58 protein-coding genes (1 of these 58 running past the window's edge) are annotated in these 57,671 nt (G+C 66.3%); 19 read left to right on the plus strand and 39 right to left on the minus strand.

The features are described from left to right. On the minus strand, positions 1 to 1,447 hold a 1,447-nt coding region (gene dnaG, locus ABZW74_RS10815), incomplete at its 3' end, for a DNA primase (RefSeq protein WP_355276146.1). A 66-nt stretch (positions 1,448 to 1,513) separates the two neighbouring features. Here dnaG and ABZW74_RS10820 point away from each other — a divergent pair. Beyond that, positions 1,514 to 1,957 (plus strand): VOC family protein, encoded by a 444-nt coding sequence (locus ABZW74_RS10820; protein ID WP_355276148.1) that lies wholly within the window; start codon positions 1,514 to 1,516, stop codon positions 1,955 to 1,957. 18 nt (positions 1,958 to 1,975) lie between these two features. Here the strand turns inward: ABZW74_RS10820 and ABZW74_RS10825 are convergent, their stop codons facing one another. The 3 genes from ABZW74_RS10825 to ABZW74_RS10835 form a co-directional block, all read right to left on the minus strand. Then, on the minus strand, positions 1,976 to 3,241 hold the full coding sequence (locus ABZW74_RS10825; protein WP_240862648.1) for a deoxyguanosinetriphosphate triphosphohydrolase: 1,266 nt from the start codon (positions 3,239 to 3,241) through the stop codon (positions 1,976 to 1,978). A 34-nt stretch (positions 3,242 to 3,275) separates the two neighbouring features. After that, on the minus strand, positions 3,276 to 3,767 hold the full coding sequence (locus tag ABZW74_RS10830; RefSeq protein ID WP_240862646.1) for a cold shock domain-containing protein: 492 nt from the start codon (positions 3,765 to 3,767) through the stop codon (positions 3,276 to 3,278). Positions 3,768 to 3,935: 168 nt separating this feature from the next. Beyond that, positions 3,936 to 5,327, minus strand: a complete 1,392-nt coding sequence (locus tag ABZW74_RS10835) for a glycine--tRNA ligase (RefSeq protein WP_355276209.1) — start codon at positions 5,325 to 5,327, stop codon at positions 3,936 to 3,938. Between the two features lie 250 nt (positions 5,328 to 5,577). Here ABZW74_RS10835 and ABZW74_RS10840 point away from each other — a divergent pair, with 250 nt between their 5' ends. Then, positions 5,578 to 7,089: a M28 family metallopeptidase gene (locus ABZW74_RS10840; RefSeq protein ID WP_355276150.1), complete on the plus strand. Its 1,512-nt coding sequence runs from the start codon at positions 5,578 to 5,580 to the stop codon at positions 7,087 to 7,089. Between the two features lie 10 nt (positions 7,090 to 7,099). Here the strand turns inward: ABZW74_RS10840 and ABZW74_RS10845 are convergent, their stop codons facing one another. Continuing rightward, a complete protein-coding gene (locus ABZW74_RS10845) occupies positions 7,100 to 7,681 on the minus strand; it encodes a hypothetical protein (protein ID WP_240862611.1) in 582 nt (193 codons plus the stop codon). A gap of 111 nt (positions 7,682 to 7,792) precedes the next feature. Between ABZW74_RS10845 and ABZW74_RS10850 the strand changes: the two genes are divergently transcribed. Together ABZW74_RS10850 and ABZW74_RS10855 are read left to right on the plus strand one after the other, a co-directional pair. Continuing rightward, a complete protein-coding gene (locus ABZW74_RS10850; protein WP_240862609.1) occupies positions 7,793 to 8,149 on the plus strand; it encodes a metalloregulator ArsR/SmtB family transcription factor in 357 nt (118 codons plus the stop codon). Then, the gene (locus ABZW74_RS10855) at positions 8,146 to 8,559 is read left to right on the plus strand and encodes a Fur family transcriptional regulator (RefSeq protein ID WP_240862607.1); all 414 of its coding nucleotides are present in this window, start codon (positions 8,146 to 8,148) and stop codon (positions 8,557 to 8,559) included. Before ABZW74_RS10850 ends, ABZW74_RS10855 begins: the two co-directional genes overlap by 4 nt. Positions 8,560 to 8,785: 226 nt before the next feature. Here the strand turns inward: ABZW74_RS10855 and ABZW74_RS10860 are convergent, their stop codons facing one another. From ABZW74_RS10860 to hrcA, 13 genes are all read right to left on the minus strand, one after another. Beyond that, the gene (locus ABZW74_RS10860) at positions 8,786 to 9,181 is read right to left on the minus strand and encodes a hypothetical protein (protein WP_355276153.1); all 396 of its coding nucleotides are present in this window, start codon (positions 9,179 to 9,181) and stop codon (positions 8,786 to 8,788) included. After that, a complete protein-coding gene (locus tag ABZW74_RS10865) occupies positions 9,178 to 10,011 on the minus strand; it encodes an isoprenyl transferase (protein ID WP_355276155.1) in 834 nt (277 codons plus the stop codon). Before ABZW74_RS10865 ends, ABZW74_RS10860 begins: the two co-directional genes overlap by 4 nt. Positions 10,012 to 10,024: 13 nt before the next feature. After that, a complete protein-coding gene (gene recO, locus ABZW74_RS10870) occupies positions 10,025 to 10,783 on the minus strand; it encodes a DNA repair protein RecO (protein ID WP_240857603.1) in 759 nt (252 codons plus the stop codon). A 57-nt stretch (positions 10,784 to 10,840) separates the two neighbouring features. Further along, a complete protein-coding gene (locus ABZW74_RS10875; protein WP_355276157.1) occupies positions 10,841 to 12,256 on the minus strand; it encodes a DUF3533 domain-containing protein in 1,416 nt (471 codons plus the stop codon). A 130-nt stretch (positions 12,257 to 12,386) separates the two neighbouring features. Beyond that, on the minus strand, positions 12,387 to 13,295 hold the full coding sequence (gene era / locus ABZW74_RS10880; protein WP_355276159.1) for a GTPase Era: 909 nt from the start codon (positions 13,293 to 13,295) through the stop codon (positions 12,387 to 12,389). After that, positions 13,295 to 13,633, minus strand: a complete 339-nt coding sequence (locus ABZW74_RS10885; RefSeq protein WP_355276161.1) for a cytidine deaminase — start codon at positions 13,631 to 13,633, stop codon at positions 13,295 to 13,297. The genes era and ABZW74_RS10885 overlap by 1 nt, the downstream gene beginning before the upstream one ends. Further along, positions 13,630 to 15,108, minus strand: coding sequence for a hemolysin family protein (locus ABZW74_RS10890; RefSeq protein ID WP_355276163.1), 1,479 nt, complete (start codon positions 15,106 to 15,108; stop codon positions 13,630 to 13,632). Before ABZW74_RS10890 ends, ABZW74_RS10885 begins: the two co-directional genes overlap by 4 nt. A gap of 2 nt (positions 15,109 to 15,110) precedes the next feature. Then, on the minus strand, positions 15,111 to 15,689 hold the full coding sequence (ybeY, locus tag ABZW74_RS10895; protein ID WP_355276165.1) for an rRNA maturation RNase YbeY: 579 nt from the start codon (positions 15,687 to 15,689) through the stop codon (positions 15,111 to 15,113). Further along, on the minus strand, positions 15,686 to 16,777 hold the full coding sequence (locus tag ABZW74_RS10900; RefSeq protein WP_240857597.1) for a PhoH family protein: 1,092 nt from the start codon (positions 16,775 to 16,777) through the stop codon (positions 15,686 to 15,688). The genes ybeY and ABZW74_RS10900 overlap by 4 nt, the downstream gene beginning before the upstream one ends. A gap of 138 nt (positions 16,778 to 16,915) precedes the next feature. Beyond that, positions 16,916 to 17,686: an alpha/beta fold hydrolase gene (locus ABZW74_RS10905; RefSeq protein ID WP_355276211.1), complete on the minus strand. Its 771-nt coding sequence runs from the start codon at positions 17,684 to 17,686 to the stop codon at positions 16,916 to 16,918. A gap of 36 nt (positions 17,687 to 17,722) precedes the next feature. Then, positions 17,723 to 18,472, minus strand: a complete 750-nt coding sequence (locus tag ABZW74_RS10910; protein WP_240857595.1) for a 16S rRNA (uracil(1498)-N(3))-methyltransferase — start codon at positions 18,470 to 18,472, stop codon at positions 17,723 to 17,725. Positions 18,473 to 18,486: 14 nt separating this feature from the next. Next, a complete protein-coding gene (gene dnaJ / locus ABZW74_RS10915) occupies positions 18,487 to 19,644 on the minus strand; it encodes a molecular chaperone DnaJ (protein WP_240857594.1) in 1,158 nt (385 codons plus the stop codon). A gap of 44 nt (positions 19,645 to 19,688) precedes the next feature. Further along, entirely contained in the window at positions 19,689 to 20,723 is a 1,035-nt protein-coding gene (hrcA, locus tag ABZW74_RS10920; RefSeq protein ID WP_240857593.1) for a heat-inducible transcriptional repressor HrcA, read from the minus strand. A gap of 86 nt (positions 20,724 to 20,809) precedes the next feature. Between hrcA and ABZW74_RS10925 the strand changes: the two genes are divergently transcribed. The 6 genes from ABZW74_RS10925 to ABZW74_RS10950 all read left to right on the plus strand — a co-directional run bounded on the left by ABZW74_RS10925 (position 20,810) and on the right by ABZW74_RS10950 (position 24,767). Then, complete coding sequence (locus tag ABZW74_RS10925; protein ID WP_240857592.1) at positions 20,810 to 21,286, plus strand: type II toxin-antitoxin system VapB family antitoxin; 477 nt, start codon at positions 20,810 to 20,812, stop codon at positions 21,284 to 21,286. Positions 21,287 to 21,468: 182 nt separating this feature from the next. Then, the gene (locus ABZW74_RS10930; protein ID WP_240857591.1) at positions 21,469 to 21,954 is read left to right on the plus strand and encodes a hypothetical protein; all 486 of its coding nucleotides are present in this window, start codon (positions 21,469 to 21,471) and stop codon (positions 21,952 to 21,954) included. 32 nt (positions 21,955 to 21,986) lie between these two features. Beyond that, complete coding sequence (locus ABZW74_RS10935; RefSeq protein ID WP_240857590.1) at positions 21,987 to 22,469, plus strand: hypothetical protein; 483 nt, start codon at positions 21,987 to 21,989, stop codon at positions 22,467 to 22,469. A gap of 103 nt (positions 22,470 to 22,572) precedes the next feature. Beyond that, positions 22,573 to 23,310 (plus strand): ATP-binding cassette domain-containing protein, encoded by a 738-nt coding sequence (locus ABZW74_RS10940; protein ID WP_240857589.1) that lies wholly within the window; start codon positions 22,573 to 22,575, stop codon positions 23,308 to 23,310. Then, positions 23,307 to 24,263, plus strand: coding sequence for an ABC transporter permease (locus ABZW74_RS10945; protein WP_355276170.1), 957 nt, complete (start codon positions 23,307 to 23,309; stop codon positions 24,261 to 24,263). Before ABZW74_RS10940 ends, ABZW74_RS10945 begins: the two co-directional genes overlap by 4 nt. 15 nt (positions 24,264 to 24,278) lie before the next feature. Further along, on the plus strand, positions 24,279 to 24,767 hold the full coding sequence (locus ABZW74_RS10950) for a hypothetical protein (protein ID WP_355276172.1): 489 nt from the start codon (positions 24,279 to 24,281) through the stop codon (positions 24,765 to 24,767). A 481-nt stretch (positions 24,768 to 25,248) separates the two neighbouring features. Here ABZW74_RS10950 and hemW read toward each other — a convergent pair whose 3' ends face one another. Continuing rightward, the gene (gene hemW, locus ABZW74_RS10955) at positions 25,249 to 26,424 is read right to left on the minus strand and encodes a radical SAM family heme chaperone HemW (RefSeq protein WP_240857613.1); all 1,176 of its coding nucleotides are present in this window, start codon (positions 26,422 to 26,424) and stop codon (positions 25,249 to 25,251) included. A gap of 407 nt (positions 26,425 to 26,831) precedes the next feature. Here hemW and ABZW74_RS10960 point away from each other — a divergent pair, with 407 nt between their 5' ends. Genes ABZW74_RS10960 through ABZW74_RS10980 form a run of 5 tightly spaced genes read left to right on the plus strand, consistent with a single transcriptional unit; the run spans position 26,832 to position 32,322 of the window. Next, positions 26,832 to 28,628, plus strand: a complete 1,797-nt coding sequence (locus ABZW74_RS10960; RefSeq protein ID WP_240857586.1) for a nitrite/sulfite reductase — start codon at positions 26,832 to 26,834, stop codon at positions 28,626 to 28,628. Beyond that, entirely contained in the window at positions 28,625 to 29,380 is a 756-nt protein-coding gene (locus ABZW74_RS10965) for a phosphoadenylyl-sulfate reductase (protein ID WP_240857585.1), read from the plus strand. The genes ABZW74_RS10960 and ABZW74_RS10965 overlap by 4 nt, the downstream gene beginning before the upstream one ends. Beyond that, positions 29,377 to 30,309, plus strand: coding sequence for a sulfate adenylyltransferase subunit CysD (gene cysD, locus ABZW74_RS10970; RefSeq protein WP_355276175.1), 933 nt, complete (start codon positions 29,377 to 29,379; stop codon positions 30,307 to 30,309). Before ABZW74_RS10965 ends, cysD begins: the two co-directional genes overlap by 4 nt. A gap of 1 nt (position 30,310) precedes the next feature. Continuing rightward, positions 30,311 to 31,606: a GTP-binding protein gene (locus ABZW74_RS10975; RefSeq protein WP_355276177.1), complete on the plus strand. Its 1,296-nt coding sequence runs from the start codon at positions 30,311 to 30,313 to the stop codon at positions 31,604 to 31,606. Further along, complete coding sequence (locus ABZW74_RS10980) at positions 31,603 to 32,322, plus strand: sirohydrochlorin chelatase (RefSeq protein WP_240857582.1); 720 nt, start codon at positions 31,603 to 31,605, stop codon at positions 32,320 to 32,322. Before ABZW74_RS10975 ends, ABZW74_RS10980 begins: the two co-directional genes overlap by 4 nt. 145 nt (positions 32,323 to 32,467) lie before the next feature. On the opposite strand, the gene ABZW74_RS10985 is transcribed toward ABZW74_RS10980, so the two are convergent. From ABZW74_RS10985 to ABZW74_RS11005, 5 genes are all read right to left on the minus strand, one after another. Beyond that, positions 32,468 to 33,469, minus strand: coding sequence for a TOBE-like domain-containing protein (locus ABZW74_RS10985; RefSeq protein WP_240857581.1), 1,002 nt, complete (start codon positions 33,467 to 33,469; stop codon positions 32,468 to 32,470). A 1-nt stretch (position 33,470) separates the two neighbouring features. Next, the gene (gene cysW, locus ABZW74_RS10990) at positions 33,471 to 34,421 is read right to left on the minus strand and encodes a sulfate ABC transporter permease subunit CysW (protein WP_355276180.1); all 951 of its coding nucleotides are present in this window, start codon (positions 34,419 to 34,421) and stop codon (positions 33,471 to 33,473) included. Beyond that, entirely contained in the window at positions 34,418 to 35,299 is an 882-nt protein-coding gene (cysT, locus tag ABZW74_RS10995; RefSeq protein WP_240857579.1) for a sulfate ABC transporter permease subunit CysT, read from the minus strand. The genes cysW and cysT overlap by 4 nt, the downstream gene beginning before the upstream one ends. Then, positions 35,296 to 36,429 (minus strand): sulfate ABC transporter substrate-binding protein, encoded by a 1,134-nt coding sequence (locus ABZW74_RS11000; protein WP_355276182.1) that lies wholly within the window; start codon positions 36,427 to 36,429, stop codon positions 35,296 to 35,298. The genes cysT and ABZW74_RS11000 overlap by 4 nt, the downstream gene beginning before the upstream one ends. A 204-nt stretch (positions 36,430 to 36,633) precedes the next feature. Then, the gene (locus ABZW74_RS11005) at positions 36,634 to 36,834 is read right to left on the minus strand and encodes a hypothetical protein (RefSeq protein ID WP_240857577.1); all 201 of its coding nucleotides are present in this window, start codon (positions 36,832 to 36,834) and stop codon (positions 36,634 to 36,636) included. A gap of 118 nt (positions 36,835 to 36,952) precedes the next feature. On the opposite strand from ABZW74_RS11005, the gene ABZW74_RS11010 reads away from it, so the two are divergent. Beyond that, positions 36,953 to 38,968, plus strand: a complete 2,016-nt coding sequence (locus tag ABZW74_RS11010; protein WP_240857576.1) for a glycoside hydrolase family 15 protein — start codon at positions 36,953 to 36,955, stop codon at positions 38,966 to 38,968. Positions 38,969 to 39,016: 48 nt separating this feature from the next. On the opposite strand, the gene ABZW74_RS11015 is transcribed toward ABZW74_RS11010, so the two are convergent. Next, positions 39,017 to 41,062, minus strand: a complete 2,046-nt coding sequence (locus tag ABZW74_RS11015; RefSeq protein ID WP_355276185.1) for a M3 family metallopeptidase — start codon at positions 41,060 to 41,062, stop codon at positions 39,017 to 39,019. After that, positions 41,062 to 42,909, minus strand: a complete 1,848-nt coding sequence (lepA, locus tag ABZW74_RS11020; RefSeq protein WP_240857574.1) for a translation elongation factor 4 — start codon at positions 42,907 to 42,909, stop codon at positions 41,062 to 41,064. The genes ABZW74_RS11015 and lepA overlap by 1 nt, the downstream gene beginning before the upstream one ends. Before the next feature lie 121 nt (positions 42,910 to 43,030). On the opposite strand from lepA, the gene ABZW74_RS11025 reads away from it, so the two are divergent. Then, on the plus strand, positions 43,031 to 43,705 hold the full coding sequence (locus ABZW74_RS11025; protein ID WP_355276187.1) for an alpha/beta fold hydrolase: 675 nt from the start codon (positions 43,031 to 43,033) through the stop codon (positions 43,703 to 43,705). Further along, on the plus strand, positions 43,702 to 44,124 hold the full coding sequence (locus ABZW74_RS11030; protein WP_240857572.1) for a type II toxin-antitoxin system PemK/MazF family toxin: 423 nt from the start codon (positions 43,702 to 43,704) through the stop codon (positions 44,122 to 44,124). The genes ABZW74_RS11025 and ABZW74_RS11030 overlap by 4 nt, the downstream gene beginning before the upstream one ends. Positions 44,125 to 44,134: 10 nt before the next feature. Here the strand turns inward: ABZW74_RS11030 and ABZW74_RS11035 are convergent, their stop codons facing one another. From ABZW74_RS11035 to ABZW74_RS11050, 4 genes are all read right to left on the minus strand, one after another. Beyond that, positions 44,135 to 44,983 (minus strand): transglutaminase family protein, encoded by an 849-nt coding sequence (locus ABZW74_RS11035; protein ID WP_240857571.1) that lies wholly within the window; start codon positions 44,981 to 44,983, stop codon positions 44,135 to 44,137. After that, positions 44,980 to 45,957, minus strand: coding sequence for an alpha-E domain-containing protein (locus tag ABZW74_RS11040; RefSeq protein WP_240857570.1), 978 nt, complete (start codon positions 45,955 to 45,957; stop codon positions 44,980 to 44,982). Before ABZW74_RS11040 ends, ABZW74_RS11035 begins: the two co-directional genes overlap by 4 nt. After that, positions 45,954 to 47,759 (minus strand): circularly permuted type 2 ATP-grasp protein, encoded by a 1,806-nt coding sequence (locus ABZW74_RS11045; RefSeq protein WP_240857569.1) that lies wholly within the window; start codon positions 47,757 to 47,759, stop codon positions 45,954 to 45,956. The genes ABZW74_RS11040 and ABZW74_RS11045 overlap by 4 nt, the downstream gene beginning before the upstream one ends. Positions 47,760 to 47,844: 85 nt before the next feature. Continuing rightward, positions 47,845 to 49,005 (minus strand): sulfotransferase family protein, encoded by a 1,161-nt coding sequence (locus ABZW74_RS11050; RefSeq protein WP_240857568.1) that lies wholly within the window; start codon positions 49,003 to 49,005, stop codon positions 47,845 to 47,847. 238 nt (positions 49,006 to 49,243) lie between these two features. Here ABZW74_RS11050 and rpsT point away from each other — a divergent pair, with 238 nt between their 5' ends. Beyond that, entirely contained in the window at positions 49,244 to 49,504 is a 261-nt protein-coding gene (rpsT, locus tag ABZW74_RS11055) for a 30S ribosomal protein S20 (protein WP_355276191.1), read from the plus strand. A 446-nt stretch (positions 49,505 to 49,950) separates the two neighbouring features. On the opposite strand, the gene holA is transcribed toward rpsT, so the two are convergent. The 9 genes from holA to ABZW74_RS11100 form a co-directional block, all read right to left on the minus strand. Continuing rightward, the gene (gene holA / locus ABZW74_RS11060; protein WP_355276193.1) at positions 49,951 to 50,916 is read right to left on the minus strand and encodes a DNA polymerase III subunit delta; all 966 of its coding nucleotides are present in this window, start codon (positions 50,914 to 50,916) and stop codon (positions 49,951 to 49,953) included. Between the two features lie 53 nt (positions 50,917 to 50,969). Next, positions 50,970 to 52,463, minus strand: coding sequence for a ComEC/Rec2 family competence protein (locus ABZW74_RS11065; protein WP_355276195.1), 1,494 nt, complete (start codon positions 52,461 to 52,463; stop codon positions 50,970 to 50,972). Positions 52,464 to 52,479: 16 nt separating this feature from the next. Further along, positions 52,480 to 53,463, minus strand: coding sequence for a helix-hairpin-helix domain-containing protein (locus tag ABZW74_RS11070; RefSeq protein WP_355276197.1), 984 nt, complete (start codon positions 53,461 to 53,463; stop codon positions 52,480 to 52,482). Positions 53,464 to 53,564: 101 nt separating this feature from the next. Continuing rightward, positions 53,565 to 54,425, minus strand: a complete 861-nt coding sequence (locus ABZW74_RS11075; RefSeq protein WP_355276199.1) for a DegV family protein — start codon at positions 54,423 to 54,425, stop codon at positions 53,565 to 53,567. Between the two features lie 18 nt (positions 54,426 to 54,443). Further along, positions 54,444 to 55,178, minus strand: a complete 735-nt coding sequence (octT, locus tag ABZW74_RS11080; protein WP_355276201.1) for a diglucosylglycerate octanoyltransferase — start codon at positions 55,176 to 55,178, stop codon at positions 54,444 to 54,446. After that, positions 55,175 to 55,888, minus strand: coding sequence for a histidine phosphatase family protein (locus ABZW74_RS11085; protein WP_355276203.1), 714 nt, complete (start codon positions 55,886 to 55,888; stop codon positions 55,175 to 55,177). Before ABZW74_RS11085 ends, octT begins: the two co-directional genes overlap by 4 nt. After that, positions 55,885 to 56,247 (minus strand): ribosome silencing factor, encoded by a 363-nt coding sequence (gene rsfS, locus ABZW74_RS11090; protein ID WP_240857560.1) that lies wholly within the window; start codon positions 56,245 to 56,247, stop codon positions 55,885 to 55,887. The genes ABZW74_RS11085 and rsfS overlap by 4 nt, the downstream gene beginning before the upstream one ends. Beyond that, the gene (gene nadD / locus ABZW74_RS11095; protein ID WP_240857559.1) at positions 56,244 to 56,960 is read right to left on the minus strand and encodes a nicotinate-nucleotide adenylyltransferase; all 717 of its coding nucleotides are present in this window, start codon (positions 56,958 to 56,960) and stop codon (positions 56,244 to 56,246) included. The genes rsfS and nadD overlap by 4 nt, the downstream gene beginning before the upstream one ends. Positions 56,961 to 57,021: 61 nt before the next feature. Then, the coding region annotated (locus ABZW74_RS11100) for a VWA domain-containing protein (protein WP_355276206.1) crosses the window boundary (this coding region is incomplete at its 5' end): on the minus strand, positions 57,022 to 57,671 show 650 of its 821 nt. 171 nt of the annotated region lie beyond the right edge of the window.

A 57,671-nucleotide genomic window follows, 5' to 3' on the forward strand; every position in this document is an offset into this window, starting at 1 on the left:
GGGATAGGCAACCACGAATCCCCGACGCTGCGCCTGTGAGTCCCACCCATAGGCCCGCTGCGCCTGGCCGACCTGATCCGGTTGTTCCGCTGTCCCGGGAGGTGTTCGCGCGCATGACCTTTGCGCCCTCTTCACGGACCCGACCGAGCACCTGTCCGACGTCCTCCCAGCCGACCCAGCCGGCGAGCTGACGCGCGTACTCGTCCCGCAGGGCGATGTCTTTGATCCGCGCCACCACGGGCACGGTCTCGCGCAACGCATGCACCCGGCCTTCAGCGGTGTCGAGATCATGGCCACCGAGAAGCGTGCGGATCGCGAATTCGAACATCGGGACCCGACGCGCGATGAGATCGCGGACCGCGGCGTCGCCCTTGTCCTGGCGCAGCTCACACGGGTCCATGCCGTCGGGCGCGATCGCCACGAACGTCTGCCCGGAGATACTCTGCTCACCTTCGAAAGCCTTGAGCGCCGCCGCTTTTCCGGCGCCGTCACCGTCGAAGGTGTAGATGACCTCGCCGCGGAAGTACGAATCGTCCATCATCAGACGGCGAATCAGCGCCAGGTGGTCTTCGCCGAACGCGGTGCCGCACGATGCGACGGCGGTGGTGACGCCCGCGAGATGCATTGCCATCACATCGGTGTAGCCCTCGACCACCACCACCTGGTGACCCTTGGCGATGTTCTTTTTGGCGTGGTCGAGGCCGAAGAGCACCTGAGACTTCTTGTACAACATGGTTTCCGGCGTGTTCATGTACTTGCCCATGTTGTCGTCGTCGAACAACTTGCGGGCACCGAAACCGATGATGTCGCCACCGAGGTTGCGGATGGGCCACAGCAGCCGACGCCGGAAGCGGTCGATCGGTCCCTTCCGCCCCTCGGTCGAGAGCCCGGCGGCCTTCAGTTCGTCGAACTCGAAGCCTTGTGACAGAAGAGCTTTGGACATCGAGTCCCACCCGTCGGGGGCGTATCCACAGCCGAACTGCGCAGCCGCTGCCGCGTCGAAGTTGCGTTCGGTGAGATAGTCGCGCGCCTTCTGCGCCTCCGGCGTCTGCAGTGCGGCCACGTAGAACTTGTGCGCGGCAGCGTTGGCGGCGACCAGCCGTGCCCGGGTTCCACGGTCGCGTTTGATCGCGGTCCCGCCACCCTCGTAGTTGATCTGGTAGCCGATCCGGTCGGCGAGCTGTTCGACGGCCTCGACGAAGCTGACGTGTTCCTGCTTCTGCAGGAAGCTGTAGACGTCGCCGCCCTCTCCGCAGCCGAAGCAGTGGAAGTGTCCGTGATTGGGGCGGACGTGAAACGACGGTGTCTTCTCGTCGTGGAAGGGGCACAGACCCTTGAGGCTGTCGGCGCCGGCGCGGCGAAGTGCCACGTACTCGCCGACGATGTCCTCGATGCGCGTCTGCTCACGGATTGCCGTGATGTCGCGATCGGGGATTCGGCCTGCCACGCGACCAGTGTAGTGACGTCCGCGGGTCCGGTTCCGGCCACGTCCCCAGCCGGTAGCATCCGACTCGTGGCCATCAAACTGGAGAATGTCGGCATCGCCGTGCGCGACCTCGAGGCGACGATCGCCTTCTTCACCGACCTCGGTCTGACGGTGGTCGGCCGGGAGACGGTCAGCGGCGAGTGGACCGACACCGCCGTCGGCCTCGACGGCAACCACGCGAAGATCGCGATGCTGCAGACGCCGGACGGTCACGGCACTCTCGAACTCTTCGAATACATCCACCCGCGGGCGATCGAGACCGACCCCACCCTCCCCAACGAGATCGGCATGCACCGGGTCGCCTTCTCGGTGGACGACATCGACGAGGCCCTCGAGATCGCCGCACGGCATGGGTGCCACCCGCTGCGGGGCGTCGCGAATTATGCCGACGTGTACAAACTCACGTACGTGCGCGGGCCCAGCGGCATCCTCGTCATGCTGGCGCAGGAGTTGAAGCCGCCTGCCGGCTGAGGTGGGTGCTAGCTCAGATCAGCCCAGGTGCGCTTGTGCGCCCGAGTTCTGTTTGTCGGTGCGTTCGAGCCGACCTTCGGTCATCGACGCGATCTGGTCGACGACGACCCGCATGCGAGCGGTGTCGTCGGCCGCGTCGTTCCAGGCGGGTACGAAGATCGGGTCGAGTCCACCCGGCGCGGCCGCCAAGAACCAGTCCGCGACCCGGTGGATGCGTTCGCGCTGGCGGTGCTGCGTCGCCTTGTGCCGCTCGTTGGAGAAGATGAACCGCAGCGCCAGCGTCTTGAGCATCAGCACCTCGGCGGCGACCATCTGTGGGACCGCGAGGTCGGCGTCGTAGCGCGACACCGGCCGGTCACCCACCTCGGCACGGGTACCGGTGATCGCGGCCGACGCGAACCGGCCGATGAACTCACTCGTCAGCCGTTTGAGCGTCACATAGTTGTCGAGGGTGCCGTCGAACACGCCGACAGACCGGACGATGTCCATGCGGGAGAGACGCTTCGCGGCGTCGATGAGCGCCTCGAGTTCCAGGCCCGGAAACTCCCGCAGACCGATCTCGGCAAGTGCACGCTGGTCTTGCGGATCGGCGAGCGTGCGCAGATCGATGCGGTTGGCAATCACCCCGTCCTCCAGGTCGTGCACCGAATAGGCGACGTCGTCGGACCAGTCCATGATCTGCGCCTCGACGCATTGACGGCCCTCGGGGGCGCCACGGCGAATCCAGGCGAGCACCTCGGCGTCGTCGTCGTACGCACCGAACTTGGTGCCCGGTGCGCGACGGGTCCACGGGTACTTCAGCGTCGCATCCAGCGACGCCCGCGCGAGGTTGAGCCCAGCGCTACGGCCCTCGTCGTCGAGCAGTTTGGGTTCGAGCCGACTCAGGATGCGGAGATTCTGCGCGTTGCCCTCGAAGCCGCCGTGATCGGCGGCGACCTCGTCGAGCGCGCGTTCGCCGTTGTGTCCGTACGGTGGATGGCCGATGTCGTGTGCCAGGCCGGCGAGTTCGACGAGGTCGGGTTCGGCACCGAGCCCGATCGCGATACCCCGGCCGATCTGCCCGACCTCGAGCGAATGCGTCAACCGGGTCCGCGGGGTGTCACCCTCGCGCGGACCGACGACCTGGGTTTTGTCGGCGAGCCGACGCAACGCGGCCGAATGCAGGACGCGCGCGCGGTCACGGGCAAAGTCGCTGCGGTGATCCGTGCGGGTGCCGGGGAGGCTCGCCACCTTGGCACCTTCCGGCACTATCCGCTCGGTCGCCTCGAGGCCGTAGTCCGCCATCGGCGGTGCGATGTGACCCGCGGCGGTGGGAAAGCTAGTCAAGCACCCAGCCTCGGGCGACGGCGAATTCGGTGACCCGACGTCGAATCGCGACAATCTGGGCGGCCGTCAGATCGCCCGACGAGTCGAGCAGCAGCTCGGTGAGTTCCTCGGTGAAGGCGGCAGAATCGAGCGTGCCTGCACCGCCCCGCGAACGACGTTCGCCCCGGTGACCACGATCATGTCCGCGGTCCCGGTCACGATCTCCATGACCGCGGCCGCCACCGTGGTGTTCTTCACGACGGTGAGCACGGGCATTCGCCGAATCGTCGGCAGGGGCCTCCTCGGTCACCGCGACGTTGATCGCCTTGGCGCCCCGATCGGTTTCCTCGACGTCGAAGGACACCTTGGCACCCGGCTTCAGCGAGTTCTCGTCGATGTCGATGTCGTTGATGTGCAGGAACACATCGGCGCCACCCGACTCCGGCGCCAAGAACCCGAAACCCCGATTCGTGTCGTAATGAACGACTTTCCCGCTGACCGCCACGACTCCACTCACTCTCCTCCGCCTGCGCGGCCGGACCCCTTGTCCGCGCGCACGGCAAACTCGCCCTCAATTGTGACAGACAATCGCAGGTCAAGCGGAATCGATCGGCGAGATCGATGCCCACGAGGACGCACGGTCAACGGTTTGGGACGCCCAGTCAACGGACGGTCAGGCTCTGATGAGCTTGCCCGCCAGGTATTCGGCAACCTTGTCGAGGGCGACCCGTTCCTGACTCATGGTGTCGCGCTCACGGATCGTGACCGCCTGGTCGTCGAGGGTGTCGAAGTCGACAGTCACGCAGAACGGTGTACCGATCTCGTCCTGACGGCGGTAACGCTTGCCGATGCCCTGCGCGTCGTCGAACTCGACGTTCCAGTGCCCGCGCAGTTCGGTCGCGAGATCGCGGGCCTTGGGTGAGAGCTTCTCGTTGCGCGACAGCGGCAACACCGCCACCTTGATCGGCGCCAGGCGTCGGTCGAGCTTGAGGACCGTGCGAGTGTCGGTGCCGCCCTTGGCATTCGGCACTTCTTCCTCGGTGTAGGCATCACACAGGAAGGCCATCAACGAACGTGTGAGACCGGCTGCCGGTTCGATGACGAACGGTGTGTAGCGCTCACCACTGGCCTGGTCGAAGAAGCTAAGATCCTCGCCCGAGTGCTTGCTGTGGGTGGACAGGTCGAAGTCGGTGCGGTTGGCGACACCCTCGAGTTCACCCCACGGATTGCCGGCGAAACCGAACTTGTACTCCACGTCGACCGTGCGCTTGGAGTAGTGCGACAGCTTGTCCTTGGGGTGTTCGAACAGCCGCAGATTCTCCGGATCGATGCCGAGCTTCACGTACCAGTCGAAACGCTGGTCGATCCAGTACTGGTGCCATTCCTCGTCCTCGCCCGGTTTGACGAAGAACTCCATCTCCATCTGCTCGAACTCGCGGGTGCGGAAGATGAAGTTGCCCGGCGTGATCTCGTTGCGGAAGCTCTTGCCGATCTGGGCGATGCCGAACGGCGGCTTCTTGCGCGCGGTGGTCATCACGTTCTTGAAGTTGATGAAGATGCCCTGCGCGGTCTCCGGGCGGAGGTAGTGCAGACCCTCCTCGTCGTCGACCGGACCGAGGAAGGTCTTCATCAGACCCGAAAAGGCCTTGGGTTCGGTCCACTTGCCCGGCTGGCCGGTCTCGGGATCGTTGATGTCGGCGAGCCCGTTGGCCGGCGCGTGGCCGTGCTTGATCTCGTAGGCCTCGATGAGGTGATCGGCACGATAGCGCTTGTGCGTGTAGAGCGACTCCACGAGCGGGTCGGTGAAGACCTCTACATGGCCCGACGCCTCCCACACCTGACGCGGCAGGATGACCGACGAGTCGAGGCCGACCACGTCGTCGCGACTCGTGACCATGGTGCGCCACCACTGCCGCTTGATGTTGTCCTTGAGTTCCACGCCGAGCGGACCGTAGTCCCACGCCGATTTCGTCCCACCGTAGATCTCACCGCACTGGTAGACCAGGCCCCGGCGCTTGGCCAGGTTCACGACGGGATCAACTCGATTGGACTGGGCGGCGGCCACGATGATGTGCTCTCCACGGACGTTGGGATCGGGACGGTCGTCGGCGTCCACCTGCGGCGAACGAACAACCTCTACAGGGTAGCCGTCGCGCTCACCGGACCCCGAATCGCTACCGCGGACGCGAACAACTGACTGTGGGCTAGGTCTCGGCGGGCGGTGGTATCCCACCCTAATGAATCCCCGATCGTTTGGTACTCGCTGGTCATGTCCCTGCCGACGGGATGCCTGTCCTGACCGCTACCCTGAGGCCGTGATCCTGCGCAAGCGCACGCTGATCGCCACGACCCTCGCGCTTCTGCTGGTCGTGAGCGGTTGCGCGTCCGCCGGTGACCAGGCAGCTCAGAAGAGCGCCGAGAACACCAGCATCTCGTCGCCGCCGAGCATCGCACCGCCGATCACAGACCTCAGCCCCGAATCGTTGGCACGCGGGGTCACTGTCGACAACGTCATGCGGCATCTGAAGGCCCTACAGCAGGTGGCCGACGACCACCACGGCAACCGCGCGGCCGGTACGCCGGGCTACGACGCATCGGTCGACTACGTCGCGGACATGTTGCGCCGAGCGGGTTTCACCGTCTCGACACCGACCTTCGAGTACACCCGTTTCGAGTCCGGTCCGGTGGATCTGAAGGCCGACGGCATCGCGATCGACGCGACGGTCCTGCAGTACACGACGGGCACCGGCGACCATCCGGTGACCGGAAACCCGGTCACGGTCGGCGGATTCGGGTGTGTTGCGTCCGACTATCCGGCGGCCACGCGCGGCGCGATCGCGGTCGTCACCCGAGGCACCTGCCAGTTCGTCGACAAGGCGCGACTCGCCGAGGCGGCCGGCGCACGCGGCGTCATCGTCGTCAACAACGTTCCGGGAAAACTGGCCGGCGCGACGCTCGGCGACGAGGAACCGCCGGTGCCGACGATCCCGGTGGTCGGCGTCGCGGCAGGCGCAGGCGACCAGGTGCGTGCGGCGAGGTCGATCAGCCTGTCGGTTACTGCCGGGAACAAGAAGATCGTGTCGCGCAACGTGATCGCGCAAACCACCACAGGCAGCGCCGACGACGTCGTGCTTGCCGGAGCACACCTCGACAGCGTGCCGGCCGGGCCGGGCATCAACGACAATGGCACCGGAACCGCCGCCCTGCTCGAGACCGCGCTGCGACTCGGCTCTGCTCCGCGGGTGGCGCGCGCCGTGCGTTTCGCGTTCTGGGGAGCCGAGGAAGAAGGGCTCATCGGCTCCACCCGGTATGTCGAGTCGCTCGACGTACCGCAGCGGCAGGCGCTGGCGCTGTACCTGAACTTCGACATGCTCGGCTCCCCGAATTTCGGGTACTTCGTCTACGACGGCGACGACTCGGCGCGTGACGGAGCAGGTCCGGGTCCCGACGGCTCGGCCGGCATCGAGCGAGTCCTCAACCGCTTCTACGCGACCTTCCCGGCGCAACCGATCACCACGCAGCCCGGCGACTTCGACGGCCGGTCCGACTACGGCCCCTTCATCGCAATCGGCGTACCCGCGGGCGGCGTGGACACCGGCGCCGAACAGAAGAAGACACCGGAGCAGGTCCGACTCTGGGGCGGGACGGCCGGGCAACCGTTCGATCCGAACTACCACTCGCCCAGGGACACCATCGACAACGTGAACAACGGCGCGCTCGCGGTCAATGCGTCGGCGGTGGCCTACGGTGTCGCGACCTATGCGTTGGCGGTCGCCGGACCCGACGCGGTACCCGGCCCACGAGTGCGTCAGCGCACTCAACCCTGACGGATCGCCGTCAGGACTTCACACCACACATCCACCAGTCGTCGCCGAGCGAGACCGGGTCTCGGCACATCATGCCGTACATGTCGAAACCCGCGGGTGATCTTCCCGGACTATGCAGAATGCCACCTGCATCGTCGGGAGTTCCGATCCACAAGGGAAAGAATTTGATGTCGCCGCCGGAGACCCGGCCGTCGACCGTCAGGTATCGCAGATGCAGAGGAAGGCTCTGTCCGTAATAGTCGTCGCCGGGATCGACGTTAAGGGCCTGGTCGTAGAGGGCGCGATGAGTGATGAACCAGGCTCGGGGTGATGCAGCGGCCCAGTCTCCGACGATGACGGTGCCGAACACCATCACCGGCAGCACGGCGAGAACTGCCACCGCCGGACGGCGCATCCGGACAGCACCCATCACCGCGCAGACCACACCCACCAGACACAGAAACCACATCACAGCCGCAGCGATGAGGCCAAAGATCCACAGATCCACGCGCAGGAGGAACCAGCCCAGCGCGATAAACCACAGAAGCAGCCCGAGCACCAGAACCGGGAACGCCGCCCGGTCGACAGGCGGTGCTTCCGACGATCCCGACACTCTCCGCTCCTTCGCCCCGACGTCCGATCCGGTCGCGCGGCCAAGCGTCGACTCTTTGACAATCGCTTCCGATAAGATGGCAGGAAACCCACGAGGAGAAGGTCCCACCAAATGTCGGCTCACGAATTCGATCTGCGCCAATCTACCGTGGCGCGGGAGGCCGCGAGCGATCTGCTGCGCGCGCTGGCTTCCCCGACCCGGATCGCGATCGTTCTCGCCCTTCGTGAACGAGTCCAATGCGTACACGAACTGGTCGGGCGACTCGATCTCAGCCAACCTCTGGTCAGCCAGCATCTGCGCGTCCTCAAGGACGCCGGAGTGGTGCGCGGACAGCGCAACGGCCGCGAGATCACCTACGAACTCCTCGACGATCACATTGCCCACATCGTGAACGACGCGCTCGTCCACGCCATGGAGGTCGCCGCGCCCGACGCCCAGGTCTCCGACGCAGCTGCGGAGGCACGGTGACCGGGCCGCAGCCGGTCACCGGCATCCGCTCCACGCGTCAACGCGCCGCGATCGCCGACGCACTCGCCGCCACCGACGATTTCTGTTCGGCACAAGAACTGCACGACGCCCTTCGAGCCCGCGGCGAATCCATCGGACTCACCACCGTGTACCGAAACCTGCAGGCGCTCAGCCAATCCGGTCAGATCGACGTGTTGTGGGACGGTTCCGGCGAGACCCGATATCGGCACTGCTCGGCCAATCATCACCACCACCTCGTGTGCCGGTCGTGCGGGACCACCGTCGAGGTCCAGGCCGAACCGGTCGAGAGGTGGGCGACGCGCATCGCTCGCGAGCACGGATTCACCGGCATCAACCACACCGTCGAGGTGTTCGGCACCTGCGCCGACTGCACCGTCGCCGCTCCCTGACCCGAAAGTCCGGTGACCGAACCGCTGACCTGGGCAAATACGCTTCCGTCGTGCCGAAAAATCTAGGGGAAGAACTTCCTCCCCTAAGTTCCGAGTCCTCCCCGCGAAATTTCGTGGGGAGGACTCCAAGGGTAGGGGAAGAAACTTCTTCCCCTACTTTTCGTGCGGCCAACGCCGGACGACCATCCTTGGCGCGATGGCCCCGTCCCGGTCCATGACCTCGGCTCTAATTCCCCACCAGCCGCGTCGCGGCGTCGGCGCCGGAGGTCAGGACGATGTGCAAGACGGTGAGCAACGGGATGTCGTCGAGGTTGCCGGCCGGAAACGTGTAGTACTGCAGCACATCTGTGGTCACGCCCTGGGGGTCGGAGCGCCGGAGGCTGCCGAAGCTCAGCTGCGCACCGCAGGTCTCGACGTCGTCGCGGAGTTGCTCGGTGTTCGGGAGGTCGAGTGCGATGAGCTGGGTGATGGCCAGCACGTCGAGCCCGTCGGCGAGGGCGAGCACCCGGATCGAAGCGCTCGTCGAACCGACTTGCACCACAAGCGATTCCGGATCGGACGACGCGACGCTGCCGATTTCGGAGAGCAGCCCCGACACCCGGCTCAGCAAGGAGTCGGTCATCGTGGGTTCACCCCGCCGAAACGGCGGTCGCGTTCGGCGTACTCCAGGCATGCCGCCCATAGGTCTCGACGATCGAAGTCGGGGAACAGCTTCTCCTGGTACACCATCTCCGCGTAGGCCGACTGCCACAACAGGAAGTTGGAGATCCGTTGTTCGCCCGAGGGTCGCAAGAAAAGATCGACGTCGGGCATGTCCGGCTCGTCGAGGTACCGCGCGAAGGTGGACTCGGAGATCCGCTCGGGATCGATCTCCCCGCGCGCGGCCCGGCGGGCGATTTCCCGTGCGGCGTCGGCGATCTCGGCACGGCCACCATAGTTCACGCACATCGTCAGGGTCATCACCGTGTTGTCCCTGGTGAGTTCCTCGGCGACCTCGAGCTCGCGGATCACGCTGCGCCACAGTCGTGGTCGGCGGCCGGCCCAGCGGACTCGCACACCCATCTCGTTCATCTCGTCACGACGACGACGGATCACGTCGCGGTTGAACCCCATCAGAAAACGAACCTCGTCGGGACTGCGCGACCAGTTCTCGGTCGAGAAGGCATACGCCGACAGCCATGTGACGCCCAACTCGATACATCCGCAGACGGTGTCCATCAGGACCGCTTCGCCACGCTTGTGGCCTTCCGTGCGCGGCAGGCCACGATCGGTCGCCCACCTGCCGTTGCCGTCCATCACCAGTGCCACATGCCGGGGTACGAACTCGGCCGGAATAGCTGGTGGACGCGCACCGCTGGGATGCGGATCGGGCGGTCGGACCACCCGCGGTTCGCCGGGCTTCTCCGCGGCGCCCGACGCCTTGCGCCGCGACGCGCCTGGCCGTAACGCCATCACCGCACTCCTCTCACGCCGTTTCCACCAGCCTATGAGGCGCGGAGCGTTCGATGAGCGGCAGGGTTCGGAGCTGACGTTCCAGATGCCATTGCAGATGCGCCGCGGTCAATCCGCTGGCCTGGCGGCGCAACGACGGGGTCGCATCGGCGGTGTGTTCCCACTGACCCCGGAACAGCGCGTCCATCAGGTCGAGCACACCGGGCGACGGTGTCGCCGCGCCGGGCGGCCGACAATGCAGGCAGACGGCACCGCCGACCGCGACGTGGAAGGCCCGATGCGGACCGGGCGTCGCACAGCGGGCACAGACGTCGAGGGCGGGCATCCAGCCTGCGCAATGCATTGCCCGCAGCAGAAACGCGTCGAGGATCAGTTCCCGCGGGCGTCGCTCCTCGGCGAGTGCCGACAACGCCCCCACGGTCAAGCGGTGCAGTTGCGGCGCTGGCGCACGCTCTTCGCCGGCCAACCGCTCCGCGGTCTCGAGGACCGCGCATGCCGTCGTGTAGCGCCCGTAGTCGGCGACCAGGGCGTCGCCGAAGACGTGCAGGCTGTGCACCTGCGTCACCACATCCAGATTCCGGCCGGGGTAGAGATGCACATCGACGTGCGCGAACGGTTCCAGCCGCGCCCCGAACTTCGACCGGGTGCGCCGCACGCCCTTGGCCACCGCACGCACCAGGCCGTGTTCGGCGGTGAGCAGCGTGATGATGCGATCCGCCTCACCCAGCTTGTGCTGGCGCAGCACCACAGCCTCGTCCCGGTAGAACCTCACCCGCACATTCTTCCACCGGGCAACGACGGAGCGGAGCGCGACATACCGCAACGGGCCTTAGTTGGCGTTCATCACGCGGTCCAGACGCGGCGGCAAGGTCATCGCACCCGGGTAGCGATGCCAGTTCTTCCGGTCGTAGTACTTGGTGCCCGCCCAGCCGAGCAGCGCACCGAGGATCAGTCCGCCCAGGCACTGGATCACCGACCGCGCCAGACCCGCACTCAGGTCGGAGTCGAAGTAGAGAATCGATCGCACCCCGAGGTAGATCACATGCATCGGCTCCACGGCCGCTATCCACTCGAAGATCCGTGGGCTCGCCTCCAGCGGCAGCGTGCCGCCCGACGACGGCAAGCCGAAGACCACGAAGAAGATCAGGTTGAAGATCAGACCCGGATTGCCGAACACCGCCATCATCGACGTCGCCGTCACCCCGACCGCGAAGATCGCCAACACGGAATATGCCCAGAGCGCAAACGCATTCGGCAGCGACGTACCCACGGCCGCACACACCGCGATGAACAGGGCCGCCTGCACAAACGAGACGAGCAGCATGATCGTCCACTTCGCCGCCACGGTCCCCCATCGAGAGATCGACAGGCGGGTGCGAAGTTGGTAGAACGGGCCGAACTCGATGGGCGTCTGCCCCAGCATGCCGTCGACGAGGATGCTCACCATCATCGCCCCGGTGAATCCGGCCAGGATGAGCAGCAGCGCAAAATAGAACGCCGTCAACCCATTACCCGCTCCGGCAGGTAGCGGTGTGGGCTCGATCACCGTGACGTCGACCGGTGCGGCGAGCGCCACCTGGGCGGCCCCGGTGAACGGCTTGTCGAGTTTGCTCAACTGGGCGTGCACCGTGTCGGTGAGTTGCGACCCGAACTGGGCATTGACCTCGGTGCGCATGCGGTCGGCAAACGTCGTCGTGACCGACGATGCGAACGCGCCGGACCCGCGGTTGATGTAGACCCCGATCGACGGCGTCGCCGGTTTGTTGGTGAGCACGGTCGCCTGCCCCAGCGCAATCGCCTTGTTGGTGAATCCGGTGTCGATCACCACCACGCCGTACACCTTGCCGGTACCCAGGTCGTTGAACGCCGTGGCCCGATCCGTCCGGCTGATGACGATGCCGTTCTCTGCGGCCGAGGAGATCACACCGTCGGCCACCTGATCGCCGAAATTCTGCTCGGTCGACGTGCCATCCCCGTTGTCGACCTTGCCGCCGGTGTCCTCGTTGACCAGCGCGATCGGGAAGTCGTGCAGATGCTTCTCCGGGTTGACCACCGCGGCCATGTACAGGGCTGCCATCAGGCAGAACAGCACCACCACGAGCACCACCGGCAGCAACCAGAATCGCGGTGACCCGAGCACGTCGGCGATGGTCCGGCCTGCCTCTGCCTCCGGCTCGGCCGCCTCGTGTTCACCGCGGTCGGGCGCGATCACCGTCGCGTCCGGCTCCTCCTCGTGCTTGCCCATCGGTCTCCTCCCGATCCCGACCGTCTCACTGTTGTCTCGCCACGCCCTTCGAGGCTCGCTTCGCTCGCACCTCAGGGAGCGGAAGTTGTCACACCCTTACCACGGGCAACCCTGCCACACCGGGATCGGATCAGAAGCCCATGCGTCCGAGTTGCTTGGGGTCGCGCTGCCAATCCTTGGCGACCTTGACGTGCAGGTCGAGGTAGATCTTGGTGCCGAGCATCCGCTCGATCTGGGCGCGGGCGGCGATACCCACCTGTTTGAGCCGCGCACCCTTGTGGCCGATGATGATGCCCTTCTGGCTGGGACGCTCGACGTAGAGAATCGCATGCACGTCGAGCATCGGGACCTGGTCGGGTTCGCGTTCGCGCTCGATGATCTCCTCGATGACCACGGCGAGCGAATGCGGGAGTTCGTCGCGGACCCCCTCCACCGCGGCCTCCCGGATGAACTCGGCCATCATGACCTCTTCGGGTTCGTCGGTCAGTTCGCCTTCCGGGTAGAAGGCCGGCCCCGGATCCATCAACGACACCAGGACGTCGGTGAGGACGTCGAGTTGGGCACCGGAGGTCGCCGACACCGGGACCACCTCGGAGGTGGGTCCGAGCAACTCGGACAGAGCCAGCAATTGCGCCGCGACCTGCTCCGGACCGACGCGGTCGATCTTGGTGACAATGCCGACGACGGTGGTCTTGGGCGCCATCTGCCGCACCTGTTCCACGATCCACCGGTCACCCGGACCGATCTTCTCGTCGGCCGGGATGCACACCCCGATGGCGTCGACCTCCGAGTAGGTGTCGCGGACGAGATCGTTCAAGCGCTGACCGAGCAGGGTCCGCGGCCGGTGCAACCCAGGCGTGTCGACCAGGACGAGCTGGGCGTCGGGCCGGTTGACGATGCCGCGGATCGTGTGGCGGGTGGTCTGCGGACGATTCGAGGTGATCGCGATCTTCTCGCCCACCAGCGCGTTCGTCAGCGTCGACTTACCGGTGTTGGGACGTCCGACGAAACAGATGAAGCCCGAGCGGAACTCCCCCATCAGGCTTGTCCCACGCGGGATGTCGGCGTGCCTGCGGTGTCGGTGAGATACACATATGCGTCGGGACTGACGTCGGCGAACGTGGGCAGACCCGGGTCGTCGGCACGGCCGTTGACCACCACCGCCGCCTCGAATCCGCGCGCACCGCTGGACAACGCGGTGGCGATCGCGACCTGTAGCGCCGACAACGTCAGCGTGGCGGTCACGACGTCGGCACCCGCGTAGGTTCGCCCGTCGTCGTCGCGGACGGCCGCGCCCGACGCCGCTTCGGCTCGAGCCAGCGCTCCGCGTGCGAGCACGACGAGCTTGCGGTCCTCGTCGGAGAGGTCATCGGTCACGATCGTTCCTTACTGCCGGCTCCTGATCGCGATGTGCGCGAAGCAGATCCGACGGTGTCATGGGTTCCGTTACGCCGGGCAGACCCGTCGCGGCGCTTGTGGTCCTCCGGTGTGCCACGCTCGCCGGCCGCCGCAGACAGCGATTCTGGTGCGGCAACCCGAGCGTCGCCGTTGTCCGCGCGGTCGTGTTCATCTGATCGATCCTCGTCGTCCGGGGTGTCGATCCGGGTCACCAGCACGGTCGTGATGCGCTGGCGTCCCTGCCGATTCGGCCCGCCCTCGGCGATCAGTTCCAGCCCGTGTGACTGTACCCGCGCCCCGGGCAACGGAACGCGGCCCAGTTCCAGACCGACCAGTCCGCCAACGGTTTCCACCTCGTCGTCGTCGATCTCGATGTCGAACAGTTCGCCGAGGTCCTCCACCGGCAGCCGCGCCGACACCCGATAGGCCTCATCTGGGAGTTCCTCGATCGGGGCGACCTCGTCGAGGTCGTATTCGTCGGTGATCTCCCCGACGATCTCCTCGAGCACATCCTCGATGGTCACCAGGCCGGCAATGCCGCCGTACTCGTCGACCAGCATCGCCATGTGATTTCGGGTGCGCTGCATGTCGGCGAGTACCCGGTCGAGCGGCTTGGAGTCCGGGATGAACTCGGCCACCCGCATGACGTCGCCGACGGTGAGCGCCGACGCGTCGTCGGCCGATCTGGCGACCAGGTCTTTGAGATACACCACCCCGAGGACGTCATCGGTGTTCTCGCCGATCACCGGGATACGCGAATGTCCGGACCGCACAGCCAGATTGGTGGCCTGCCCGGCCGACTTGTCGGCTTCGATCCAGACCATCTCGGGCCGCGGGACCATCACCTCGCGGGCGAAGGTGTCTCCGAGGTCGAAGACTGACTGGATCATCCGGCGCTCGTCGGCGGCCACGACGCCGCTGGCCTCGGCGAGGTCGACCACCTCGCGCAGTTCGACCTCGGTGGCGAACGGCCCGTTGCGGAAGCCGCGTCCGGGCGTCAGCGCGTTACCGATGAGAATCAGCAGCCGGGTGACCGGCTTGAGCAGGACACCGAGGGCCGACAGCAGAATCGCCGACGACAGGGCGATCGTGTACGCATGCTGGCGGCCCAACGTCCGCGGTCCGACTCCGACGGCCACGTACGACACCACCGCCATACCGATGATCGCCGCGAACAGGCCCCAGCCGAGTCCAAGAGCATCGGTGGCGCTCAACGCGATCAACGCGACAGCGGCGGTCTCGCAGCTCACGCGCAGCAGCACCGCGAGCCCCACATAGGTGGCGCGCGCGGACAAGATCGTCATCAGCCGCCGAGCCCCCGCCCGGCCTTCCTTGACCATGTCCTCGACGCGGGCGATGGACACCGTCGACACCGCGGTGTCGATCGCGGCGAACAATCCACCGACACTGATCAGGATGATCGCCGCGACGACGAACCATATGTCGTCGGGCACGGTCATTTCTCCTCGGGCGGTGCGGCATCCGAGGCCTTGGCCTCGTCATCCGCTGCGGTGAACCCGATGTTGGACAGCAGACGCGCGTCCTTGTCGGACTGCCGCTGCTTGCGCGCCTGACGGTGACGTTGCGCGTAGAAGGCCTCGAGGATCTCGTTCTGCAGGCCGAACATCTCGCGTTCTTCGTCGGGGTCCGCGTGGTCGAAGCCCAACAGATGCAGGACGCCGTGGATGGTCAGCATCGACAGTTCGTGGTCGAAGGAACGTCGTGCTGACTTGGCTTGCTGCGCAGCGAATTCCGGGCACAACACGATGTCGCCGAGAATCGCTGGACCCAGGTCGGCGGCGTCGGGCCGACCGCCCGGCACCAGCTCGTCCATCGGGAAGCTCATCACGTCGGTGGGACCGGGCAGGTCCATCCACTGAACGTGCATGTCGGCCATCGTGTCCTCGTCGACGCACAGCACCGACAACAACGCCGCCGGATTCACGTCCATCGCGTTGATCGCGAAACGCGCGGCCTCGATGATCAATTCGGCCGGGACGTCGACGCCGGATTCGTTGGCGAACTCGATGCTCATGAGCGTCGTCCGTGGCTCGATGCGCGTCGGGTGGCGCGATTACCGGGCAGCTTGTCGGCGTCGCGCAGACGGCCGCCGCGCTGGGCCTCCTCGGCGCGTCCGTAGGCGTCGACGATGTCGGCCACCAGACGGTGGCGCACCACGTCCTGGCTGGTCAGGTGCGAGAAGTGGATGTCGTCGATACCCTCGAGGATCCCCGTTGCGGCAAGGAGACCGCTTCGCGCACCGCCAGGAAGGTCGACCTGCGAGACGTCGCCGGTCACCACAACTTTGGAGCCGAAACCCAACCGGGTGAGAAACATCTTCATCTGTTCGGTGGTGGTGTTCTGCGCCTCGTCGAGGATGATGAAGGAGTCATTGAGGGTTCTACCGCGCATAAAAGCCAGCGGCGCCACCTCGATCACCCCGGCCGCCATCAGCTTGGGGATCGACTCCGGGTCGATCATGTCGTGCAGGGCGTCGTAGAGCGGACGCAGGTAGGGGTCGATCTTCTCGCTCAGCGTGCCGGGCAGAAACCCGAGCCGCTCGCCGGCCTCGACCGCCGGTCGGGTGAGGATGATCCGGTTGACCGCTTTGGACTGCAGGGCCTGCACGGCTTTCGCCATCGCAAGGTAGGTCTTGCCCGTGCCGGCCGGTCCGAGCCCGAAGACCACCGTGTTGTTGTCGATCGCGTCGACGTAGCGCTTCTGGTTGAGCGTCTTGGGGCGGATCGTCTTGCCGCGCCGCGAGATGATGTCCAGGGACAGCACCTCGGCCGGCGACTCGGCGGTCGTCTCGGAGAGCATCGACACGCTGTGCCGCACCAGGTCCGGCGTCAGCGGGGTGCCGCGGCCGACGAGGTCGACCAGTTCGCCGATGACCCGCTCGGAGGCCGCGACATCGGCGGCGGCGCCGGTCAGCGTGACCACGTTGCCGCGCACATGGATCTCGGCGGGCAGAAGCTGTTCCAGGGTGCGCAGATTGACGTCGCTCGCGCCGAGCAGCCCGAACACCACTTCGGGAGAGACTTCGACGGTAGACGTGACCACAGATCGGCGCGTCGAGGTCGCGCGCGACTGCCCGCTCGTGTCGGGATTGTCGTCAGTCACGTATGAAATCACTCCTGATCATCGGGTTGTGTGGCACCGCCCATGCGCGCTGGGCAACACTGCGGTGCACGCCAGTGTATCGCGACACAACGAGCGGCCAGCAGGCAATATTCCGGTGCCGTTCACATCCCCTACCGTTCAGATCCCCAGCACGCGCATCGTCTGTCGGTTTCCGACGCTGCGCGGGTTCACGAAGACGTCGTGCCCTTCCTCCGGCACCACGATCAGCTCGGCGGACTGCCCGCGCGACCCCACCACCTCGACGTAGTGGCGGCTCACCTCGACGGGGATCGCGGTGTCCCTGTCGCCGTGCACGGCGACGACGTGCGCGTCGAAGATGTCCTGCTCGATCGGTGACGCGGCCCGATACCGCGCCGGCGCGTCCGCGTAGGACGCCCCGATCAGCGCGCGCACCGACTCGCGACCCGCCTGGCCTGCCGCGACGAGGTCGAGCGCTGCCGACTGCGCCACAACGGTGGTGATGCGCGTCCGGGCCGTCTGGGCGCCGAGTCGGGCGACCGCGCACACCGCCAGTTGACCGCCGGCCGAATGGCCGACCACACCGACCGACGACCAGTCGACGCGGTCGGCGACCACGTCGGGCAACGGCGCACGCACCTGCTCGTCGAGCGCCGACAGCGCGTCGACGACGTCGGTCGCGCTGTTCGGCCAGCCACCACCGGGCTCGCCGACGCGGCGATACTCGATGTTCCACACCAGAGCGCCACGTTCGGCGTATTGCCGAGCGATTGCGGACTGGATGGTGAGGCTGAACTCTGTGGTCCAGTACCCGCCGTGAATCAGGACCACCGGCCGCATCGTCGGCGGCAGATCGGCCGGATCGGATGCGTGATAGAGGTGACCGAACTTCGACGGCGCCGCACCGTAGTGGATCTTGGTGCGATGCACCGCACAGCGTTTCACGAGTTGACCGGTTTCACGAGCTCACCGCGTCCAGCGGTCGGTCAGGGCACCGATCGCCCCGAGCGCGACCGCAGCGGCCGTCGACGTCCGCAGGATCTCCGGGCCGAGGATCACCGCGTGCCCACCGAGAGCGGTGAGGTCTGCGACCTCGCCGTCGTCGAGGCCGCCTTCTGGCCCGATCACCAGCACGATCCGATTGGCTTGCGCCAGTGGAAGATCGCGCAACGACGCGGACGCCTCCTCGTGCAGGATCGCCACCGTGCCGCCCGTCGCGATCGCGTCTGCGCAGAGTGCGCGCACGTCGGTCGTCGACGCGAGGTCGGTGACGTCCGGAATCCAGGCCCGCCGACTCTGCTTGGCGGCGGCCGACGCGGCGACACGCCACTTCGTCACGCCTTTGTCGGCTTTACCTGCCCACCGCGCGACGCACCGGGCCGCTTGCCACGGCACGATGATGTCCGCGCCGGCCTCGGTGGCGAGGTCGACGGCCAACTCGGAGCGCTCCGATTTCGGCAGCGCCTGCACCACGGTGACCTGCGGGGTCGGCCGTGCTCGGTAGGTGAACTCACGGACTCGCGCGATCAGCCGGTCTTTCGCCTCGATGGACTCCACCTGCGCCAGCGCGGTCGATCCGGCGCCGTCGCCGATCACGACGCGCTCGCCGACCGACACCCGGGTGACCGTGACCGCATGCCGGCCTTCGGGACCGCCGAGCACGACATCGGCTCCGGGTTCGGGGACCGTCTGGACCCAGAACAGCGGAGGACTCATACGCCCGCCGACCGCTACCGGCCCGCGAACGCGTTGCGCAGACGGGAGAACAGCCCGCCCGGACCGGCGGCGCTCGTGGTGTTGATGATCTCGATCTGATCGTCGGACGCGTCGCGGAAGCGTTTGAGCGCCTCGGACTGCGCGGCGTCGAGCTTGCCGGGCACCACCACGTCGAGGTGGACGTGCATGGTGCCGCGAACACCCGAGTTGACGTGTGGCATGCCCTGTCCGCGCAGCTTCACCACCTGGCCGGGCTGGGTTCCGGCGGCGATCGTGACGGTCACCTGATCGCCCAGGATGGTGTCGACGGCGAACTCCGAACCGAGCGCCGCGTCGGCCATCGGCACCCGCAAGGTGCAGTGCAGGTCGTCCTTGTCACGCATGAACACCGCATGCGGGCGCTCGGCCACCTCCACGTAGAGGTCACCCGCGGGTCCGCCCCCGGGGCCGACCTCACCTTGACCGGCCAGCCGCACGCGCATACCGCTCTCGATGCCTGCCGGGATCCGGACGGTCATCGTGCGGCGCGACCGAACGCGGCCGTCGCCACCGCACTTGTGGCAGGGATCGCTGATGACCTCGCCGACGCCATGGCACGTCGGGCAATCGCGGACGGTCATGACCTGGCCGAGGAGCGAACGCTGGACGGCCTGGATCTGCCCGTTGCCCTTACACGTGTCGCAGGTGGTGGGTTTGCTGTCGCCGTTGGTTCCCGATCCGGTGCACACGTCGCACAGGATCGCGGTGTCGACGGTGATCTCCTTGTTGACGCCCGACGCACACTCGTCGAGGTCGAGTTCGATCGCGACGAGTGCAGGCTCGCCGGGCTGTACCCGGGACCGCGGGCCGCGCCCCGAACCGAATCCGCCGCCACCACCGAACGCACCGCCGGACCCGAAGAACGCCTCGAACACGTCACCGAAACCACCGCCACCGCCGAATCCACCACCGGCACCCGCGGTCGCGAGCGGATCTCCGCCGGCGTCGACGATGCGACGCTTCTCCGGGTCACTCAACACCTCGTAGGCGGTGCTGAGTTCCTTGAAGCGTTCCTCTTCTCCTGGATTGACGTCGGGATGCAGTTCGCGTGCCTTCTTGCGATAGGCGCGCTTGATCTCCTGGTCGCTTGCCCCTTGGGGCACGCCCAGAATTCCGTAATAATCACGTGCCACGGTTGTGTCGGTCCTTCAGGTATGGCTCGGTGTTCAGGTATGGCTCAACGTTCGGCGAGTACTTCGCCGACGTACTTCGCAACGGCTGCGACGGATGCGATTGTTCCCGGATAGTCCATGCGGGTCGGACCGAGCACGCCCACCCCGCCGAACACCGTGCCCGATGCACCGTACCCTGTCGACACCACCGAGGTGCCGCGCAGGTTCTCCGTCTGGGTCTCCTCCCCGATCTGCACTGTGACGCTGCCCATACGGTGCGCCGCGGCGAGCAACTTCAGCACCACGACCTGCTCTTCGAGCGCGTCGAGTACCGGGTCCATGCCGCCGGTGCCAGGGGCGAAATCGGCCGCCGACCTCGCCAGATTCGACGTCCCGCCCAGCACCAGACGGTCGTCCCCGCGCTCCACCAGCGTCTCCACGAGCACCGTCGCCACGTTCACCACTGCGGTGCGGATGTCGGCGGGGGCGGCATTGGCGACCTCGGCCACCGCGGCCGACGCCTCCTCGAGACGTTTACCGTGCAATGCCACCGAGAACATGTCGCGCAGCCGGATGAAGTCCTCGTCGTCGAGATCCTGTGACAGCGCGACCACCCGCTGTTCGACGCGCCCGTTGTCGGTGATCACGACCAGGAGCAGACGCGACGGCGACAAGGTCACCACCTCGAGATGGCGCACGGTTGCCGTGGACAGGACCGGGTACTGGATGACGGCGACCTGTCGGGTCAGCTGGGCGAGCAGCTTGACCGACCGGCGAAGTACGTCATCGAGATCCACTCCGGAATCGAGCACCGAGAGAATGGCGCGACGCTCGGCACCCGACAGCGGTTTGATCTCGCTGATGCGGTCGACGAAGACGCGGTAGCCCTTGTCCGTCGGTACCCGACCAGAACTCGTGTGTGGCTGGGTGATGTACCCCTCGGCCTCGAGGACGGCCATGTCGTTGCGCACCGTCGCGCTCGAGACGCCCAGCTGGTGACGCTCCACCAACGCCTTCGAGCCGATCGGCTCCTGCGTGTCGACGTAATCCGTCACGATCGCGCGCAGGATCTCGAACCGACGATCATCGGTGCTGGACACGCTTTTCACCTCCTGACCACGCTCGCTCTGCCATACAGTGGGTAACGTCCATCTTACGAAACTGCGCTGCAAAGGCCGGACAAGCAATGATCTTCAAGGGGGTGCGCGAGGGCAAGCCCTATCCCGACCACGGTTTGTCGACGCGCGCGTGGGCCAAGATCCCGCCGCGGCAGTTGCGACTCGACGAACTGACGACGGTGACGACGGTGCTCGCGCTCGACAAGCTCCTCAGCGAGGACTCCACTTTCTACGGGGACCTGTTCGCGCACGTCGTGCGCTGGCAGGGCGAGTTGTACCTCGAGGACGGATTGCACCGCGCGGTGCGGTCGGCGCTGCGCAACCGGCACATCATCCATGCCCGCACCCTGGATCTGGACGCGCTGGATCTCCGTTCGGAGGCCACCTCCATCGAGCAACAACTCGGCGACACCGCCGAATTGCCGAAGGCGGAACGTCCGGCCGGCGCCCATCGTCGGCCCACGCCCACCGGTGGCCGGAGCACGGGATGGACCACACCACCGCGCGCGCCCGACCCCAGTTGGAGCAGGCCGGTCGTCGAGTAGGACATGTGACCAGGAACAACATTTCTAAGGTTTGACTAACCTCTCATCGCATCGATAACATTTCGGACACCGACTTCTCACGACCAGCGACGTTCGGGCGACGGTCGGCCATCGGGGGTTCTCGGGCCGAAGGCCGACCAAGCGATCGAGTCCACGTCGTCGGTTACCGATGAAAGGACAACATGATCAAGCTCCTCCGCACCGCGACCATCGCGGTGTTCGCGCTGCTGCTCGGCGTCGGACTGGCCGGCGCGCCTGCCAACGCCGACGTCAACATTCGGGCCGGAAAGGCTGCGGACCTCTCCGTTGCCGCGGCCAACCCGAGCACCGCACAGCTCGAGCGTCAGTACGCCGGATTCTGGAACCCCAACGTTCCGGTGTCCCCGAAGTACGCCGCCAGCTACCGCGGCAACACCCCGAAAGTCCAGCAGCAGATCAACAAGGTGCTGGCCAATTCCCGGACCATGGACTTCTTCTCGATCCAGGGGCGTCTGACCAGCAAGACCATCAACGGCAACCGGATGACCGCGCGCGGCAACGGTGTGATGGCCGGATTCCCGGCGCAGGGCGTCACCATGGAGTACATCCGTGACGGCGGCCTGTGGAAGTTCGACTGGAAGGCCTACTCGCAGAGCAACGGCCTCAAGGGTCTCGACTGGGGCTACTGAGCCGCATCTTCATTGAGTGACAAGGATCTGACATGAGCAAGTTCATCCGTCTGGCCGCGATCGGCTTCTTCGCGCTGCTCCTCGGAGCGGGACTGGCTTCGCCGGCTCAGGCCGACGTCGACATCCGTTCCGGGAAGGCCGCGGATCTCCCCATCCGCTCGGCGAATCCGAGCAACGGTGAGATCGAGCGTTCGTACGCGGCGATGTGGAACCCCAACGTTGCGCTGGCTCCCAAGTACGCAGTCAGCGTTCGGGGCAACACCCCCAAGGTGCAGACCTCGATCCAGAAGGCGATGTCCATGAGCAAGACGATGGACTTCTTCTCCATCAAGGGGCGGGTGACCGGTAAGACGATCAACGGCAACAGCATGACCGTCACCGGCAACGGTGTCATGGCCGGCTACCCGGCGCAGAGCTTCACGTACTACTACGTCCGCGAGGGCGGCATCTGGAAGTACGACTGGAAGGCCAACTGCCGTCCGGGCTGCCAGGGCAATCCCGACTGGGGATACTGATCGGCAACACACGGCGGCCCCTCGCGACGCGAGGGGCCGCCGTGTGCTCTGTGTGGCCACTAACCGGTCTGCTGAGACCTCTGTACAGAGAGATGCACTTTCGATGATCGAAGTGACAGGCTTGTCGAAGTCGTTCGGCAAGAAGGAAGCCGCGAAGGACGTGACGTTCCGGGCCGAACCCGGCGCGCTCACCTATCTTTTGGGACCCAACGGGGCAGGCAAGACCACCGTCCTGCGCATGATCGCGGGCCTCTCGCGCCCGAGCTCGGGCACCATCTCGATCAACGGCTCGCGGTTGCGCGCCCTCCCGGATGTCAAGCGAGAGATCAGCTTCTGCCTCGGCGCCTTCGTCCGCAACCCCAATCACACCGGGCGCCAACACCTTCGCTGGCAAGCGCGGCTCGCGGGCATCGACACCGCCGACGCCGACCGCGTCCTCGAACTGGTGGGTCTGTCCGATGTGGCCAAGCGGCCCACCGGAAAGTACTCCTATGGAATGCTGCAGCGACTGGGGATCGCGACGGCACTGCTCGGCGACCCGCGGACCATCGTCCTCGACGAGCCCGCCAACGGCCTCGATGTCGAGGGAACCCTGTGGCTGCGTGACCTGCTCACCGGCCTCGCCAACGAAGGCAAGTGTCTTCTCGTCGCCTCCCACAGTCTGTCCGAGGTGGAGATCAACGCGTCGTGGGTCATCATCATGGGACAGGGACGCGTGTTGTCCAACACCTCCCGAGACGAGATCGTCGCCGCCGGTACCGAACCACGCAGGCTCGAGTCGGCCTACCTCGACATAACAAGGAACAGTGTGGAATACGCGGGAACAGGGGGCGCACGATGAGTCACCGCGCTCCCGATTCGACAGTCGCGACCGGCATCGAATCGGTGCCCGACGCGCAGCCGACCGACATCGACGCCGCACATTCGGCCACACCCGGTCCGGACGTGGCGCCCCTTCCGCCGGCCACCCGGGTTCGGTCGACAAACGTGCTCACCCGCTCTGCCCGACTCCCCCGCGATCTCGGCCGCGCCGTCGGCAGCGAACTCGCCAAGCTCTCCTGGCGGAGCCCACTCTGGTATGCGATTGTCCCACTGGCCGTTCTGATCCCGACCGCCATCAACTTCGGCATCGCCAAGGCAACCCAGATGGAGGCGATCGACGGCAGCGGCGGTATGGACACCAACAACGCCGGTTACTGGGTGATCGTCTTCTCGACCATCATCATGATGTCGGCACCCGTCTCGTCGTTCTCCAACGAGTTCAAGGACCGCACGGTGGAGATCGTCTGCTCGATCCAACCGCGCCGATGGCTCCTGCCGGTCGCGAAACTGATTGTCTTCGGCACGATTTCGGCGGTGGTCATCGCCGGGACCATCTTCGGAATCCTGTCGGTGTTTCCGCACGTGTTCCCCGAGATCTGGGGACGCGTGGATCTGTGGTCGGCCGCCGGGCTCCGGCAATGGGTGGGCACCGCGTACCTGTCGGTGTTGATCTGCGCACTCGGCCTCGGTTTGGCGGTTCTGCTCCCGCGGCCCGGCCTGGTGATCATGGTGATCCTGCTGTGGATCTGGGGTATCGAGAACTTCGTCGGCATGATCCAGGGCGACATCGGGCTCACGTTGCAGAACTACTCGCCGTTCAAGAACGCGACGCTCGGCGTCGGCCAGATCACCTCCATCGAAAGCCCATTCGGCGGACCGAACGGCTCACTCGTCTATTTCTCGATCATCGCCATCGCGATCTTCGTGTTCGGGCTGGTCCGATTGGCCTCGACCGATCTGAAGAGCGAATAGCTGAGGAGCTCACCAATGAAACTGTTCAAACTTGTTGTGGCGTGCGTGTTCACGGTCATCTTCGGACTCGGACTGGCCGCGGCTCCCGCACACGCGGACGTGTCCGTCCGATCCGCCAAGACTGCAGACCTCTACGTCCGCACCGCTGCTCCGGGCAACGCCGAGCTCGAGAAACAGTTCGCCGCACTGTGGAACCCGAACATTCCGATGGCCAACAAGCTCGAGGTGAGCTATCGCGGCAATACACCCAAGGTGCGTGCGCAGGTGCAGAAGGCCCTGGCATACAGCCGGCAGATGGACTTCTTCTCGATCACCGGCCGCTCGATCGGCGCACCGACCATCAACGGCAACCGGATGACCATGACCGGCAGTGTGGTGATGGCAGGCTTCCCGGCCAAGACGTCGCGCTACCACTACATCCGCGACGCCGGACTGTGGAAGATCGACTGGAAGGTCACGTGCCAGGAACTGCAGTGCAGCGGCAACCCGGACTTCGGCTACTGATCCGAAGCGCTCGATGGCTGCCCCTGCGACCTGCGGGAATCTGTACGCGGGAGGCTGGTCAGGTGCACAGTGCACTTGGTGGGGTTGGCAGGTACAGCTTTCCTACGGGTGGCGATCGTGTTCGGGACCGTCTGATCGAGGAACTCCACGGCGACGGCCACTGAAACGTTCCCCGACGACGTCGGCGGGTGGGTCGCGGCGACCCGGTGCTCGCGTTTCTCCCATCTGCTCGTAATGCATTGCGCGCAGATGGGAGACATGCGAGCAGATGTCAGTAGCACCGCCGGGTGAGAGGTGTCTGTGCGCGGCCAGCCGAGATGGTGTTCGACACGGCAGTCGAGCCACATCGTCGGTGTGTCGCGATTTCAGAAACCGCGTGTCTGGTCAGAAACCCGTGCGCGCCAGCGGTTTCTGGCGACACCTGCGGTTTCTGGCGACAAGCGCGGTTTCTGCGACGAAGACGACGGGAGGATGGTCGGGATCAGTCCCAGAGGATTCGGCGAATGACCCCGTCGGCAAGCAACCGCCCGGCATCGGTGAGTACGTAGTCGTCGTCGCGCCGGATCAAGAGCCCCTCGCCACACAGGTCGGCAGCCCGACGATCCTCGGCGTCGTCGAGCGCGGTCTGTGGGAGTCCATCGCGGCATCGCGTGGTCAGCATCACGGTTTCGACATGCCGGTCGGCGTCGGCGAGGATCTCTGACTCCGCGCTCGGCAGCCGCCGGCCGCCGAGTGCGTCGGCGTAGCGCGCCGGATGCTTGACGTTCCACCAGCGCACTCCGTTGACGTGGGAATGCGCACCCGGGCCGATCCCCCACCAATCGTGGCTGCGCCAGTACGCGAGATTGTGGCGGCATTCGCCCGCAGCCGACCGCGCCCAGTTCGACACCTCGTACCAGGAGAACCCCGCGTCGGTGAGCCTGCGGTCGAGGATGCGGTAACGGTCGGCGAGTACGTCGTCGTCGGGTGCAGGCATCTCGCCGCGCCGAATTCGCCGCGCCAGCGCCGTGCCATCCTCGACGATCAAGGCGTATGCCGACACATGGTCGACGTCGGCCGCGAGGACCGCGTCGATGCTGGCGTGCAGGTCGGCGTCCGACTCCCCCGGCGTCCCGTAGATCAGGTCCAGGTTGACGTGTGCGAACCCGGCTGCGCGCGCCTCGCGCGCGGCTGCGACGGCCCGCCCCGGCGTGTGCGTGCGGTCGAGCACCGCCAGCACGTGAGCGGCTGCCGACTGCATACCCAGCGAGATCCGGGTGAAACCGGCCGCGCGGAGCCCGTCGAAGAACTCGGGAGAGGTCGACTCCGGATTCGACTCGGTGGTGATCTCCGCGTCGTCGGCGATCTCGAAGTTGTCGCGAACCCGGTCGAGCAGACGACCGAGCCCAGACGCCCCCAGCAGCGACGGCGTTCCGCCACCGACGAAGATCGACGACACCGGCCGAGCCGGACGCAGCAGCGTCGACGCCGCCTCGAGTTCGGCGGCCACCGCGTTGTGCCATGTCTCCGGCGACGACGCGCTGCCGAGTTCACCGGCGGTATAGGTGTTGAAGTCGCAGTAGCCGCACCGGGTCGCGCAGAAGGGAACGTGCAGGTACAGGCCGAACGGCACGGACCGATCGGCGCTCGCACATGCTCGTGCGATGGCCGGATCCACAACCGGTGGCGACGAGACCTTCACCTGTCCATCATGCCGACCGAACCCGGCAACGGCGTAATCGGCTCGGAAGCGTGGGACACCGGTGGGAATAGACGACGGACCGCACGCCTTGACCCTCATACGTGCATGGATCGACGACCGACCTTTCCATCACAGTGATGGAAAATAACCCCAAGTAGACGAGGCGACCACGAGCGTGGCACTATGGACACCGTGATTTTCCCAGGGGTGTGGCTGGCTGCGCGTCGCCACATTGATTTCAAGCGCGTCTGCAGCGCATTCTGTCGCGTTTAGCGACGTCTCGGCCCTGAGGGATCCCGCATTTCCAGCGGGACGCCGGCACGTAAACCAGCCCGTTCATCGTGCGATACCCGCCGGCCCTGTGCGCCGGCACAGGAGATTTCATGACGTCCACAACAGACGCCCCTGCCGTGCCCGAAGAGTCCGCACCCAAGGGGCCCGCGGAGTCGAAGCGGCCCGCACGGACCCCGCGCACCCCGCGTTCGGAGGCCGGCGATGACGCCCCGCGGCAGGCACGCAAAGCACGTCCGACCAAGCGCCGCGCGGAAGGCCAGTGGAAGCTGGGCTACCGCGAACCGCTCAACACCAATGAGCAGGTCAAGAAGGACGACAACCCGCTCAACGTCCGGGCCCGCATCGAGAACATCTACTCCAAGCAGGGCTTCGACTCGATCGACAAGCAGGATCTGCGCGGCCGCATGCGCTGGTGGGGCCTGTACACGCAGCGCAAAGAGGGCTACGACGGCACCTGGACGGGTGACGAGAACATCGACATCCTCGAGGACAGCCACTTCATGATGCGCATCCGCTGCGATGCCGGTGCGCTCAACGTCGAGCAGCTCCGCACGCTCGGTCAGATCTCGACCGAGTTCGCACGCGACACGGCCGACCTGTCCGACCGCGAGAACGTGCAGTACCACTGGATTCGCATCGAAGACGTCCCGACCATCTGGGAACGCATCGAGGGCGTCGGACTCAAGACCACCGAGGCGTGCGGCGACTGCCCGCGCATCATTCTCGGCTCGCCCCTGGCAGGCGACGCCATCGACGAGGTCCTCGACCCCACCCCGGCGATCGACGAGATCGTGCGCCGTTACATCGGCGACCCGCAGTATTCGAACCTGCCCCGCAAGTTCAAGACCGCCATCTCCGGCCTGCAGGACGTCTCACACGAGACCAACGACATCGCCTTCATCGGCGTCAACCATCCCGAGCACGGCCCCGGTCTGGACCTCTGGGTCGGCGGTGGCCTGTCGACCAACCCGATGCTCGCCCAGCGGGTCGGCGCCTGGATCCCGCTCGACGAGGTGCCCGACGTGTGGGAAGGCGTCGTCTCGATCTTCCGTGACTACGGTTACCGCCGCCTGCGCGCCAAGGCACGCCTGAAGTTCCTGATCAAGGACTGGGGCATCGAGAAGTTCCGCCAGGTACTCGAGGACGAATACCTGGGTCGCAAGCTGATCGACGGTCCGGCACCCGAGCCGCTGACCCAGCCGCGCGACCACGTCGGTGTGCAGAAGCTCAAGAACGGGCTCAACTCGGTCGGCTTCGCCGCGATCGCCGGGCGCGTCACCGGGACCAAGCTGACCGCCGTTGCCGACGCGGCCGAGCGCATCGGCTCCGATCGCATCCGCTTCACGCCGTACCAGAAACTCGTGGTCCTCGACGTCGCCGACGACAAGGTGGAGCAGCTCATCGCCGAACTGGCTCCGCTCGGACTGCAGGCGCGCGCCTCCAATTGGCGACGAAATCTCATGGCCTGCAGCGGTATCGAGTTCTGCAAGCTGTCCTTCGTGGAGACCCGGAAACGGTCGCAGGTGCTCGTGCCAGAGCTCGAGGAGCGCCTCGCCGACATCAATTCAGGTCTAGACGTCCCGATCACCGTCAACATCAACGGCTGCCCCAACTCGTGCGCGCGATCGCAGATCGCCGACATCGGCTTCAAGGGACAGCTCGTCGAGGACGGCAACGGCGGGCAGACCGAGGGCTTCCAGGTTCATCTCGGCGGTAGTCTCGGCCAGGACGCCGGCTTCGGCCGCAAGCTGCGCCAGCACAAGGTGAACTCGACCGAACTCGGCGACTACATCGAGCGCGTCGTCCGCAACTTCGTGGACCAGCGCAACGACGGAGAACGGTTCGCGCAGTGGGCCGTTCGTGCCGACGAGGAGGCACTGCGATGAGCACGTCCACCGCCACGCCAACGGCCACCGGCCGGCGTTTCGACGAGCACGAGTTGCGCGCGATCGCCGAGCGTGGAGCCGCCGACCTCGGACCGGACGCGACGCCCGCCGAGCTGTTCGCCTGGACCGCGGAGAACTTCGGCGACAACTTCGTCGTGGCCTCCAACATGCAGGACGCCGCACTCGTCGACCTCGCCGTCAAGCACATCGACAGTGAGCTGATCGGCGGCGATCCGGTCAAGGTGCTGTTCCTCGACACCGGCTATCACTTCGCCGAGACGATCGGCACCCGAGATGCCGTGGAGCAGGTGTATGGCGTCGAAATGGTCAACCTGACACCCGAGCGTTCGGTTGCCGAGCAGGACGAACTGTTGGGGCGCAACCTGTTTGCCCGCGACCCGGGTGAGTGCTGCCGGCTGCGCAAGGTGGTGCCCCTCAAGGCCGGCCTGCAGCGTTTCGACGCGTGGGTCACCGGCATCCGCCGCGTGGAGGCGCCGACGCGGGCCAACGCACCGTTGATCTCCTTCGACGAGGGCTTCGGGCTGGTCAAGATCAACCCGATCGCACCGTGGTCAGACGAGACCATGCAGGACTACATCGACACCCACGGCGTTCTCGTCAATCCCCTTGTCGACGAAGGCTATCCATCCATCGGCTGCGCCCCCTGCACGGCCAAACCAGAACCCGGATCCGATCCGCGCAGTGGCCGTTGGGCCGGTCGCGCCAAGACAGAATGTGGGCTGCACGCATGACCATCACCGAGACCCCGCGCGAGATCGTCGAATCCGACGACTTCACCACCCTCGACGCACTCGAGTCCGAGGCCATTCACATCTTCCGTGAGGTTGCCGGCGAGTTCGAACGTCCGGTCATCCTGTTCTCCGGTGGCAAGGACTCCACCGTGCTGTTGCATGTGGCACTGAAGGCCTTCTGGCCTGCTCCCCTGCCGTTCGCGCTGCTGCACGTCGACACCGGACACAACCTGCCCGAGGTGCTCGAGTTCCGCGACCAGGTCGTCGAGCGTCACAATCTTCGCCTGCATGTCGCGTCCGTGGAGGACTACCTCGCCGACGGGCGTCTCACCGAACGCCCCGACGGCGTCCGCAACCCGCTGCAGACCATTCCCCTGCTCGACGCGATCACCGAGAACCGCTTCGACGCGGTCTTCGGCGGCGGCCGTCGCGACGAGGAGCGCTCGCGCGCCAAGGAGCGGATCTTCTCCCTGCGCAACGCCTTCGGCCAGTGGGACCCCAAGCGTCAGCGGCCCGAACTGTGGAACCTCTACAACGGACGTCACGCCGCCGGCGAGCACGTACGCGTGTTCCCGCTGTCCAACTGGACCGAACTCGACATCTGGCGCTACATCGCCCGCGAGCAGGTGCTGCTGGCGTCGATCTACTACTCCCACAAGCGCGACGTGTTCCAGCGCGACGGCATGTGGATGACTCCCGGCGTCTGGGGCGGCCCCCGCGAAGGTGAGGAACTGCAACGACTCTCGGTGCGCTACCGCACCGTCGGCGACGGCTCGACGACCGGCGCGGTGCTGTCGGAGGCCGCCGATGACGAGGCCATCCTGGCCGAGGTCGCCGCATCACGACTGACCGAGCGCGGTGCCACGCGCGGTGATGACCGCGTGTCCGAGGCCGCCATGGAAGACCGCAAGCGCGAAGGATATTTCTGAGATGAAGCACGTACCCGACCTCCTTCGCATCGCGACTGCGGGAAGCGTCGACGACGGAAAGTCGACCCTCGTCGGCCGCCTGCTCTACGACACCAAGTCCGTTCTCGCCGATCAGATCGACGCCGTCACCAAGGCATCGGTGGACCGCGGCCTCGCGACCCCCGATCTCTCGCTGCTCGTCGACGGCCTTCGCGCCGAGCGCGAGCAGGGCATCACCATCGACGTCGCCTACCGCTACTTCGCAACGCCCGCACGGTCATTCGTGCTCGCCGACACGCCCGGGCATGTGCAGTACACCCGCAACACGGTGTCCGGTGCGTCCACCGCGCAACTCGTCATGCTCCTCGTCGACGCGCGCAATGGTGTTGTGGCGCAAACGCGTCGGCACGCGGCCGTGATGTCGTTGCTCGGCGTGCCCCAGCTGGTCCTGGCGGTGAACAAGATCGACCTGGTTGACGATCCGGCGACCGTGTTCGCCGAGATCTCGGCCGAGTTCGCCGAGTTGACCCATTCGCTGGGCTGGTCGGCTCAGCAGGTGCAGGCGATCCCGGTTTCCGCGCTGCACGGCGACAATGTCGCCACCCGCTCGGAGAACACGCCGTATTACGACGGGCCGACGCTCATCGAGCACCTCGAGAACGTGCCCAACGTGACCGATCGCGAACCCGTCGGCCTGCGTTTCCCCGTCCAGTACGTCATCCGGCCGCGCACCCCCGATTACCCGGACTACCGCGGCTATGCGGGACAGATCGCTGCCGGACGCGTGTCGGTCGGCGACGAGGTCGTCGTACTGCCGTCCGGCCGCCGGACCACCGTGAGCCAGATCGACACGGCCGACGGGCAACTCGCCACAGCGCATACCGGACGCAGCGTCACGCTGCTGCTTGCCGATGACGTCGACATCTCGCGTGGCGACGTCATCGCCGCCACGGCCGACGCTCCCGAACCGGTTCAGCAGTTCACCGCGACCGTGTGCTGGCTCGCCGAGAAGCCGCTGCGGCCGGGCGCACGTCTGCTGCTCAAGCACGGCACCAAATCCACGCAGGCCATCGTCGGTGCGCTCGACGCGCTGTTCGACGAGCAGAACCTGGCGTTGGTCGAGGCCCCGGAGTCGGTGGAGCTCAACCAGATCGTGCGGATCTCGGTCCAAACCGCGGAACCGATTCCGGCCGACGACTACCAGATCAATCGCGAGTCGGGCAGCTTCTTGCTGATCGATCCGCAGGGCGGCAACACCCTCGCGGCCGGCCTGGTCGGCGACGCACTTGCGCCGCTGCATCTCAAAGAGCTGGTGTGACAACCACTCTCGTCCTCGTCGCGCACGGCAGCCGGGATCCGCGATTCGCGGATACCGCGCGCCGTGTGCGTGCGGCGGTGGCCGACCGGCTCCCCGGTGTGCGGGTTCGCTTGTCCTACCTCGACCTCAACGAACCTCGCGTCGAGGAGGTGCTGGCGTCATCCGGGCCCGCACCCGTGGCGGTCCCGCTCCTGCTGGCCGCGGGCTACCACAGCAAGACCGACCTCCCCGCCATCATCGGTGAGCACTGCCCCGGCGCTCGGCAAACCGACGTGATCGGCTCGCGCACAATGACTTCCGGCCTGGTACAGCGTCTTCGTGAGGCGGGGATGTCGCGACACGACGGCGTGATCCTGTGCGCGGTGGGGTCATCGGATCCGACCGCCGATCGCCACGTGCGCCGTCGCGCAATCGAATTGTCCACCCGGTTGCACCGACCGGTCGAAACCGTGTTTGCCACCAAACTGGGTCCCAACCAGCGTGCATTGCACACCGCAGTTCGGCGGCTACGTGCCGGCGGCGCGCGTCGTATCGCCCTCAGCCCGTACTTCCTGTCGGCCGGCCTGCTGACCGAGCGCGTCGAGTGCGCCCTCGACACGATCGTGTCCGACGCGGTCGTCGCCGGCCCCCTCGGCACCCACGCCGACGTCGTGGATGCGGTCGTGTCGCTCTACCGCGGGGCCACCCTCGACACCCCGCTCGTACACCAAACCTGATCGTCGAGCGTGCGTCGCGGATCGTTGACCGTGCGCCGGAAATCGTTGACCGTGCATCGTGTTCCGTTGACTGTGCACGCAATCCACGTTTCGCCAACTCCAAGACGCACGGTCGACGATTCGAGACGCACGGTTAACGCCAGGTTCAGACTCCCACCGCGCTGAGTGCAGCCACCTTCGTCGCGCGGGCGTAGATCTCCTCGCCCGGTTGCAGATTCAGGGCATTGGCGTCGCCACGGGTGATCTGCGCCTGGAATTCGTCGCCGGTCGCAGCGGCCACCAACTCGACCCGGGTCTCGAATCCCAGTGCGACGACACGCTGCACTGTCGCCTTGATGACACCGGTGTCCAGCGCCGGATCGGCTGCGGGCAGCGCCAGCTCCGGACGGCGGCCGATGCGAATGTCGTGCGGCCGCACCAGTTCTCCGTTGAGGCGAACCGTGGAGCCGAGGAACGACGCGACGAACTCGTTGACCGGACGGTCGTAGAGATCCTCGGGTGAACCGATCTGCTCGATCCGGCCCTTGTTGAGCACGGCGATGCTGTCGCTGACGTCGAGCGCCTCCTGCTGGTCGTGCGTCACGAGCACCGTGGTGACGTGCACCTCGTCGTGAAGCCGACGCAACCATTTGCGCAGATCCTCACGGACCTTCGCGTCGAGAGCACCGAACGGCTCGTCGAGCAGCAGTACCTGCGGATCGACGGCCAGCGCGCGTGCCAGCGCCATGCGCTGCCGCTGTCCACCGGAAAGCTGTGCGGGATAGCGCTTCTGGAATCCGGTCAGTCCGACGATCTCCAGGAGCTCGTCGACCTTGGCGTCGATCTGGTCCTTGGGACGCTTGCGGACCTTGAGCCCGAACGCCACATTGTCGCGCACGTTGAGGTGCTTGAACGCGGCGTAGTGCTGGAAGACGAATCCGATGTCGCGCTTCTGCGGCGCCAGACCCGACACGTCGCTGCCGCTGATGATGACGGTGCCCGAATCGAGACTGTCCAGGCCGGCGATGGCCCGCAGCAGCGTCGACTTGCCGGATCCCGACGGACCCAGCAGCGACGTCAACGACCCGTCGGGAATCTCGATCGATACGTCGTCGAGGGCGGCGAAGTCGCCGTAGCGCTTGTTGGCACCGATAACCGAGATCGACATGTCAGACGCCTTCCTTGTGTTCGATGAGCTGCCGCGCATCAACGGATTGGGGACCGTGCGGGACGGTCAGTTCGAGTTCGTCGAGGTCGACGTCGTCGTCGCCCCCCTCGGCGGATTGATCTGTGTAGGACTGGCTGGCGCGGTCGTAGCGACCCTTGACGCGACGCTCGATGAGCGACATCGCGACCAGGACGAGGATCGCCACCAGCATCAGGAGTGTTGCGGCCGCATACGCGCCGTACTCGTTGTAGTCGTCGGTGTATCGCGAGTGGACCAGCAGCGTCAGCGTTTGCGAGATGCCCGGGTAGTTCGACGACACCATCGTCACCGCTCCGTACTCACCGAGCGAGCGGGCAACGGTCAGCACCACGCCGTAGGTGAGACCCCAGCGGATCGCCGGAAGGGTGATCCGGCTGAAGGTCTGCCAGGCGTTGGCGCCGAGGGTGGCGGCCGCCTGCTCCTGCTCGGTACCGATCTCGTGCAAGACCGGTTCCACCTCGCGCACCACGAACGGCAACGTCACGAACAACGTGGCCAGGACGAGGCCGGGGAATCCGAAGATGATCCGGAATCCGGTGCTCTCGATTCCGCCGAACCATCCGCCGTAACCCCACAACATGATGAGCGCGACGCCGACCACAACCGGAGACACCGCGAACGGCAGGTCGACGACGGACTGCAGGAACGACTTTCCTGGGAAGCGTCCTCGCACCAGGGCCAGCGCCGTGGCGACACCGAAGATCACGTTGAGCGGCACCACGATGGCCACGATCAGCAAGCTCAGCTGCAACGCGGAAATCGCCGCGGGCGTGGTGATCCACTCCCAGAACTGCCCGAGGCCATGCTCGAACGAACGCCAGAAGATCAACGCCACCGGCACGACGAGCAGCACGAACAGGTAGATCAGCGCAGTGGTGCGCAGCGTGTAGCGCGTGAACGGCGAAATCCTCACTGGTCATTCTCCTCTCGCACCGACTGCCGACGACCGGCCAGCCGCAGGACGAACAGCGTGACGAACGCGATGGCCAGCAGGGCCACCGAGACGGCTGCCGCGTTGACCGGTTCGTCGACCTCGATCTGCTGCTGGATGTACTGCGAGGCCACCTGCGTCTCGCCGGGAATGTTGCCGCCGATCAAGACGACCGAACCGAACTCGCCGATGGCGCGGGTGAACGCCAGACCGGCGCCGGTGAGGATGGCGGGCAGCAGCGCCGGCAGCACGATCTTGGTGAAGGTCACGAAGTTGCTGGCGCCGAGCACGGCCGCCGCCTCTTCCACGTCCTTGTCGAGCTCGAGCAGCACGGGCTGCACCTGGCGCACGACGAACGGGAGCGTCACGAAGGTGAGGGCAATAACCAGCGCCGGCTGGGTGGCGTTGAGGTGGATGTCGATCGGGCTGTTGGGGCCGTAGAGCGACAGCAGCACCAGGCTCGCGACGATGGTGGGCAACGCGAACGGGAGGTCGATGATCGAGTTGACAAAACCCTTGCCCCAGAAGTCGTCGCGCACGAGCACCCAGGCGATGATGGTGCCGAAGACGACGTTGATCAGGGCCACGACGATCGACACCAGCACCGTGATGCGCAGCGCATCCAGTGCGGCCGGGTCGGTGACGGCATCGGCGAAGCCGCTCCACCCGTCGTCGAAGGACTGCACGGTGATGGCCGCGAGCGGCAGCAGCACGATGACGCTCAACCAGAGCCAGGCCACACCGATCTGCAGCGGTGACACACCACTGAAGGTCTTGGACCGGCCCAGGAATCCACCGGGCGGAGCAGACTCCGACCGATCCGGACCGGCGGGCGCCGGTTCTTGCACGGGTGCACTCATTGCTGTCCTCCCGACTTGTAGATCTCGGTGATCTCGCCCGACTTCGAGTCGAAGAGCACCTTGTCGACGGCCTTCCAGCCGGTCAGCTTCTTGCCCTTGTCGTCGACGGGGGCGGTTTCGCCGAGGACCGCACCGAGGTCCTTGATGGTCCAGAGCTTGGCGATGTCACCGGGGAACAGCGGTTTGGTCGACGCGATGACCTCGGGCAGCACCGGACGGAAGCCCTGCTCGGCCCAGATGCGCTGCGCCTGCGGCGTGAACAGGAACTGCAGGAAGGCGTTGGCCCCGGCACGGTCTTCGGTGGTGTTGACCACGGCGACCGGGTTCTCGATCTTGAACGTCTGCGGCGGGATCACATAGTCGACCTGGTTGTCGGGCGCGGCGGTCGCGTTGGCCCGATTGAGCATGATCGCCTCGTTCTCGTAGCTGATCAGGACATCGCCCTGCCCCTGCTCGAAAGCGGTGGTCGCCTCACGACCGGACTTCGGCTGCACCTTGATGTGATCGCGTACAAGGGCCGAGATGTAGTCCAGGCCGGCGTCGATGTTCTGACCACCATTGCTCTTGGCCGCGAACGGAGCGAGCAGATTCCACTTCGCCGACCCGGAGCTGCCCGGGTTCGGGGTCACCACCTCGACACCCGGCTCGAGCAGGTCGTCCCAGTCGTGGATGTTCTTGGGGTTGCCCTTGCGCACCACGAGCGCGACCACCGAGCCGAACGGCGTGCTGTTGTTGGGTGCGGCCTTCTTCCAGTCCTCGTCGACCAGGCCGGCCTTGACGAGCCGGGTGATGTCGGGTTCGACGGAGAAGTTCACCACGTCGGCCGGCACGTGTCGGGCCACCTTGCGCGACTGGTCGCCCGATGCACCGTAGGACGCGGAGAAGCCGATGTCGGCGCCCTCCGGCGTCGCCCGGAATGCGGGGATGACGTGATCGAAACCTGGCTTGGGGACCGCGTAGGCGACCAGGTTCAGGTGACGACTTCCACTGGAGATGTCGACGCCGCCCGGCTCGTCGGTCGAGCCTCCGCCGCAGGCGGACACGAGCGTCGCGATCGTGGCCAACGCCACCGAACCGAGCAAGATACTGCGCCATCGATGGCGCGCCTGACCCCGCCTGTGACCGGTCATCGGCCCCCTCCTCACCACGCCCGTCGTCCGGGCTCACGCTTGTTTGACCGGATAACGCTAACCCCGGCGAGGAGCTACTCGGCACGTTGAATCTGGGGTGATCGGAAAGGGCGTCCGAGTGTGTTAGCGGGTGAGGAACCAGGCCAGAACGACCAGGATGACCAGCGCGATCAGTGCGAGGGTTACGCGAGAACGGATCACGGCCTACAACCCGGTTCCGTCGTCGTCGGCGAAGCGGCGGCGGTCGAGCACCGACAGCACGCCCTCGACCAGCAGGTTCAGCACGATTGCGGTGACGATTGCGACCGGTACGACAACCGCAAGAGTGACCAGGAGTTGCGGAACGAACGAGAGTCCGGTGAGCCATTCCTCCACGCCATCCCACCAGGTAAAGAAGGACGACACCGGTTTCACCTCACCCATCGCGGCGACTGGCCGACTTTTGTTCAACGTGATTGCAAACCCGGGAGCCTGTACCCCACGTCGAGTGGCGGCAACCCGGGTCGATCGCAATGATATAGCCATGACAGCGACTGACGATTCCACCGTAACCGAGTTGCCGGGCTCCACGAAGTCCGTGGAGGATGTCACCGGGTCGTCGCTGCATGCTGCGGGCGCGCAAACCCACGCCCATCACGGTGCTCCGTCGAGCGCGTTTCCGCCGATCGGCGACTACGCCTTTCTGTCCGACACCGAGACCAACTGCCTCATCGCGCGCGACGGTTCGGTGGAGTGGATGTGCGTGCCGCGCCCGGATTCGCCGAGCATCTTCGGCGCGGTTCTCGATCGCAGCGCCGGTCATTTCCGGTTGGCACCCTATGGCGTCAACGTCCCGGTGGATCGCCGCTACCTCCCGGGCAGCCTCATGGTGGAGACGACCTGGCAGACCGACACCGGTTGGATCGTGGTGCGTGACGCGCTCGTGATGGGTCCGTGGCACGACAACGACAAGCGCTCCACCACCCATCGCCGGACGCCTACCGACTGGGATGCCGAACACATCTTGTTGCGGACCGTGCGGTGCGTGTCCGGGACGGTCGAGTTGTCGATGAGTTGCGAGCCGGCCTTCGACTACAACCGCGCGCTGACCAATTGGGAGTACTCCGGCCCGGCCTACGGCGAGGCGATCGCCACCGCCTTCAAGACGGATGCCGAGACGCCTACGTTGAAACTGACCACCGATCTCCGGCTGGGTCTGGAAGGCCGCGAGGCCCGTGCGCGAACTCGCCTTGTGGAGGGCGACGACCGGTTTGTCGCGCTCAGCTGGTCGAAGCAGCCCGCCCCACAGAACTTCGAGGAGGCCGCCCAGAAGATGTGGGCGACGTCGGAGTGCTGGCGGCAGTGGATCAACATCGGCTCCTTCCCCGACCATCCCTGGCGCACGCACCTCCAGCGTTCGGCGTTGACGCTCAAGGGACTCACCTATTCCCCGACCGGCGCGCTGCTCGCGGCAGCGACTACGTCGCTTCCGGAAACCCCTCAGGGTGAACGCAATTGGGACTACCGGTACGCGTGGGTCCGTGACTCGACCTTCGCGCTGTGGGGCCTGTACACGCTGGGTCTCGACCGCGAGGCCGACGACTTCTTCTCCTTCATCGCCGACGTCTCCGGCATCACCAACGGCGAACACCATCCGTTGCAGGTCATGTACGGCGTCGGCGGTGAGCGCACGCTCGAGGAAGAAGAACTCACCCACTTGTCCGGATACGACGGCGCGAGCCCGGTGCGCATCGGCAATGGCGCGTACAACCAAGCGCAACACGATATCTGGGGCACCATGCTCGACTCGGTGTACCTCAACACCAAGTCCAGCCAGTCGGTGCCCGAAACACTGTGGCCGGTTCTGAAGGCACAGGTCGAAGAGGCCATCAAGAACTGGCAGAAGCCGGACCGCGGCATCTGGGAAGTACGTGGCGAGCCACAGCATTTCACCTCGTCGAAGGTCATGTGCTGGGTTGCCCTCGATCGCGGGTCACGCCTCGCGACGATGCACGGCGAGAAGAAGTATGCGCGCGAGTGGGCCGCGATCGCCGATGAGATCAAAGACGACATCCTCACCCACGGAGTCAACGAGCGTGGCGTGTTCACGCAACGCTACGGAAACGATGCCCTCGACGCGTCACTGTTGCTGGTTCCCCTGCTCCGCTTCCTTCCCTCCGACGATCATCGTGTCCGCGCAACGGTTCTCGCGATCGCCGAAGAACTCACCGTCAACGGGCTCGTGCTCCGCTACAAGGTCGAGGAGACCGACGACGGACTCAGCGGCGAGGAGGGCAGCTTCACGATCTGCTCCTTCTGGCTCGTGTCCGCACTCGTCGAGATCGGCGAGCTGGAGAGCGCGAAGACGTTGTGCGAGAGGCTGTTGTCGTACTCGAGTCCGTTGAAGCTGTATGCGGAGGAGATCGACGCCGAGACCGGCCAGCACCTCGGGAACTTCCCACAGGCATTCACCCACCTCGCGCTGATCAACGCGGTCATGCACGTCATCCGCGCCGAGGAAGCATCCCACTACGGGCAGTTCCAGCCGGCCAATCACTGACCGGTAGCAATGGTGCGCGCACCGCGCGCACCATTGCTACCGATCTCGTCAGGCCGTCAAACCCCGACGCTCGAGCAGCGGAGCAATCTGCGCTTTGCGTCCGATCAAGTCCTCATGCGCGACAAGCGGATCCACGCTGTCCCCGCGCGACAGTGTGGCGTCGGCGAAGCGTCGACCGTTCTCGCGTTCGAGCCCGCCTTCGGCGAGGAACCACTGCTCGGTTTCGGCGTCGAGCACCTCCGACCAGATGTAGGAGTAATACCCCGCCGAATAGCCGCCGCCGAAGATGTGATTGAAGTAGGAACTGCGATAGCGCGGCGGAATCAGTTCGGTCGCAAGACCTGCGTCGATCAACGCCTGCTTTTCGAAGGCCTCCACGTCATCGACAGCCTGGGCCTCGTCTTCCGTCAGCCGATGCCAGGCGAGATCGAGTGCCGACGCCGCAAGGTATTCGATGGTGCCATGGGCACTTTCGGAAGACGCTGAAGCCCGGGCGGCGTCGGCGAGTTCGGCCGGGATCGGCTCCCCGGTCTCGCGATGGCGCGCATAGTTGGCGAGCACGTCGGGATGCAGCGCCCACATCTCGTTGACCTGCGACGGGAACTCGACGAAGTCACGGGGCACCGACGTACCGGACTGCGACGGATAATCCACCGCGGACAACAAACCGTGCAGGGCATGTCCGAACTCGTGGAACAGTGTGGTGAGCTGATCCATGGTCAGCAGACACTGTTCTCCCGCATCGGGTTTCGTCAGATTCAGCACGTTGACGATGACCGGACGCTGCGCCAACACCTCCGACTGGTCGACGATGTTGCTCATCCACGCGCCGCCCCGCTTCGATGACCGCGCGTAGAAGTCGCCGAGGAACAACCCGATGCCGGTGCCGGTGTCGTCGAAAACCTCCCAGATGCGCACGTCCGGGTGGTAACCGGCCAGGTCGGTGCGCTCGGTGAAGCGCAGCCCGTAGAGTTTTCCGGCCGCGTAGAACACGCCACGCTCGAGTACCGCATTCAGTTCGCAGTAGTCGGCAAAGTCGTCGAGCGGAACGGTCGAGGTCGTCCGCTTCTCGCGTGCTAGCCAGTAGCTGTAATCGGCGGCGCCGATGTCGGCGCCTGCGGCGAACTCGGTGAGCCGCGTCAACTCCCGGCCACCGGCGCGCATCGCCGAAACGGCCAACTCTCCCAACAGCTCGTCCACGGCAGCGGGATCGGGTGCGGTCTGCTCGGCGATGACGTACTCGGCGTGGTCGCGGTAGCCGAGCAATGCGGCCCGACGCGCCCGCAGACGGACGATCTCCAACACGAGTTCGGTTGTGTCGTGGTCGTTTCCACGAGAACAGCGAGCCACCGACGCATCGAAGACCCGCTGCCGAACCCCTGCATCCGACAACGTCTCCACCGCGGACTGGCTCGTCGGCAGTTCGAGTGCGATGAGGTAGCCGGAGTCGTGCCCGGCGTCCGCCGCCGCCCGTCGCCCGGCGGCGATCTCACCCTTCGACATGCCGTCCAACTGCGATACGTCGTCGACGAGGACCGCCGAGGCGTTGGTGTCGTCGAGAATCTTCTGCGAGAAGGTGGTGGTGAGATAGGCCAGGCGGGAGGCGATTTGACGCATCTCAGCCTGTTCGTCGGGCCCCAGTGCGGCGCCCGCGCGCACCGCTTCGCGGTAGCGCTTGTCCAGCAGCCGACGCTGCGGCTCGGTCAGTTCGAGCTCCTCCGCGCGACCATGCAGATCCGAGATCCGCTTGAACAGAACCGGATTCATCGCGATCGTGTTCTCGTGATCGGTCAGCTCGGTCGAGAGCTGCTGCGAGATCGCATTTCGCTGCGGATTGGTGTCAGGGCCGACGAGATTGAGGAAGGTCCCGCTCGCCCGGGCCAGATCCCGACCCGAGAGTTCCAGCGCCTCAATGGTGTTCGAAAAGGTCGCCGGACGGGTATCTGCGGCGATCGCCTCGACCTCCCGAAGCTGTTCGGCCATCGCCGTGGCAAATGCGGGCAAGAAGTCATCGTCGGAGATCGACGCGAAATCCGGTAGCCCGTAGGGCAGATCACTCTCGGCCAGAACAGGATTGATCGAATCCACTGACATCACTTCCCCTTTGGTTTGTCACCCACCGCGTCGGTGGACAGCGCCGCGACGAACGCCTCCTGCGGCACGTCGACCCTCCCGATGGTTTTCATCCGCTTCTTGCCTTCCTTCTGCTTCTCGAGCAGTTTGCGCTTACGGCTGATGTCACCGCCGTAACACTTGGCGAGGACGTCCTTGCGGATGGCCCGAATGTTCTCGCGCGCAATGATCTTGGAGCCGATCGCTGCCTGCACCGGCACCTCGAACTGCTGGCGCGGGATCAGTTCCTTGAGCTTGGTCGCCATCTTGTTGCCGTAGGTGTAGGCGGCTTCCCGGTGCACGATCGCACTGAATGCGTCGACCGCCTCGCCCTGCAGCAAGATGTCGACCTTCACGAGATCGGCCTCCTGCTCGCCCGCCTCCTCGTAGTCGAGGCTGGCGTAGCCGCGGGTTCGGGATTTCAGTGCGTCGAAGAAGTCGAAGATGATCTCCGCGAGCGGCAGCGTGTACCGCAGTTCGACGCGGGTCTCGGACAGATAGTCCATGCCACCGAGCTCTCCGCGCCGGGACTGGCACAGCTCCATGATGGCGCCGATGAACTCACTGGGCGCGATGACCGTCGTCTTCACGATCGGTTCGAAGATGTTGCGGGTCTTGCCCTCCGGCCAGTCCGACGGGTTGGTGACGACGTGCTCGCTGCCGTCCTCCATCACGACGCGATACACGACGTTGGGGGCGGTGGAGATGAGGTCGAGCCCGAATTCACGCTCGAGCCGTTCACGCGTGATCTCCATGTGCAGCAGCCCGAGGAAGCCGCAGCGGAATCCGAAGCCGAGCGCCACCGACGTCTCCGGCTCGTAGGTGAGCGCGGCGTCGTTGAGTTGCAGCTTGTCCAGTGCCTCGCGCAGCACCGGGTAATCCGAGCCGTCCACCGGATACAGACCTGAGTACACCATCGGCCGCGGCTCGCGGTAGCCGGTGAGCGCTTGGGTCGCACCGTTGCGCGCGGTCGTCACGGTGTCACCGACCTTGGACTGCCGCACATCCTTCACGCCGGTGATGAGGTAACCGACCTCCCCGACACCGAGACCCTTGGACGGCTTCGGCTCGGGCGAGACGATGCCGACCTCGAGGAGTTCATGGGTCGCGCCGGTGGACATCATGGCGATCTTCTCGCGCGGCACGATCCTGCCGTCCACCACACGCACGTAGGTGACCACGCCGCGGTAGGTGTCGTAGACCGAGTCGAAGATCATCGCCCGCGCCGGAGCATCCGGATCGCCCTCGGGGGCGGGCACCAGCTTGATCACCTCGTCGAGCAGTTCGGTGACGCCGGCACCGGTCTTACCCGACACCCGCAGCACGTCGTCCGGTTCGCAGCCCACGATGTGCGCGATCTCGGCGGCGTAGCGGTCGGGGTCGGCGGCGGGAAGGTCGATCTTGTTCAGCACCGGGATGATGGTGAGATCGTTTTCCATGGCGAGGTACAGGTTCGCCAGCGTCTGAGCCTCGATCCCCTGCGCCGCGTCGACCAGTAGCACCGCGCCCTCGCACGCCTCCAGTGCCCGCGACACCTCGTAGGTGAAGTCGACGTGGCCGGGGGTGTCGATCAGGTGCAGGACGTAGTCGGTGTCCCCAACCTTCCAGGGCAGCCGCACGTTCTGTGCCTTGATGGTGATGCCGCGCTCGCGTTCGATGTCCATGCGATCGAGGTACTGCGCACGCATCTGGCGCTCTTCGACGACGCCGGTGAGCTGCAACATCCGATCGGCCAGGGTCGATTTCCCATGGTCGATGTGGGCAATGATGCAGAAGTTCCGAATCCGGGCCGGATCGGTGAAGGTGGTATCGGCGAAGCTAATCGTCAACTCTCCTCGATAAGGACGCTGCGCTGGACAAAACGCTGCGGTCGGGCGTCGGTGTCCATTTTCTCATGAGTACCCCGACCGCCCACGACCGAGGCTTTTCACCGCGCTCGACCCGACTACTGTGACCAGCGTGCCAGAGAACACCAGCGTCGAGTCCGTGGAGCGCGACGGCGTGGTCGCCGACATCCACCGGCCGGCATCGATCCCGCGTGCGACGGTCGTCCTCGCGCACGGCGCGGGCGGCAATCGCCACGCCGTGATCCTGCGGGCGCTCGCCGAGGCCTTGTCCGCGCGGGCCTTCACGGTCGCCCGCATCGACCTGCCCTACCGGCGGCGCCGCCCCAAGGGTCCGCCTAGCCCATCCACCGCCGCGGCCGACCGCGACGGCATCCGCGCGGCGTGCGCGATGTTCCGCGACGAATCCGGCGGCCCGCTCATCGTCGGCGGACATTCCTACGGCGGTCGACAGGCGTCGATGGCGGTGGCCGAAGACGGCGCCGACCTTGCCGACGGTCTCCTGCTCACGTCCTACCCCCTGCACCCGCCCGGAAAGCCCGACCGGCTGCGCACCGAGCACCTGTCGTCGATCGCGGTGCCGACGCTCGTCGTCCACGGCAGCACTGACCCGTTCGGGACCACCGACGAGATGGCCGCGGCGATCGGCCTCATCCCGGCGCCGACGCTGATCGTCGAGGTGGAGAAGACCGGCCACAATCTCGACCCGAACAAGAAGCCCACCGTGCTGTTGACCGTCGACGCCGTCGACGACTTCCTGCTGAAAGAGATTTGCCGATGACGCGCCGCGCGCCGATCCCGAAGCCCACCGCCCATTTCGCGCGGGAGGTCAGCTATTCACCGAACATCGACGGCGACGCCGACCCCGGCGAGATCGTCTGGACCTGGGTGCCGTTCGAGGACGACCCGAACCAGGGCAAGGACCGTCCGGTGCTCGTCGTCGGCCGCGACCGCGCCGATCAGAACTCCGACGATGTTCTCGGACTCATGTTGTCCAGCAAGGACTATCACCGCGACGACCCGGATTGGATCTCGGTCGGCGCCGGCGCGTGGGATGGTGAACACCGGGAGAGTTTCGTCCGGCTCGACCGCGTGCTCGTCATCGACGACGACGGAATCCGCAGGGAAGGCGCCATTCTCGATCGTCGCCGGTTCGACGAGGTGGCCGGCGAACTCCGCGCACAGCACGGCTGGCGCTGATCAGCCGCCCTCACGCCAGCCGCGTGATCTCCACGATCACATCGAGATCCGTTGCGCCGCCACCGGTGTAGATGCCCTTGAGGGGTGATACATCGGAATAGTCGCGGCCGACGCCCACCGACACATGCTGCTCGGTGATGGGGGTGTCATTGGTGGGGTCGTAGCCCCACCAACCGCCGGTCCACACCTCGATCCACGCGTGACTCTGACCTTCGACGGTTTTGTTGATCTTCGCATTCGGCTTGGGATGCAGGTAACCCGAGACGTAGCGCGACGGAATCCCCAAGCTGCGCAACATCAGTAGCGAGAGATGCGCATAGTCCTGGCAGACGCCCTTGCGCTCGTTCCATGCGTCGACGGCCGTCGTGTGCACACCGGTGGTGCCCGGCACGTACTCCATCTCGGCGTGGACGAACTTGCACACCGCCTCGACCGCCTCTTCCGGCGTCAAACCCTTCGCGAGCCGCTTCGCAGTCGCGCCGAGCCCGCGGTTCTTGGGGACATAGTCGGTGTTGGACAGCATCTCGTCGTAGCGGTCCTCGACGTACTCGCTACGAATGTCCTCCCAGGATCGGCTCTTGTCCGCATCCGGGCGTTCGCCCGCCTCGGTCTCCACCACCGACATCCCCGACACTTCGAGTTCCTCATGCGGTGCGTGCAGGTCGAATGCGGTGACCGCGGTTCCCCAGTAATCGGTGTAGCGATACGACCGGGTGGCGGGCACGGTCTCGACGCGGTTCACGATCACGTTCTGCCGGGCATCGCTGCGCGGGGTGAGGCGAGCCTCGTTGTACGACGACGTGACCGGTTCCTTGTAGGCGAATCCGGTGGAATGGACGACGCGCAGACGCCAGCTCACAGTTCACTCTCCTCGATCACGTGGCCCTCACTGACACGGGCGTCGGCCCACGACACGTACGGCGAGACGTGGAAGTACTGGTTGGTGACCGCCTCGTTGACGGCCCGACAGGTGTCCTGCAGGTCGACGAGCCGCTCCTGCAGATCGTCGAGAAGCTTTCCGGGCTCGAGGAATTCGAGCGAGCTGCGGGCGCGGCCGAGCAGCAGCTGCGCCTCGGCCTGGGCCCCGACGCGGCTCGGCCCCTTCTCCAGCATCGCCAGATTGTGCTCGGCGACGCTCAGCGCGTGGAAGATCGACCGCGGGAACAGGCGGTCGAGAAGCATGAACTCGACGATGTTCTCCGCGTTGAGGATTCCGCGATAGGTCCGCAGATAGGTGTCGTGCGCGCCCGCCGACACCAGGACGTTGACCCAGGCCGGCGAACTCGACCGATCGCCCGCGCGGGCCAACAGCATCCGGATGGTCATGTCCACCCGCTCGACCGAACGGCCGAGCAGCAGGTAGCGGTACCCGTCGTCGTGACTCATCGTCGCGTCCGCGAGACCGGCGAACATCGCCGCCCGATTCTTGACGTAGGCCAGGAACTCGTGCGGGCCCAGCCGGCGGGAACGGCGCTCGGCCGCGTCGAGCCCGTTGTACGTGGTGTTGAGGCATTCCCACAACTCGCTCGACGTCACCTCACGGGCACCGCGGGCGTTCTCCCGGGCCGCCCGCACCAGGTCGACGATCGAGCCGACGGCGTCGGAATCGTAGGCGACGCGCTCGGTCAGCGACCAGACGTCGAGTTCCTCACCCGATTCGGGTGCGGGGAGTCCGAGGACCTGAACGATCAGGCGGGCCTGACGGTCGACGTCGACCGTCGCGTCCTCGAGCAGCTGCTGGATGGCCACGTCGAGGATGCGGGCCATGTCATCGGCCCGCTCCACATAACGGCCGATCCAATACAACGACTCCGCGTTGCGGGCCAACATCATCGTGCGTCACCACCCTGTTCCTGGCCGCCCTGCTGCTGCGACTGCACCATGTCGCCCATCTGCTGACTCTGCGTGGACATGACGCCCTGTTGTTGCTGTTGAGTCTGTGTGTGCACGGGGTCCGGAGCACTCTCGGCCGGTCGTGCGGCGGCGACACCACTCGCCGTCACCACCTTGGCGCCGGACATCTCCCGCTCCTCTTCGGACCCTCGCGACGCCAGCACCCACGTGTCCTTGGAACCACCGCCCTGACTGGAGTTCACCACGAGCGAGCCCTCCGGGAGCGCAACTCGCGTCAACCCACCCGGCAGGACCCACACCGACTCACCGTCGTTGACGGCGAACGGCCGCAGGTCGACGTGTCGTGGGCGCAGGTCGTCGCCGATCTTGGTCGGCACGGTGGACAGCTGCACCACCGGCTGCGCGATCCAGCCACGCGGGTCGTTGCGGACCTTGCGCGCCAGCGTGTCCAACTCGGCCTTGGTGGCGTCGGGACCGAACACGATGCCGTAGCCGCCCGAGCCCTCCACCGGTTTCACCACCAGCTCGTCGATGCGGTCGAGCACCTCCTCGCACTCGTGGTCGAGCCAGCAGCGCAGGGTGTCGACGTTCTGCAACGACGGCTTCTCGCCCAGGTAGTACTCGATGATCTCCGGGACGTAGGTGTAGATCAGCTTGTCGTCGCCGATGCCGTTGCCAACCGCGCTGGAGATCACCACGTTGCCCGCACGCGCCGCGTTGAGCAGTCCCGCAACCCCGAGCATCGAGTCCGGCCGGAACTGCATCGGGTCCAAGAAGTCGTCGTCGATGCGCCGGTAGATGACGTCCACCCGTTGCTCGCCCTCGGTGGTCCGCATGTAGACGACGTTGTCGCGGCAGAAGAGGTCGCGGCCCTCCACCAGCTCGACGCCCATCAACCGGGCGAGCAGCGAATGCTCGAAATATGCCGAGTTGGCCACGCCCGGGGTGAGCACCACGATGTTGGGGTCGGCCTCGTTGAAGGCCGCGGAGGCGCGCAGGGCCCGCAGCAGGTGGCTCGGGTAGTCGGCGACCGCACGCACCCGGTGCGTGGCGAACAGATCCGGGAACACGCGCGCCATCGCGCGTCGATTCTCCAGGACGTAGGACACACCCGACGGCGAGCGGAGGTTGTCCTCGAGAACACGGAAGTCGCCGTTCTCGTCGCGGATCAGGTCGATACCGGCGACGTGGATGCGAACCCCGTTGGGTGGTTTGATGTTTGCCGCCTGGCGGTGAAAGTGCTCACACGAGTGCACGAGCCGCTTGGGCAGCACACCGTCGCGCAGGATCTCCTGCTCGCCGTAGATGTCGTCGAGGAACAGTTCGAGCGCCTGCACGCGCTGGGTGATGCCGGCCTCGAGCTTGGTCCACTCCGTGGCCGAAATCACCCGTGGCACAACATCCAACGGGAAGGGCCGCTCCTTGCCGGACAGCGAGAAGGTGACACCCTGGTCGAGATAGGCACGTCCGAGCGCGTCCACCCGCGTCTCGAGATCGGACCGATCCTGGCGGCTCATCGCCTTGTGGATACCGCGATACGGTGTGCGGACGTCGGTTTCGCCGTCGAACATCTCGTCGTAGGCCTCGCCATAGGGACCCGACGCGTAACCGTCGAAAAGTCCTACCGCAGTTGATGTTTCGCCCGCAGAATTGGGCCTCGTCCTGGCCCCGGCGGGCCGCCCTCCCGACTTGCTCGTGGTCGTCGAGGACGACGATTTGGCCGGTACTGACTTACGCGCCGCTGCCTTCTTGGCGGGCGCACTGGTGGAAGCGGGGCTCATAACTTGCCATGGTGCTACAAAAACGCCGATTCGGCATGGTGGTCGCCGACACGCGCAACACGCTGGGGCGATGCCGACCAGGCACTCACACCGAGCGGCGCGCCCCCAGCGCACGCCTGCGCATACGTCGCACCACGTTCACCGCGCGCGTCTGCCAGCGCGGTCGCACGCTGGGCAGCGGCGCCGCGAGCACCATGGCGGCCATCGTGTCCAGGGCGACATCGAGCACGTCGTCGGAGGTCGGGGGTGGCGCGTCACCGGTGGCGCCCGCGGTCGTAGTCACCCCGAGGTCGGCAAGGTCGCCGGTGACCCGGTAGCCCGCCGATCGGACTGCCGCGACCATCGACGCCGACTTCGCCGCCGCCCATTCGCGCTGCGCGGGCGACAGCGCCTGGGCCGGGCCGCCGGGGGCGTCGAACAGGATCTCGCCGATCAGCTGCCCCTTGATCACCCGCTCGTAGCGACGCCATTCGATGGTGTCGGGCTGCAACCTGAGATTGAGGGCGCGCAGGAACTCGGCTTGCGCGGCCGACAGCGAGCTGTTGGTGCTGGGTACCGGGATGGTCAGCGCGGCGGGATCGACGCCGATGGTCGTGAGGAAGCGGTCCCACAGGGAGTCCCCCGGGACCGCCTGGGCACCGCGGGGCCCGACGGTGACGACGTGCACCCGCTCGGGGCCCACCACCTGCGACCATCGGTCCAGAATTTCCACGAAGTCCTGGAATTCCCAGAACGGCTCCTCGTCGATCACCGGCGGCGGATCGGCCGGGCTCTGATCGGGCGAATCGGGCCGGGCGAAGGCGCGCACCGACGAGACGAACTCGTCGAAACTCGCACGACGCTGATTCTTGACGTTCTCCTGCCACACCGACGGCAACTGGCGGGCCAGGTCCCGAACCGTCGCGATGACATGCACCTCGTCGGCAAAGGACAGGTCACTCATGAGGGACTCGATCTGCGCCGGTGTGGCGGTGCTGTACAGCTCGTGGGAGAGCAGCGAGGTCTGCGGCCACGCACGCATCTGTCCGAGCAGTTTCGGCCAGGTCCCGGCGAACGCCGGATCGGCCCAGTCGAGGTAGCGGTCGGGCTGCAGGTGCACGGCGGCATGAAAGTGGTCGGAGATCACATTTCCGGGGTAAAGCAGCCCCGATGACCTGAGTGCCAGGTCACGGTTGCGCCAGAGCCGGTCCTGCAGGTGGGTGGTGCCGGTCTTGGGCAGGCCGACGTGCACGAAGACGACTGACATGATGGTCAAAGACTAGACATTTGCTCACGGTGATCGGAAGCCGTGGCCTGTGTGTTCACCGTCGGGTTCAGCGATTTTGGGCAGAACCACCGCGACTGGTAATGTTGATCGCTGTTGCAGTGACGAGGTGGCACCCGTGTCGCCGGTGCGCGCTGCCGGCGCGAGCCGAACCCGATGCGGGTCTGCGAGCTCAGCCAGAACAGACCGAACACACCAGCATTGACCAGAGGAAACACGCGTGGCAAACATCAAGTCCCAGATCAAGCGCAACCGCTCCAACGAAGCGGCGCGCAAGCGCAACCAGTCGGTGAAGTCGTCGCTGCGTACCGCGATCCGCGGCTTCCGCGAGGCCGTCGAGGCCGGGGACAAGGACAAGGCCACCGAGCTCGGCCAGTCGGCCAGCCGCAAGCTGGACAAGGCTGCCAGCAAGGGCGTCATCCACGCCAACCAGGCTGCGAACAAGAAGTCGGCGATCGCCATCGCCGTCAACAAGCTCTGATCTGACCCGCGATTCGGCCTGACCGAATCAGCGCATCAGCACTTCCGGCTCACCCCGGCGACGTCCACGCAGTCGCCGGGGTGAATCGCGTCTGCACCGACGGTGGGCTGAGATCGTGGAGGAGGTACCTCGCGGCTGAGTCGCGAAAGAGCCCCGGCCTCAGGGCCCGATCCGGCACAAAAGTAGGGGAAGAAACTCGTCTCCTGCCCTTGGTGTCCTCCCCTAGAAGTTTCTCGCGGACGACTATGAACCCCGGGGAAGAAGTTCTTCCCCTAGGCTTTCGCAGCAGGCGCTGCCGTATTTCCCCAGCTCACGGGGGCGGTCACCGAGCTCTCCCGATCAGTGACGCTCCCGCGGCCGGCACCGCACCACCCTGTGCCGAATCGTTGAATCTGTGCGCTGCAGCACACAGATTTTCCAACAGGACACAGAGTGTCCGGAGTGGATCAGTCCCGACGCCGACCGGTGGGCCGCAGGTCGGCGACCGTGGCGACGGCATGGGTGAGCGCATAGTCGGCGTCGGCCGCCTGCCCCTTGACGTCGGCGTTGAGCGCCGCGACCACCTTCATCGCCCGGGCGATCGACTCGGAGTCCCAGGCCCGCGCCTGAGCTTGCACGTTCTTGACCCGATTGGGTGACATACCGACTTCCGACGCCACCGAGAAGTGATTGCCGGTCAGCGGACGCACGCGTGCGATGGCGTGGACCGCCTCGGCCAGGGCGTCGGCGAGCAGGACGCGGGCCACGCCGTGATGCAAGGCCCATGCGAGCGATTCGAGAGCAGCCGCCCGATCACCGGTCACCGCTCGGTCGGCCACTTCGAAGCCGGTCACCTCCGGCCGACCTTGGTAGTACAACCGGACCGCGTCGCGATCGACCTTGCCGCCGGTGTCGGCCACCAGCTGGGCACATGCCGCCGCAAGTTCACGCAGCTCCGACCCGACCCCCTCGACCACCTGCTCGACGACGTCGGCGTGGACCTTGACGCCGAGCGCACGAAACTCCTTGCGCACAAAGTCCATCCGCTCCGACGGCCAGCGCGGAGCGGCCGTGGCGTGCTCCACGGCACCGGATTTCTTCAGTGCGGGCACGAGCGATTTCGCCCGACCACCGCCGTTGTGAATCACCATGAGCGTGATGCCGTCGGGCAGCGAGTCAGCAGCCTGCGCGATCAGTGCAGCCGGTTCCTTGCCCGCATCCGCTGCGGACCCGACGACCACGATGCGTTCCTCGGCGAACAACGACGGACTGAGCAACTCCGCGAGTTCGTGCTCACTGACATCCCCCGCACGCACACGCGTGACCGGCACGGGGGTCCCGGCAGCTTTCGACTGCTCAGCAGACACCGCCGAGATGACCCGGCCGGTGAGGAAGTCGTCGTCGCCGAGGAGCAGGTGCAGACGTTCGGTCACGGCCACAATCGTGCCAGACCGGGGTGACAGCGAACCGCGCAGACCGCGACTTCTCACCCCGATGATCGGCGGCCCCGCGACATCCACCGTGCGCAACCTCGCCGGACGAGCACGACGAGACCCGTGACGACAAGGACGATCGCGGCGCCCAGTACCCCGTCGGGTACCACGATGCGGGCCCAACTCAACCGTCCGAGCGTTCGCGCGCACACCCGCATCCACCACAATTCGGGGGCGACGCCCCGGACGAGCAGTTCGGCGGTCGCAGCGCCCGCTCCGTCCGCGGACCCGATCACCCCGACACAGGCGGCGACGGTGCCGACCACGCTGATCACCGCAACCACCGGCGCCACAAGCAGATTCGCCACCACCCCGACCACGGAGAAGGTGCCGGTCACCATCGCCACGATCGGTGCGGTCACCACCTGAGCCGCGATCGCCATCGCGAGGATCTCCGCGGGCCCGGGCGGGATCCGCATGCCGCGCAGTCCGTCGCGTATCCGCGGTGCCCACAGGACCAGTCCTGCGGTGGCGACCACCGACAATGCAAAGCCGGGTTGGAGCGCCAACTCCGGCCACCACAGCAAGGCCCCCACGACCGCGGCACCCAACGCCGGAAACGCCTGCGCACGTCGCGACGACAAGAGCGCCAGCAGGCCGATGGCACCCATGATCGCCGCCCGGAGCACACTCGGTGACGGTCGGACGAGCACCACGAAACCGAGGATCGTCACCGCACCCAGAATCGCCGCCAGCCGAGGCGACGCACCAGCAGCACGAACCAGCATCAGCACCGCGCCGCAGATGATCGCGAAATTGCTCCCCGACACCGCCGTGAGATGGCTGAGCCCGGACGCCCGGAAGTCCTCTTGCACAACCGGATCAAGGGTTCTCGTGTCACCGATGACCAGCCCCGGCAGCAGGCCCGACGACTCGGAGCCCAATGCCCGGGAACTGACAATCTGCAGACGGTCACGTACCGCGCCGGCCAACCGCTGGTGAATGGGTGGATGTCCGATCAGCGTCGGCGGACCTGCCGCGGTCAAGCGGGCGGTCAGCAGCGAACCGGCCGGCGGCGGACGCACCCGCACCAGCGCGCGAACCCGCTGACCCGGCAACAACACCGACCACTGCGCCGTGTCCGCAGACAACTCCGCTGGTCCCGGTGCGACCGTTCGCGCGCCGATCTGATTCACGACCACACGGGCCCGGACCCGACCGTGCCGCTCATCTCCGACGACCGTCGGATCGTCGCGGATGACCATGGTGACCGTCACTTTGCCGGACACGTCGGCAAGTGGGTGGTCGGCACGCTCCTCCTGCCGAATGAACATGGCCGTCGCGCATGTTGCAGCCAGACCGGTCGCGACCACCAGCAGGCCGACGGTGCGCCAGCTTACCAGCCCACGAGCACATGCCACGCCCGACGATCCGCAGCAGATCACCGAGACGATCGCGGCGAGCGCCGTGACCTGTTGCGAGGCAGCAAGTCCAGCAATCGTGGTGGCCCATACCACGACCGCGGGGAGCAGCAGGCGAAGATCCACACCTCGGCGATCCGGCTCAGACCGTCACCAGGTCGCGGAGTTTCGCCAGCCGCGCCGGCCCGATCCCGTCGACCTCCCCGAGCTGGTCGACGTTGCTGAATCGGCCATTCTTGTTGCGCCAGTCGATGATTGCGCGAGCGGTCACCGGGCCGACACCGGGCAACGCATCGAGCTCCGACTCGGTGGCGGTGTTCAGATTGACGCGAGCCCCCGACTCGGGACCCGGTGTCGCCGATGGCGTCGTAGGACCGCCGCCAGGCGTTGCCGACGACGCGGAGTCCGTGCGCGTGGCCGGGACAACCGAACTGCGCAGCGCGCGTCCGTCGGCGCCGGCGTATCCCACGAGAACCTGATCTCCGTCATGCAGGAGTTGCGCAAGATTCAGCGACACCGTGTCGGCTCCCTGACGCGGCCCGCCGGCCGTCTCGATGGCGTCGGCGACCCGAGCGCCCGACGGCACTCTCACGAGGCCGGGCCGGTGCACCAGTCCGACCACACTCACCACCAGTTGGGCCGGCGCCGGCACGGCGGTCGGCATCGACGTCGTCATCGGCACCGACGGGCCTGCCGTCGGTTCGAACGCCACCGCAGGCGGCGGGTCCGAGCCACGAAAGAGTCCGAAACCGGCTACCACGCAAGCGATCACACCGATTGCAAGGAGTGCGAGAGCGGCCGGCGGCGCGACGGCGAACCGTCGGGAGCCGATGCGTTCGGCGTCGTCCTCGTCATCCTCGGAGTCGAGCAAGGTCGGCGACCGCACGGCAGTCGAACCTCCGCGGCCGTCGTGGTCGCCGTCCACGGGGTCGAGCCAGGCCGGCATGGCGCCTATCCCCCACCGCGTCTCGGAGACGTGATCGGCATCCGGCGCGGAGTCGGTGTCCGGCCCGGAGTCAGTGTCCGGGACCACCTCCGGCGCGCCCACGAGTGACCGACCAGTCGTGGCCGAGGGTCCGACCGGCGACAGGCGATCGAGCGGATTACGCCGTCCTGATGTGCTCATGCCCGAAGGCTAGGGCCGCGACCCGACCGGCAAGGCGGTTGGCGCGCGTGCGGTGCACCGGTCTGTGCACACACGACGGACTGTGCACAGACCTCGTCGGGTCAGTCCCGACCGATCCCCTCGATGGGCTCGAGATGACTTGCGATGACGACTCCGACCGCACCCGGCCCGACGTGACAGCCGAGCACCGGACCCAGGTCGACGGTGATCTCCGAGACGACGACCCGGAGCTTGGACCGCAGCTGCTCGGCCAGATCGGCGGCGGCGGCGTCGGCTGCGCAGTGCTGGATGCCCAGCGTCACGGCGCGTCCGGCGGCCGACTCGACGGCGGCGTCGACCATCTTCGCGAGCGCCTTGGAGAACGTTCGGTGGCGTTCGCGCAGGGCAAGGGTGCCGTCGACCATGTGCAGGATCGGCTTGATCGCCAGGGCCGAACCCAGCATCTTGCTGGCCGCGCTGATTCGCCCACTGTTGCGCAGGTTGTCCAGGTTCTGCACGCAGAGCAACGAGTCGACGGTCGCGGCCTCGCGGATCGCCGACTCATAGACGCGGTCTCGGTCAGCGCCCGTTCGCGCCGCCTGCGCTGCTGCGATCGCGGTGAACCCCACTGCGAGACCCACCGAGCGCGAGTCCACGACCCGGACCTGACCCGAGAACTTCTCCGCGGCCAATCGAGCCGACGCCCAGGTGCCCGACAGGCGACGCGACATGTGTACGGCCACCACACCGTCGCCGTCGCTGTCGGCGATGGCGGCGTCGAAGGCCTCCGTGAGCTCGTGCGGGTTGGCTCCCGAAGTGGTGACCCCGGGGGTCGAGATGAGATCGGGCGGAATCTCGTCGACGCCCTCCCGATAGTCCTGACCGTCGAGCGTCAGGTGCAGCGGGACCTGGCGGATGCCGTAATGGTCGGCCACCGACCGCGGCAACCGCGAGGACGAATCCGTGACGACGACGACAGGCACGCGTCTACGTTAGCCGGTTCACCCGGCCGGATGCGCCTCGGCCGCGCTCACCGCGGGAACGACGAGTTCCGCTATCCGGCGGTGACACTCGAAACCCCAGTGGATGCCGTCCGGATTCATCTCGACGTCCGGGTCGTCGAATGCGTCCCGCGTCGTCGGATAGAAGTCGACACACCTGATCTGGTGACTATCCGCCCAACGCTGCATCGCCGACGTGGTCGGTATCCGACCGAGGTGCACGTTGCCGTAGTACGGGCTCCGGTGTGTTGGTGGCAGACACAGCAGGAGCGGCAGGTCAGGTCGCAACTGGGCCAGCGCGGCGCGAATCTTCTCCAAGTACTCGACGGTGATCCGCGGCGGCAACGCCACCGGCCAGCCGAGGCGCGACGCCCGCGGTTGCACCCACTGGTATCCGTCGCGCACCAGCTGCCGAAGCCTGTTCGGCCGCAGATAGCGGATTTCCTCGCGCAAGGCGGTGGGCAGCGGTGACGGCAGACTGTCCATGCCGCCGAAGGCCAGCACCACCACGTCGGCGTCGGGGACCGCAGCCCAGATGTTCGGGTCCTGGGTGAGTGCCCACCACACGTCTCGACTCGTCCAGCCGATGCGGCCGAACAAGTGGATGCGACGCCGACATTGCTCGCCGACGATCACCGGCCAGATCCGCGAATCCGTTGCGGGCAGACCGCCGGTGGGTCCGTAGTAGGCGAGCGAATCCGAGAGCACCAACACACTGCCGGGTCGGGCGCTCACTGGATCGCCGGGTCCGAATCCTCGGCGGACGCATTCCACACGTCGAGACGCCAGCGGCCCGGCGCACCCGGCATCCCGTGGCTGGACAACTGAACCCAGCTGGTGTTGGCGAGACCGCCGAACACCGGCCAGTTCTCGACCGGCAACGCCAGCAGCCCAGCCGTCATCGCCGCGATCACTCCGCCGTGGGCAACCAGCACCACCGGGGCCTCCGGCGTATCGCCGGCGCCCCACTCGGGCAGTTCGGCGATCAGCTCGTCGACCACGGGGATCGCCCGCGCGGCCACCTGGACCCGGCTCTCACCACCCGGTGGTGTCCACGTCGCATCGTCGCGCCACACCGCACGCGCACCCGGCGCGGACACGTCGACCTCGCTGTGGGTGAGTCCCTGCCAATCCCCGAGGTGCGTCTCGCGCAGCCGCTCATCGGTGGCCACCGTGAGACCGGTGCGCTGTGCCAACGCCTCGGCGGTGTCGCGTGCACGTCGCAGGTCCGACGATCTGATCACCATCGGCTGCCGCTCGACCAATGCCGCCGCCGCCCACTTTGCTTGACGCACACCAAGTTCGGACAGGTCAGTGTCGAGCTGACCCTGCATCCGGCTGCCCGCGTTGTACTCGGTTTGCCCATGCCGCAGCAGGATCAGTCGTCGGACCACCGGGGTGAGGCGTTCGACGGCGGTGTCGTGCGAATCCGGTCCACCACTCACGACGGGTCACCCAGATCGACCACCGGGCAGTCCTGCCACAGCCGCTCCAGCGCGTAGAACTGCCGTTCGTCGGCGTGCTGGATATGTACGACGATGTCGACGTAATCGAGCAGCGCCCAGCGGCCCTCGCGCGTCCCCTCGCGTCGTACCGGTTTGTGCCCGGCCTCCCGCAGCTTGTCCTCGACCTCGTCGACAATCGCGTTGACCTGACGCTCGTTGTCGGCCGAGGCGATCACGAACGCGTCGGTGATCACCAACTGCTCGGACACGTCGAGCACCGTCACGTCGTGCGCGAGTTTGTCGGCGGCCGCCGCAGCAGCCACCCGTGCCATCTCCAGCGCTTCTGCTGACGCAGTCACACCCGTCCCTTCGTCTTTGCCTCACCGGCGGTGTCGAGGCCGCCATCCCGCGCCGGCGGCGACACCCCGGGCGAGGTCGCCCGAGGCGCACGATACAGCTTCCGTTTGGCTATGTACTGCACGACTCCGTCGGGCACCAGGTACCAGACGGGTCTGCCCTTCGCGGCCCGGGTGCGGCATTCGGTCGAGGAGATCGCCAGCGCCGGGATCTCCAACATCTGCAGCGTGTCGGGCGGCATCGTCTCCAGATGCTGCGCCAGATGCTTCGCGTTGAGCTCGTAGCCGGGCCGACTCACGCCGACGAACCGAGCCAGCTCGAACAGTTCCTCCCAGTCCTGCCAGGACAGGATCGACTCCAGCGCATCGGCACCGGTGATGAAGTACAGCTGCGCATCGGGCAGCAGTTCGTGCAGGTCACGCAGGGTGTCGACGGTATAGGTGTCACCCGCACGATCGATGTCGACCCGGCTCACGCTGAATCGCGGGTTCGACGCGGTCGCGATGACCGTCATCAGATACCGGTCCTCGGGCGGGCTCACCCGCGCGTCCTCATCGAGCTTCTGCCACGGCCGCCCCGTGGGGACGAAGATGACCTCGTCGAGCGCGAACCGGTGCGCGACCTCGCTGGCCGCGACGAGGTGCCCGTTGTGGATCGGATCGAACGTGCCACCCATCACGCCGATGCGGCGCACACGCGAACGGTCGACGGACATGAAGGGTGAGTCTACGCGTCCTCGCCGCGCCGTCGGAGTATCGAGGCTGCTCGACAGCAGCTCAGATCGGCAGGAGGTCGGCGATGACGCGGCCGAGTTGCACCGCGTTACGGCACTCGAACATGTCGATCGCCTCCTGGTAATCGGTCGCAGCCGAGTCCCCGGTGCCCCAGTGCGTCTGCGCCTCGGGATTGAGCCAATAGGCGTGCCGGGCCCGGTCCACCAGCTCCGTCAGAGCACCGATCGACGTGTCGTGGAAGTTGTTGCGCGCATCGCCCAGAATCAGCAGCGCACCGCGATGGGTCAGGGAGTCCGCGTACTCGGAGACAAAGCCGCGCAGCATGTTCCCGTAATCGGAATGCCCGTCACGAGTGCTGATGCGGGCGGTCGAGATCATCGCGTGCATGGCCGCGCCGAAGTCGTCCTCGCCATGGTCGAAGTACTCGGTCACCTCGTCGACGGTGTCCACGAACGCGAACACCCGAACCTTGGAGAACTGCTGGCGCAGCGCGTAGACCAAACGCAACGTGAACTGGCTGAAACCGGCGACCGACCCCGACACGTCACACACGATGATGAGCTCGGGACGGCCCGGCCGCGGCTTGCGGTGACTCAGTTCGATCGGCACGCCACCGGTCGACATCGAGGCGCGCAGCGTCTTGCGCACGTCGACCGCACCCCGATGCGCCCGCCGTCTGCGGGTCTCCAGTT

The sequence above is a fragment of the Gordonia sp. NPDC003585 genome (genome assembly GCF_040610755.1).
Taxonomy (GTDB): Bacteria; Actinomycetota; Actinomycetes; order Mycobacteriales; family Mycobacteriaceae; genus Gordonia.

What these genes read in the sequence shown, in the direction of transcription:
- ABZW74_RS10825 (WP_240862648.1), bottom strand. Translation starts at nt 3,241, where the DNA reads ATGGCGGACTACGGCCTCGAGGCGACCGAGCGGATAGTGCCGGAAGGT.
- ABZW74_RS10850 (WP_240862609.1), top strand. Translation starts at nt 7,793, where the DNA reads ATGTCGGCTCACGAATTCGATCTGCGCCAATCTACCGTGGCGCGGGAG.
- ABZW74_RS10860 (WP_355276153.1), bottom strand. Translation starts at nt 9,181, where the DNA reads ATGACCGACTCCTTGCTGAGCCGGGTGTCGGGGCTGCTCTCCGAAATC.
- ABZW74_RS10865 (WP_355276155.1), bottom strand. Translation starts at nt 10,011, where the DNA reads ATGGCGTTACGGCCAGGCGCGTCGCGGCGCAAGGCGTCGGGCGCCGCG.
- ABZW74_RS10875 (WP_355276157.1), bottom strand. Translation starts at nt 12,256, where the DNA reads ATGGGCAAGCACGAGGAGGAGCCGGACGCGACGGTGATCGCGCCCGAC.
- era (WP_355276159.1), bottom strand. Translation starts at nt 13,295, where the DNA reads ATGGGGGAGTTCCGCTCGGGCTTCATCTGTTTCGTCGGACGTCCCAAC.
- ybeY (WP_355276165.1), bottom strand. Translation starts at nt 15,689, where the DNA reads ATGAGCATCGAGTTCGCCAACGAATCCGGCGTCGACGTCCCGGCCGAA.
- ABZW74_RS10910 (WP_240857595.1), bottom strand. Translation starts at nt 18,472, where the DNA reads ATGAGTCCTCCGCTGTTCTGGGTCCAGACGGTCCCCGAACCCGGAGCC.
- ABZW74_RS10925 (WP_240857592.1), top strand. Translation starts at nt 20,810, where the DNA reads ATGATCTTCAAGGGGGTGCGCGAGGGCAAGCCCTATCCCGACCACGGT.
- ABZW74_RS10930 (WP_240857591.1), top strand. Translation starts at nt 21,469, where the DNA reads ATGATCAAGCTCCTCCGCACCGCGACCATCGCGGTGTTCGCGCTGCTG.
- ABZW74_RS10935 (WP_240857590.1), top strand. Translation starts at nt 21,987, where the DNA reads ATGAGCAAGTTCATCCGTCTGGCCGCGATCGGCTTCTTCGCGCTGCTC.
- ABZW74_RS10940 (WP_240857589.1), top strand. Translation starts at nt 22,573, where the DNA reads ATGATCGAAGTGACAGGCTTGTCGAAGTCGTTCGGCAAGAAGGAAGCC.
- ABZW74_RS10945 (WP_355276170.1), top strand. Translation starts at nt 23,307, where the DNA reads ATGAGTCACCGCGCTCCCGATTCGACAGTCGCGACCGGCATCGAATCG.
- ABZW74_RS10950 (WP_355276172.1), top strand. Translation starts at nt 24,279, where the DNA reads ATGAAACTGTTCAAACTTGTTGTGGCGTGCGTGTTCACGGTCATCTTC.
- ABZW74_RS10960 (WP_240857586.1), top strand. Translation starts at nt 26,832, where the DNA reads ATGACGTCCACAACAGACGCCCCTGCCGTGCCCGAAGAGTCCGCACCC.
- ABZW74_RS10965 (WP_240857585.1), top strand. Translation starts at nt 28,625, where the DNA reads ATGAGCACGTCCACCGCCACGCCAACGGCCACCGGCCGGCGTTTCGAC.
- cysD (WP_355276175.1), top strand. Translation starts at nt 29,377, where the DNA reads ATGACCATCACCGAGACCCCGCGCGAGATCGTCGAATCCGACGACTTC.
- ABZW74_RS10975 (WP_355276177.1), top strand. Translation starts at nt 30,311, where the DNA reads ATGAAGCACGTACCCGACCTCCTTCGCATCGCGACTGCGGGAAGCGTC.
- ABZW74_RS10985 (WP_240857581.1), bottom strand. Translation starts at nt 33,469, where the DNA reads ATGTCGATCTCGGTTATCGGTGCCAACAAGCGCTACGGCGACTTCGCC.
- cysT (WP_240857579.1), bottom strand. Translation starts at nt 35,299, where the DNA reads ATGAGTGCACCCGTGCAAGAACCGGCGCCCGCCGGTCCGGATCGGTCG.
- ABZW74_RS11000 (WP_355276182.1), bottom strand. Translation starts at nt 36,429, where the DNA reads ATGACCGGTCACAGGCGGGGTCAGGCGCGCCATCGATGGCGCAGTATC.
- ABZW74_RS11010 (WP_240857576.1), top strand. Translation starts at nt 36,953, where the DNA reads ATGACAGCGACTGACGATTCCACCGTAACCGAGTTGCCGGGCTCCACG.
- ABZW74_RS11015 (WP_355276185.1), bottom strand. Translation starts at nt 41,062, where the DNA reads ATGTCAGTGGATTCGATCAATCCTGTTCTGGCCGAGAGTGATCTGCCC.
- ABZW74_RS11030 (WP_240857572.1), top strand. Translation starts at nt 43,702, where the DNA reads ATGACGCGCCGCGCGCCGATCCCGAAGCCCACCGCCCATTTCGCGCGG.
- ABZW74_RS11040 (WP_240857570.1), bottom strand. Translation starts at nt 45,957, where the DNA reads ATGATGTTGGCCCGCAACGCGGAGTCGTTGTATTGGATCGGCCGTTAT.
- ABZW74_RS11045 (WP_240857569.1), bottom strand. Translation starts at nt 47,759, where the DNA reads ATGAGCCCCGCTTCCACCAGTGCGCCCGCCAAGAAGGCAGCGGCGCGT.
- ABZW74_RS11050 (WP_240857568.1), bottom strand. Translation starts at nt 49,005, where the DNA reads ATGTCAGTCGTCTTCGTGCACGTCGGCCTGCCCAAGACCGGCACCACC.
- ABZW74_RS11070 (WP_355276197.1), bottom strand. Translation starts at nt 53,463, where the DNA reads ATGAGCACATCAGGACGGCGTAATCCGCTCGATCGCCTGTCGCCGGTC.
- nadD (WP_240857559.1), bottom strand. Translation starts at nt 56,960, where the DNA reads ATGTCCGTCGACCGTTCGCGTGTGCGCCGCATCGGCGTGATGGGTGGC.